Below are 56,910 nucleotides of genomic sequence, written 5' to 3' on the forward strand. Positions count from 1 at the left end.
GAGCCATCGGGTGGCTGCCATGTGGATGGTGGCTGAGAGTGGATTAAAAGTAGGTTGGCGGTTCGCCGACATAGCGTGGCCGCCTATGAGAGAAATACATGCAATCACCCCCCGGAATGCGCCTATACCCCAGCCTCTCGTAGAAGTGATGGTCGATATCTGCATGGAGGAAGGTGGCGATGGCATCGGGACTATCCAGCAGCATGCCTGTCACCCCACGCAGTAGATGGGCGCCAAATCCTTGCCCCCTCATCGCCGGTGCCGTTGCCAGTGAACCTATGCCAAAACAGCCCTGGCCAAGGCCAAATCGGTCCCGATAGACGATAAGGGAAGAGACAGGCTGATTGTCCATAATCAGGACATACCACACACCGGAGCGGTATTTTTGACTGGCGTGGCAGCTCGCCAGATATTCAGTCGGTGACAGTCCTTCGCCCCAAGCATCAAAGCCCATCCAGAAGATGGCATTCAGTTCATCTGGGCTGGCTTTTCTTGTCTGCATCCTGCATTCATTCCTTTACCAGTGTCATGGTGCTCGATATGGCTCTCGTTGCTTTCGATGAGATGTGGCGACGCTGAATTGATCCCCCCACCATTTATCCCCAGGGCGCTACAGGCTGCTGAGGGGGGGGATAGCCTAGCCCAGTTCAAGGTAGAGCCGCAGCATATCCTTGTGCTGGATGCCGTGCTCCATCAGGGGCTCCGGGTAGTGGGTAAGGAAGTGATCCTTGATGACGCCATCCACGCGAAAGCCGTGGCGCTGGTAATAGGTGAGCTGGTGGCCGAAGCTGCCGGTGCCGAGTTCGACGCGGCATACCCCTTTCCCGGCCAGATTCGTCAGCACGAAGCGCAGCAGGCCGGAGCCGATACCTTGCTGCTGTCGATTGGGGGCAACGGCGATATTGAAGATCTCGGCCGTTTGCTCCCCCACCAGACCCGCCACACAGGCGCCCACTACCTCGTTGCCCGCCAGAGCGGCAAAGCCCCAGGCGCCGGGCAGATAGGTGGCAATGCGCTGCTCTGCGGGATCGGCCTCCAGCAGCAGCGCCAGCGGCAGTTGACCGGGGGTCATTTCGACAAAGGTCATCTTTATTTCTCTTTTATCTCGCTCTGACTGTCCGGGGGCGCCGTCTTCTGGGCCTCAATACTCCAGAAACTTCTCGCCGCAGCGCTCGCAGATAAGGTGCTTTACATGGGTGGCCTGATAGGCGAGGGTCTGGCCGAATACCGCGTTGGTCAGGCTGCTGGAGCGAAAGGCTTGCCAGAAGGCTTTGCGCGGATCCTTGGGCATGATGTCCTGGCTGTGATCCCGTGGCACCAGCACCACGATATGGCGGGTGCGCTCCCGGCATTTGTCACAGCGATGGATTTCGCTTGGTGGCTCGCTTTGGGGTTGGGCGGTGCACTCTGTTGTCATGATGATGACCTGTTATGGATGGCGCGCCCATCATAGTCTTCTTCAGTTGGCTCTCAATCCCCCATGCTGGGGGCGTGTGCTGGTTGCGAGCGGGATCACTTTTTGGGGTGCGTAACGGGCTTGGTTGCGATGGTGTTTTTTACGATGCCCTCGGGGGAGGGAATACCCATGCTGGCCAATACCCGGGCGGCGTTCTCTTCACACGGCATCTCGTCGGGTTTGGACTCCACCAGCCGGATCAGGGCCTGCAATTGCTGCTTGCTGTGGGCAAGTCTTGCCTCCAGCGCTTCTATGTCGCTCACCTTGGCCTCGAGCGCCGCCAGTAGCGGGGCGTGTTGCCAAGAACTGATATCTGCGGGCACCAACTGCTTGATCTCGTCGAGGGAGAAGCCCACCTGTTGCGCCTGGCCGATGATGGTCAGCAAGGGTACCGTCTCGGGCGGGTAGTCGCGATAGCCATTGGCACCCCGCCGTACCTTGCTGAGCAGGCCTCTGGCTTCGTAGAAGCGGATGGCCGAGGCCGCCATGCCGGTCTTTTTGGCCAGTTCACCGATCTTCATCTTGCCTCCTGGGCTGCGGGTTGGCGGGTCTGCCCGCCAAACGGCGGGATCAAGGGGAATTCTAGGGTTAAAGCCCGCTTGAATGTCAACGGCACTGAGCAGGGACTGTGCGGGTGGATAGCATTTCTCCCATCGCGACGGCATCCCGATAAAGGGGCTTGACCTTCAAGTCAGCTTCAAACTTATGGTGGGGTCCTCATTACCGAGGAGATCGCCATGAATCCATTTACTCCCCTGACCCTGCCCAATGGCAGCCAGCTTATCAACCGCCTCGCCAAGGCGGCCATGGAAGAGAGCATGGCCGACCGTGACCATGCCCCCTCAGAGGCGCTGATCCAGCTTTATCGTACTTGGGCAGAGGGTGGCGCCGGCCTGCTCATCACCGGCAATGTGATGGTGGACGGTCACGCCATGACGGGGCCGGGGGGCGTGGTACTCGATTCCCACGATCTCTCCCCAGAGCTGGCCGAGCGTTTCAGTGCCTGGGCCGAGGCGGCCAAGAGCGGGGGCGCCCAGATCTGGATGCAGATCAACCACCCCGGTCGCCAGATGCCGGCGGCGCTGGGGCAGCCCACCCTGGCCCCTTCCGCCGTGCCCATGGCGCTCGGCAGTTTCTCGAGGCAGTTCGCCCCGCCCAGAGCCATGAGCGAGGCCGACATTGCCGAGGTGAAGGCGTGCTTCATCAACACGGCGCTGTTGGCACAGCGTGTCGGTTTTGACGGAGTACAGATCCACGCCGCGCACGGCTATCTGCTGAGCCAGTTCCTCTCGCCGCTCACCAACCAACGCAGTGATCGTTGGGGCGGCAGTCTTGAGAATCGCGCCCGTTTGCTGCTGGAGATAGTAGAAGGGATCCGTCAGCAGGCGAGGGAGTGCTTCTCACTGTCGGTCAAGCTCAACTCCGCCGACTTTCAGCGTGGCGGCTTCAGCACCGAGGATGCAAAGGCGGTGGTGGAGATGCTCAACCCGCTCGGGGTGGATCTGGTGGAGCTCTCCGGCGGCAGTTACGAGGCGCCCGCCATGCACGGCCAGGCCCGCGATGGTCGGACTCTGGCGCGGGAGGCCTATTTTCTGGAGTTCGCTCGGGAGATCGTCTCCGTTGCCCATATGCCCGTGATGGTGACCGGGGGAATTCGCCGCTATCCGGTGGTGGAGCAGGTGCTTGGCAGCGGGGTGGCGGTCGCCGGCATGGCCACTGCGCTGGCCATCGCCCCGGATCTGCCCGCCAGATGGCACCATGAGCAGGCAGCAAGTGCCGAGCTCAGGCCCATCCCCTGGCGCAACAAGGTGCTGGCCTCGGTAGGTTATATGGCGATGGTGAAATACCAGTTGCGGCGGCTGGGGCGCGGCCAGCCGAGCCGCCCCAAGATCGCGCCCGCCCTGGCGCTGGCCTGCCAGCAGTGGCAGACCCTGCTTGGCAACGCCCGCTATCGACGCTGGATCAAGGTGCAGGAAAAGTGAAGAGGTAGCGGCTCGTGAATCTGCCAGCCTTGCCAGCTCAGGCCGATGCCCGTTTCTGCGGTTTGCTGGTGAGCGGTGATGATATGGCGGGTGGGGGCACGCTCGGGCTTGCCCAGCCAACTCAAGCCGACGCCCGCTTCTGCGATTTGCTGATGAGCGGTGATGATATGGCAAATTCGGTCTGCTGCAGACGGACCTGCCTTGCCAACTCAGGCCGACGCCCTCTTCTGCAAGCTGGGGGTGATGATATGACGGGTGGGGGCGAGTTCGGGCTGCTGCATCCGGGTCAGCAGGCGCAGGGCGGCCTGGCGGCCTATCTCTCGCGCCGGCGAGCTGACGAAAGTGAGGGCGGGGGAGGTGAGCTCGGCCTCCGCCACGTCGTCAAAGCCGAGCAGGGCCACCTGCTGGCCGATGTAGTTGTCCTTGCCCACGCTGCGCCCGCTCGCCTCGACGCCGTAGATGCCACCGAGGGCCACCTCGGGGTAGTGGCAGAGCACGGCGGTCACCTTGGGGTGCTGATGCAGCAGCTGGGCGATGGTGTCGGCGGCGCTGCGCTGGGTGCGTTCACACTCCAGTACCCACTCCGGTTTGAAGGGCAGGCCGTATTGCAGCAGGCTGGCGCAGTAGCCGCCGATGCGCTCGGCGCGGGTGAGGGAGTCGGCCCGCCCGCCGACGTAGGCGATGTGGCGATGACCCTGTTCGATAAGGTAGGTGGTGGCCTGCTGGGCGGCGTGGGTGTTGTCCGGGCCGATAAAGTCCACGTCGTCCCGATAGTAGGAGCGGGCGGCGCACACCAGCGGCAGCGCCGAGTCGAGCAGGGGCTCCAGCGGATTGGCGGCCGCGCCGCGCACCGGGTTGAAGATGATGCCCGCCACCCCCTGGCGTGACAGGGACTGGATGCTCTGTTGCAGCCGCTCCGGGCTGTGGCCGCACTGGGTCAGAAACAGCAGATAGCCCTGCTGCTCCAGCACCTCGCTCACCCCGGCGGTCACCTCGGTATAGAAGGGGTCGGTGATGTCGCGCAGGATCAGCCCCACCAGGTTGGATTGCTGGCTGCGCAGGTTGGCGGCGGCACTGTTGGGCACGTAGTCGAGCGCCCTGATCGCCTGCTGCACCCGCTCGGCGGTGGCCGGCGAGATGCGTCCCTTGCCGTTGAGCACCATGGAGACGGTAGTGACCGACACTCCCGCCCACTGGGCGACGTCGGTGATCTTGGTGGCTTTGGCAGAGAGGGATTTGGGCGACATAGGGCGAACGGGCGACGGCGAGTTGAGAGCGAGGCCCCAGCATACCTGCTCATATGCCTGAGTGAAACGTTACATCACCATCGGGCCGATCCGGCTCACAGTTTTGCAAGCACTTCCCTGACAGCACTTATATTCTGTGATCCTGTCGGCACTTGTGAGTTGATAAAACGTTTTATCATCCAGCAAAACCAGATACGGCTCGCCGTTGCCATCCGTCAGGGAGGCCACCGGGCAGGCGTATCGAATGACCCTCACCTCACAAGGATCTGACACATGGCCAAGTCCCCCGCCAAATCCACCATCTGGGAGTTCCTGCAGAGCCTCGGCAAGACCTTTATGCTGCCGGTCGCCCTGCTGGCCTTCTCGGGCATTCTGCTCGGTGTCGGCAGCTCGCTCACCAGCGATGCGGTCAAGCAGAGCATGCCCTTCCTCGACAATACCGTGCTGCAACTGCTGTTCCTCTGGATGACCAAGGTGGGGTTGGTGGCCTTTATCTACCTGCCGGTGATGTTCGCGGTGGCCATTCCGCTGGGGCTGGCGCGCGAAGAGAAGGGGGTGGCGGCCTTTGCCGGTTTCGTCGGCTATGCGGCGCTCAACCTCTCCATCAACTTCTACCTGACGGTCGCCAACGTCATCGGTGACGCAGCGGCGGAGAAGGCCTACGGGGTGAAATCCATCCTCGGCATCAGCTCCATCGACACCGGCATTCTGGGGGCCATCATCGTCGGGGTGATTGTCGCGAGGCTCCACGCCCGCTTCTATACCTACAAGATGCCCGATGCGCTCGCCTTCTTCGGCGGGGCCCGCTTCGTGCCCATCATCACCGCCATCGTGCTGGGGGTGGTCGGTCTGGTGGTACCCCTGGTCTGGCCCTGGTTCGCCGCCGGCATCAACGGTATAGGGGCGCTCATCTCCCACGCCGGTCCCTTCGGCCCCTTCCTGTTCGGTACCGGTGAGCGTCTGCTGCTGCCGCTCGGTCTGCACCACATTCTGGTGGCGCTGATCCGCTTTACCGAGGCGGGCGGCACATCGCTGGTGTGCGGCAACGAGGTGAGCGGCGCGCTCAACATTTTCTACGCCGAGCTCTCCTGCGCCGACACCACTCAGTTCTCGGTGTCGGCCACCTCCTTCCTCTCTCAGGGCAAGATGCCGGCCTTCCTCGGTGGCCTGCCGGGAGCGGCGCTCGCCATGTATCACTGCGCTCGCCCGGAAAATCGCGGCAAGATCAAGGCGCTGCTGGTCTCCGGCGTGGTCGCCTGCGTCATCGGTGGCATCACGGAACCGCTGGAGTTTCTGTTCCTGTTCGTGGCGCCCGTGCTCTACGTCATTCACGCCATCCTGACGGGTTTGGGCTTTATGACCATGGGGCTGCTCGGCGTCACCATCGGCAACACCGACGGCAACCTCATCGATTTTCTGGTGTTCGGCGTGCTGCAGGGCACCGCCACCAAGTGGTATCTGGTACCGGTCGCTGCCGCCATCTGGTTTGCCATCTACTACAGCGTGTTCCGCTTCGCCATCGTGCGCTTCAACCTGAAAACCCCCGGCCGGGAAATCGAGACCAGCGAGGCTGCTCAACCCGCGGGCAAGAAGGCAGGCAACAGCGGCTACAACGGCGAAATCATCCTCAATGCCCTGGGCGGCGCCGGCAATATCCTGGCGCTGGACAACTGCATTACCCGCCTGCGGATGTCGGTGCAGGACATGAGCCGGGTCGATGACAAGGTATTGAAGGCGAACGGCGCCATCGGGGTGATCAAGCTCGACGAGCACAACCTGCAGGTGGTGATCGGGCCCCAGGTCCATCTGGTGAAAAACCAGCTGCAGAGCCTGATGGGGGCCTGAGTCGGCCCTCTGTTACCCTGCGTCGGGGGGCGCCAAGCCCCCTTGTTCATTGCTGTTTTTACTGGCGAGAAAGAGATGCCCACTACCGAATCCTTTGATTTTGATCGCCTGGTCGATCGCCACGGCACCTACTGCACCCAGTGGGACTATGTGGCCGACCGCTTCGGCCACGCCGACCTGCTCCCCTTTACCATCTCCGACATGGACTTCGAGACTGCCCCCTGTATTCGTCAGACCCTGGCCAGGCGCCTCGAACACGGGGTCTTTGGCTACAGTCGCTGGAATCACGACGACTTCAAGGGGGCGGTGAGCGACTGGTTTGCCAGCCGCTACGGGGCTTGCCTCGACCCCGATACTCTGGTCTACGGCCCCTCGGTCATCTACATCATCGCCCAGCTGGTGAGCCTCTGGTCGGCGCCGGGGGAGGGGGTGCTGGTGCATACCCCCGCCTACGACGCCTTCGGCAATATGCTGGCTGCCAACGACAGGGTGCTGCTGCCCTGTCCGCTTAAAAAAGAGCAGGGGAGTTACCAGATAGACTGGCAATGTTTCGAGCAACAGGCGGCCCGCCCCGATTGCCGGATTTTGCTGCTCTGCAGCCCCCACAACCCCACCGGCCGGGTCTGGACGCGGGATGAACTGGGCCGGATGGCCGACATCTGCCAGCGTCACGAGGTCAAGGTCATCTCGGACGACATCCATATGGATATGAGCTTTGCCCCTTACTTGCCGTGGAGCGAGGTGGCGCCGGATGACAACTGGGCACTTGTGAGCTCGGGTTCGAAATCCTTCAATATTCCGGCCCTTGGTAGTGCCTACGCCTTTATCGCCAACGCCGAGGCGCGGGCCGCCTATCTGCAGCGGCTCAAGGCGGCTCATGGCCTCTCATCGCCGCCCATTCTCGGGGTGCTGGCCCATATCAGCGCCTATCGAGACGGCGCTGCCTGGCTCGATGCCCTGAAAGCCTATCTGCACGGCAACCTCGTCCAGGTGGCGGCGCGGCTCAACGCAGCCTTCCCCGCCATCGACTATCGGGTGCCCGAGGGGACCTATCTCGCCTGGATTGACCTGCGCGGCCTTGGCATCGACGCCACCGAGCGGATGGATGCGCTGCAAACCTTGCTGGTGGAGAAGTACCGGGTCGCCATCATGCGCGGCGACACCTATGGCCCCGAAGGCAAGGGCTATCTTCGCCTCAACGTCGGCTGCCCTCGTTCAAAAGTAGATAAAGGCCTCGATGCCCTGATCGGTGTGCTGCAAGAGCTGCTGGCCAGATAGCGCACCGCCGCCCTCGGGCGGCGGTTGCTATTTCGAGGCGGCCTTGTCAGGCCGATAGCGGGTCTCTTCTATCTGATCGAAGCGCAGGATCAGGGTATCACCCCCCTTGAGGCGATAGGCGCAGTGGGAAGCGTTGCAGGCGATGCGAATATGAGGCTCATCCCCCAGCAGAGGAGACTGACTATGGGCCTCTGTCTGCGGCCATTTGTCTTGTTCGAGGCGGGAGATCTGTGTTTGTGCCTCTTCGACACCTTTCACAAAGAACCAGAGCGCACCCATGACGGGGATCAATACGGATAACAACAAGAAGGCAAATTTGTCATAACTATTCACCATCCAAACAAATACCTTGAAAAGAGAAGGCGCGGGGTAACGTCGGCGCTTTTTAGCTCGTTTTACCAGCCAGCGGTATAAGCTCGACGTTTGCCATAACCAGGTGAGGTGGAGTCTTCTGCGGGGGCTGGTGATTAGGATGAAAGCCATAAAGAAAATTGTGAGTATGCTACCCAATACAGGCCACATCCAAGGTTTGAGCATATTGAGAGTCGTGAGCAGACCAAAGGCTAGCAGATAATCTGCCGGCGGGGAAAATTCGGCATAGTCCAGGTTAAACGCCAAGGTATAGCCATAGTGATAGGCCATCCCTAGGAGATAGGTTGCTGCTGTCAGGGCAGGAATGGCCGCCACGACTAATCCCGCAAAGCGCCAAGTTGTCCCTTTTTCTTCGGGTTCCAGCTCAGCATTGCGCAATGTTTTTATATGTTGGCGAAGCCAGCGCCAACGGGCAGCGGCTGTTCGATTACTCACTGGGCGTCCCTTCACTCATCTAGTTGATATATGAATCTGTCAGAGAATAGCGCGGCTTCGAAACCGAACCTTGTGCGAACCGCAGGTACAGCAACTGGCGTTTATTCGGGATGGCGGGCGAGGCACTCGGGTAGGGTGAGCCGTACGTCCGTCAGATCCATCTGTGCAAGGCTCCGTCCATGTGTGGTCGCCAGGCCGGCTGGCAGGCGAAGGCACAATATGGCTCCTATCTTATCGATCCTGTGGGTGAGGTCGCCATCCCCGTTCGGGCGGCTGACGAAGGCTTGCAGCCTGATGCCGGGATAAAAGAAGGGGCCCTTGGCCCCTTCTGTCGCAGGTACTCTCAAGTCTCGTTGTCAGGCCACCTGGCGCCCCGGCTGGGTGCGGGCCAGCAGCCCCTCCGGGTTGTGGATGGCCTCCCGGGTCTTCACATCGATGACCTCGATATGGGCGAAGCGCTCCCTGTTCTTGATGGCCACGTCGTGGGCCAGGATGACGCAGCGGGCGTTGGCCACGTCCTTGGCGCTGATCCGGTTGATGATGCCGTTGGCGCCCTGGGTTTCCACTTTCAGCTTGATGCCGGCCTTGGCGGCTGCCTTTTGCAGGCTCTTGGCGGCCAGGAAGGTGTGGGCCACGCCGGAGGGGCAGGCGGTGATGGCCAGCACCTCGGCTTCCCCTTCCGCCTCGATGATCTGGTACTCCTCCTGGCGCTCGTTGCTCTCTTCGGTGTCACTGACCGGCTTTTTCAGCAGGTTGACGATAAGGGCCGTGGTGAGGGCACCGAGCAGGGTGCCGAGGATATAGCCCATCTTGCCCTCGACTACCGGCAGCACGATCCAGCCGCCCCAGGGGGCGTGGTTGATGCTGTGCATCATGAAGCCGGTGATGTTGCCGACGATGCCGCCTGCGACGATGGCCGGGATGACGCGCACCGGGTCGGCGGCGGCAAACGGAATGGCCCCCTCGCTGATGCCGATCATGCCCATGATGGCGGCTGCCTTGCCCGCTTCATGCTCCTCTTTCTTGTAGCGTTTGGGCGAGAGCAGGGTGGCCAGCGCCATGCCGAGCGGCGGCACGCAGATGGCGATGCCGACCCCACCCATCAGCCAGGGCTGGGTGTTGACCTGGGTCTGGGCGAACAGGGTGGCCACCTTGTTGATGGGGCCGCCCATGTCAAAGGCGGTCATGCCGCCGAGGATGGCCCCCAGCATCACCTTGCCCGAGCCCGCCATGCCGGAGAGCCAATGGTTCATCCCCTCCATCATGGCGGCGATGGGGGCGCCGATGACCCACATCACGATGCCGCACACCAGGAAGGTGCCGATCAGCGGATAGATGAAGATGGAGCCGAGCGAACTCATGGAATCCGGCAGCTTGATGCGTTTGAGCTGGTTGACGATGAGACCGGCGATAAAGCCCACCAGGATGGCGCCGAGAAAACCGGTGTGAAACTGCTGCACGGCAATCCAGGAGCCGATCATGCCGGGGGCCAGGCCCGGTTTGTCCGCCATGGAGTAGGCGATGTAGCCGCCCAGCACGGCGGTAAACAGGGTGAGCCCGGCAATCCCCATGTCGGCCATGTCCTTGAGCACGCCCGCCTCGGGCACGGCGCCCTTGCCGCTGATCATCACCGACAGCGACAGCAGCACGCCCCCCGCCACGATAAAGGGGATCATGTGGGAGGTGCCAAACAGCAAATGTTGCTTGAGGGTGTTGAGCTGGGCCTTGATGCCGCGCTCCTGCGGCTCCGCCGGCTGGGCTGGTTGCGCCCGGGTGGGGGCGGCAGGGGCTGCGGACGGCCCTGGTGCGGCCAGCAAGGTGAGTACCTCGGCGTGGCTGGTGGCCGCCTGCATGCTGGCGATGAAACCGGGTTCCAGCAGCTTGGTGGAGAGCTCGGCCAGCACCTCGATATGGTGGTTGGCGCCACCCGCCGGGGAGGCAATCATGAAGAACAGCTTGGAGGGCTCGCCATCTTCGGCGCCGTAGTCGATGCCCTGGCGACTGATGCCGACCACGATGGCAGGCTCTCGCACCGCCTCGCTCTTGGCGTGGGGCAGGGCGACCCCCTGCTCGAAGCCGGTGTTGTCGAGCGCCTCCCGCGCCCAGAGGTCGCGCACAAACTGATCCTGACTGGCTATCTTGCCGCTGGCCTTGAGCCTCTCGGCCAGCTCGACAAACAGCGCCTGCTTGTCGTGGGCCGCAAGATCGAGGCAGATCAATCCTTCATCTATCAGGGTGGTGAGCATGGTTCTCTCCTGGCTGGTGCCGTCCGAATGGAACTGGTCCTGTTGAAACTGTGGTGCAACGGGTTGACCTGCCTATTGTTTCTCCCAAGTGCCTCGGCCGAAATCGGACATATGTGCCCTTTACTGGATTTTTGTGTTGATGGCGCCTGCCTGTGACCCTGCTCGCATTTTGTTCGGTTAGTAAAGACCGCGGGTGATGAACAAAAAAAGCTTTAAAAACAGATGATTATTCTTGGTGTGGGGGCAATTCATCACCAGTCGGCGGTTAGAGGGCTTGCTCTTTGTGGGCTGAAGGATGGAGATTTGTGTGCTCTAGCGAGCGGAAAAACTGTGAGCCGGTTGGCAAAAGCTGCTGCCTGGCCCTGGGCGGCGCTTATGGTGGCGGGGCTGCAAGGGACGAAAACACGGGGCGTGAAAAATTAGTGCATAATCGGCGCCTTGAAAAGGGCGTGTGAACTCGCTACGAGATCACTTTAAGATACTGATATTTAATGGTTTACATCTCATGCACAGGAGCGGGAAGTGAGTCTGTTGAGCGCCTTTAGACGGTTTTACGAGAGGCGTTTAATCATTTTTTAGATTGCTTTGTGCATATCCAATCGTTTATTTAGTTGGACAGTTTTGGCAAACCGGAAGTCAAACTTGATGAACCGACAGGCCAACGCCCTTGATGCGGAGTGTGCCGTCAACCCGTTTTACTTGTCATGTTCACCCAGATGTAAGGAGACATCCTGATGGAAAATTTGGCCCAAAATATCGACACCATGCGCGAAGAGTTCAAGCAACAGGAGCGCAAACAGGCCCACGACAAATGGCAGGCCAGGGTCGAAGAGCTGCAGCAGATCCGTGCTGAAGAGCCTCAGTCGGAGGCAGTAGAGGAGTGACCTCGCCATGGGCCCGGCGCTGATGCGTGTGGCCCGGCTGAATGCAAAACCCCCGCCTGTATGGCGGGGGTTTTTTATTGCAACTCGATGGCGTTGTGGTTCTGCCACTGGCGCAGGCGCTGTTTGAGGGAACCATCGCCGGGGGGGATGAAGTCATCCATCAGGTAGCAGCGGTTGTCGCCGCTCTTCTGAAAGTGGAGGCTGACGGTCTGCGGCTCTTTCTGGGCGTCGGAGAGGGCGAACAGATAGTGCATCCTGACCGTTACCCCTTGCTCTTGCTCCTTGGCCAGGGTGAAGCTGACGGGCTCGCTCACCTCGCCATCCTGGGCGTTGATCCAGGGGTCGGCATCGATGGCGCACACCTCGCCATCGGCGTTGCACTCGGCCTCGCTGCTCAGCACGGCGAAAAAGTCGGGGGTGAGCAGCGCCTTGAGCGGCGCCGGATCGGCGTAATAGAAATCCTTGTGCTCGCTCCAGAACGCCTTGGCCAGCCTGAGTGCCACCCCCTTGTCGCAGGCGGCGTGCACCGGGCCGCCCAGCAGCGCCAGCAGTAAAACGGATAGTCCGCAGTAGCCTTTCATGATGTTCTTCCTGAACTGGGGCCGGCTGACAGTGCTGCTCCGGCGGGTATCAAGGCATGTGATAGCCAGACGGGCATGATAGCCAACCCGGCAGAGGGCGACAGCAGGATCTGATGATTTTATGCCGCACATCAAGAAATTAGTCGGCAAAGGCGGAAGTGGACAGTGGCGGTCACTGCCAACAACAAGGGCCATCCTGGATGGCCCTTGTTGTCATGGCTCGATTTGAACCGGCTTAGCAGCGGTTGCCGGCGCGGGCGACCCGGCCCTCGGCCAGCAGCTGGTAGCGGCCGGTGGCGGCCGGGATGAAGGCGGACTGACCCTTCTCGAGACGCAGGGTGTCGTCACCGCGCTTGAGGATCACGGCCTCGTCGATGGCAAACAGGATCTCGGCGCTAGTGGTAGTGAGCTGATGCTCGCCCGCCGGGTAGACGCTGAAGGTGAAGTCCGGCACCGGCACCTCGAAGTGCTGCACCGCCCCGTCCAGGCGGGGGGCAAGCAGGATCTGGTCGTCCGGCTTGGCCTGGCAGCGGGTGCAGGCCAACAGCTCGGCCACGTCTATGTACTTGGGGGTGAGTCCGGCGCGCAGCACGTTGTCGGAGTTGGCCATGATCTCAAGGCCAGTGCCGCGCACATAGGCGTGCGGGGTGCAGGCGTCCAGATACATCGCCTGACCGGGCTGCAGGGTCACTACGTTGAGCAAGAGCGGCGAGAAGAGCCCCACGTCCCCCGGGTACTGGGCGGCCAGGCTGGTGATCAGCGCAAAGGTCTCTTCATCCTGATGCTTGGCGGCAAAGGCCAGCAGGTCCGCCAGTGCCTCATCCTTGCGCGCCCCTTCCAGCACCAGCAGCTGGTGGAAGAAGTGCTGCAGGCCCGCTTCATTCTGGCTGGCGGCGAGGGCGGCAACCAGCTCGGCAAGGGCAGGCAGCTTGACCCGCTCGAACAGCGCCAGGATGGCCGGGATGGCGCGAAAACCGTTCATCGCCTGATAGGGGGTGAGGGCAAACACCAGCTCGGGCTTGTGGTTGGGATCCTTGTAGTTGCGATTGGCGGCCTTGGGCGAGATGCCGGCGGCCTCTTCTTTGGCAAAGCCTGCTTCGGCCTGCGCCTTGCTCGGGTGCACCTGAATGGAGAGAGCCTTCTCGGCGCACAGCACCTTGAACAGGAACGGCAGGCTGCCAAAACGGGTCTGGGTGGCTTCACCCAGTACGGCGGCGGGGGCGCTCTCTATCAGGGTCGAGAGCTTTTGCGTCTGCCCGGCCAGCACTACCTCGGAGCAGCCGTTGGGGTGGGCACCCATCCACAGCTCGGCCTGGGGTTTGCCCGCCGGATTGGGGATGCCGAACAGGGTGGTGAGGGCGTCATGGCTGCCCCAGTCGTAGCCTTGAATCGGATTTTGCATTGACAAAAAAGAGGGCAGATCGCGACTGCTCATAAGGGATGCCTCATTTGGTGTGCAGAAAATCGGGTGCAGAAAAGGGTGGCATTGCTGCCGTGGACCGGACTATAACATGGGCGGTCGCGGGCACCGCAACCGCTTGCCTCTCTCTTGATCAGGATCAGCATGTCTCTTGTCTTCAGCCAGTTGCTCGATGGCGCCCTCCACGAGCAGGCCCCCTTCGACCAGATCTGGTTTGCCCAGGATCAGGGGGTGCCGCCCGGTTTCAGCTATCAGGTCAACTTTCCCCGCCTCGAGCTGGTGTTCAGCGGCGAGTACCGCAACCAGATCTGGGACAGGGAGCAGGGCTGCCAGGAGATCTGCATCGCCCCGGGGCAGGCGCTCTACATCCCCCCCAACGGCTGGAACAAGCCGCTCTGGACCACCGACTGCTCGGTGCTGAGCCTGCTGTTCGGCAAGCGTCAGCTGGGCTTCAGTCTGGTGAGCAAGCGGCGGGAAGACCCCGATTTCTTTGACGTGCAAAAGCACAGCATCATGGCCCGGGCCGGCCATGTGAACGAACACATACTGGCGGCGCTCAACGTGCTGACCGAGGATCCCGCGCGCTCCCCCACCGACAATCATCTGCTGCAGGCGCTGCTCACCAGCGTGCGCCAGCTGCTGGCCGAGTCCACCTTCGAGCGGCCGCGGGGGGCCGAGCTGTTTCACGGGATCTGCATCTATATCCAGGAGAACTTTCACCGCCCCATCAGCCGGGATTCAATCGCCCATCGCTTCAACGTCTCGGCCAGCCACTTGTCGCACCTGTTTCGCGAGCAGGGGCACATGCGCCTGGCCGATTACATCAGCTGGGTGCGCATCGATCGGGCCAAGTTCATGCTCAAGAAATACCGCTTTCGCCTCGAAGAGGTGGCCAGCCGCTGTGGTTACAGCGATGTGAACTATTTTTGCCGGGTGTTCAAGCAAAAGACCGGCTTGACCCCCTCCCAGTACCGGGCGCTCAGCCAGCCGCAGGGGCAGGCCGAGGGGCTGGCGGGATAAGCAGGGATGCCGCCGGAGCCTGCCCAGCTCAGGCGCCGGCGGGGCTGCTTCGGATCCGCAGCAGGCTGAATGGACGCATTGTGATCCAGTGCGCGACTATGGTCTGACATGCGTGCTCGCCATTTGATTCTGCCAATGGATGGGCTTAAGATGGCCGCGCGCAACTTACAGATTGATAACAAACGGAAGTTAGGAGATGCCGATGGAAAGCAAAGTAGTTATCCCGACCCAGGGCCAGAAAATCACAGTCGATGCCAACGGCAAGCTGCAGGTTCCCAACCATCCGATCATTCCGTTTATCGAAGGGGATGGCATCGGCGTGGACGTGACCCCGGCCATGTTGAATGTGGTGAATGCCGCGGTCGAGAAAGCCTACAAAGGCGAGCGCAAGATCGCCTGGATGGAGATCTACACCGGCGAGAAATCGACTCATGTCTATGGCGAAGGTGCCTGGCTGCCGGCCGAAACCCTGGATTTCATTCGTGAATACTGCGTGGCCATCAAGGGCCCGCTGACCACCCCGGTCGGTGGCGGTATTCGCTCCCTCAACGTGGCCCTGCGTCAGGAGCTGGATCTCTACATCTGCCTGCGCCCGGTTCGTTACTACGAGGGCACCCCGAGCCCGGTCAAGCGCCCGGATCTGACCGACATGGTGATCTTCCGCGAGAACGCCGAAGACATCTACGCCGGCATCGAGTGGAAGGCCGACAGCGACGAAGCCAAGAAGGTGATCGCCTTCCTGCAAAACGAGATGGGCGTGAAGAAGATCCGCTTCCCCGAGACCTGCGGCATCGGCATCAAGCCCATGTCCAAGGCCGGTACCGAGCGTCTGGTGCGTGCCGCCATCGAGTATGCCATCGACAACGATCGCGACTCCGTGACCCTGGTGCACAAGGGCAACATCATGAAGTTCACCGAAGGTGCCTTCAAGGATTGGGGCTACGCCCTGGCCCAGAAAGAGTACGATGCCCAGCTCATCGACGGCGGCCCCTGGTGCTCCTTCAAGAACCCGAAAACCGGCAAGACCATAGTCGTCAAGGACGTCATCGCCGACGCCTTCCTGCAACAGATCCTGCTGCGTCCGGCCGAGTATGACGTCATCGCCTGCATGAACTTGAACGGTGATTACATCTCCGACGCGCTGGCGGCCCAGGTGGGCGGCATCGGCATCGCGCCGGGTGCCAACATCGGCGACGGCGTGGCCCTGTTCGAAGCAACCCACGGCACTGCGCCGAAGTACGCCGGTCAGGACAAGGTCAACCCGGGCTCCCTCATCCTCTCCGCCGAGATGATGCTGCGCCACATTGGCTGGACCGAGGCAGCTGACCTCATCATCAAGGGGATGGAAGCGGCGATCCGCAACAAGACCGTCACCTATGACTTCGAGCGTCTGATGGAAGGGGCCACCCTGCGCTCCTGCTCCCAGTTCGCCCAGGACATGGTCGACCAGATGTAAGTCTGTGAAGATGCAAAAGGCCAGCCCCAGGGGGCTGGCCTTTTTTATGGGCGTGTGGCGCCTGAAGCGGCGTTCGGTCAGGTCGCCGGGGCGAAGCGGCCGAGCAGGGCGGCGCTGGCGTCGCTCACCCCCGTCAGCTGCACCTCGGTGCCGGCTGCCTCGAAGCGGCGGCGCACCGTGGTCAGGGCCTCGGCGGCGCTGAGATCCCAGAAGTGGGCGTCGCTTAAGTCGATCACCACCCGCTCGAGGGATTCGCCGGTATCAAAGCCGGCGCAGAACTGCTCTGTGCTGGCGAAGAAGACCTGGCCGTGCACCCGGTAGGTGCGGGTGGCGCCGTGGCGCTCGCTGTCGCTGTGCACCAGCAGGGTACGCGCCACCTTGTGGGCAAAGAAGAGGCAGGCCAGCAGCACGCCGGTCAGCACCCCGAGGGCCAGATTGTGGGTCACTACCACCACGGCCACCGTGCTCAGCATTACCAGGTTGGTGGCCAGCGGCGTCTTGTGCATGCGCAGCACTGAGCCCCAGGAGAAGGTGCCGATGGATACCATGATCATCACCGCCACCAGGGCCGCCATGGGGATCTGGCGGATCCACTCGTCCAGGAACACCACCATGACGATGAGCAGGGCCCCCGCCACCAGGGTGGAGAGGCGGCCGCGGCCACCGGATTTCACGTTGATGACCGACTGGCCAATCATGGCGCAGCCTGCCATGCCGCCCATCAGGCCGGCGGCGATGTTGGCCAGCCCCTGGCCCTTGCACTCGCGGTGGCGATCGCTGCGGGTGCCGGTCATCTCGTCGACGATGGCGGCGGTCATCAGGGATTCGAGCAGCCCCACCACGGCCAGGGCGGCGGAGTAGGGGAAGATGATGGCCAGGGTCTCGAGATTGAGGGGCACCTCGGGCCACATGAAGACCGGCAGGGTGTCCGGCAGGGCGCCCATGTCGCCGACCGTGCGCACCTCGAGGCCGAGGCCGAGGCCGACGCTCACCGCGGTAAGCAGCACGATGCACAGCAGCGGCGAGGGGAGCAAAGTGCCGATGCGCGGCAGGCGCGGGAACAGGTAGATGATGCCAAGCCCGGCTGCGGTCATGGCGTAGACCTGCCAGCTGACGTTGGTCAGCTCCGGCAACTGGGCCATGAAGATGAGGATGGCCAGAGCGTTGACAAAGCCGGTCACCACCGAGCGCGAGACGAAGCGCATCAGGGCGCCGAGGCGCAGGTAGCCGGCCAGGATCTGCAGCAGGCCGGTGAGCAGGGTGGCGGCCATCAAGTATTGCAGGCCGTGCTCGCGCACCAGGGTCACCATCAGCAGGGCCATGGCGCCGGTGGCGGCGGAGATCATGGCCGGGCGGCCGCCGGTGAAGGCGATGATGACGGCGATGCAGAAGGAGGCGTAGAGCCCCACCTTGGGATCGACGCCGGCGATGATGGAGAAGGCGATGGCCTCCGGGATCAGGGCCAGGGCCACGACCGTGCCCGACAGCAGATCCCCCCTGACGTTGCCAAACCACTCTTGTCTGATGCGCTCACGCATGGATTGTTCTCGCTCGTTGCTGGCGCTCTGGGCGCGCGTTGTCGTTATGGGCGCGGTGGCCGCGCGGCGCGCGACTCTAACAAAGGGGAGGGGCAGGGGCAAGGCGCGAACGTGCCGATGTGACGCCAAATTGCACATGGCTGGCGGCCCTGCCCGGTAACCTGTTGAAAGGATGCGGGCAACGATATGAAGCAGGCAGGCAGATCTGCGCTGTCATGGTGAGAGAGCAAAGGAGGCGAGGGGAAGAAGGGGCTGGATAAAAGAGAGCCTTGCAGTTTGGGGCTGCAAGGCAAGGATTCGGATGATTAGGTGGTTCGTTCCAGATGGTGCTGGTAGATCTGCTGCCATTTGTCCTGCTCGGCCTCGTCCCCCTGGGTTTGCCAGAACTCGCAGATGGAGCTGGCGAGTTCGGATGCCATGGCGTGGTCCCCATCACGGCGACTCATCAGATATTGTCCCAGCCAGCTTTGATATTGTTTCATTGCCCGATCTCCTTATCTCGTGTGTCTTGCTGACCGCCGCCAGGCTTTGTGCCGGACGGGGCCATCAGGCCACGGTTTTTCTGCATGCCCTTGATGGTTGTGATCAACGGATTGGGTCGCGATCTCGCCCGAACAGGGCGCCAACGTGGGTGCAGATGTCAAAAAACGGTCACTATCGTATCACAAAATAACCAGCTTGGGGGGATTGTCAGCAATTCAGGGTGTCCAGCTGTCTGGCCGTCTACATTCGATACACGTAAGCATGCATCCCATCTTGCTGATCTCACACGAGAAAAACCCGCCAGTCTGGCGGGTTTTATGGCTGAAAAAAGATCAGAGCTGGGCGCTGGCCAGGTACTTTTCCATCTCCTCGGCGGGCACCATGCCGCCGCCGGTGGCCCACACCAGGTGGGTAGCGCTGGCCATCTTGGCGACATCCAGCCCCTGACCGGCCTGCCACTCAAGGTTGGCCGCGACACGCCACGGGCCTGCCATGCCGGCTAGGGCAGAAGGCTCGAGCCTGATCTGCTCTTCGCGGGCCAAGAGTCCCAGCAGGTCGTACATCTCCTGATCGCTCAGGGTGTAGAGACTTGCCAGCAGTCGCTCCATGGCGCGACCGACGAAGCCGGAGGCGCGTCCCACCGCGAGGCCGTCGGCAGCGGTGAGGTTGTCGATGCCAAGGTCCTGCACCGCAATGGCATCGTGCAAGCCGGTGTGCACCCCGAGCAGCATGCAGGGGGAGTGGGTCGGTTCGGCAAACAGGCAGTGAACGTTGTCCCCAAACGCAAGCTTGAGGCCAAAGGCCACCCCGCCGGGGCCGCCACCGACACCGCAAGGCAGGTAGACAAACAGCGGATGGTCGGCGTCCACCACAATCCCCATTTCATCAAACTGCTTTTTCACCCGCTCACCGGCTACCGCGTAGCCGAGGAATAGGGTGCGGGAGTTCTCGTCATCGATGAAGAAACAGTTGGGGTCGCGTTCGGCCTCCTTGCGTCCCTGCTCCACCGCCACCCCGTAATCCTCGGCGTATTCCACCACGATGGCGCCATGTTCGCGCAACTTGCGCTTCTTCCACTCCCGCGCATCGGCGGACATATGGACGGTGACGCGAAAGCCGAGGCGGGCGCTCATGATGCCGATGGACATGCCAAGGTTGCCAGTGGAGCCGACCGCGATGCTGTACTGGCTGAAGAAGTGGCGGAACTCGTCCGTGAACAGCTTGCGATAGTCGTCCTCTTCGCAGAGCAGACCGGCCTTGATGGCCAACTGCTCGGCGTGGGTCAGCACCTCGTAGATGCCGCCACGCGCCTTGATGGAACCCGAGATGGGCAGATGGCTGTCTTTTTTGAGCAGCAGCCGGCCGCTCACCTCGACCCCGTAACGGGCATTCAGCGCGCGCTGCATGGCCGGGATGGCGGCGATCTCGGATTCGAGAATGCCCTTGCTGGCGCGGGTCTCGGGGAAGGCTTCACACAGGTAGGGGGCGAAGCGGGCCAGGCGGGCGGAGGCATCCGCCACATCGCGGCCATCCAGCCCCACGTGGGGCAGACCTTCCTCCAGGGTGGTGGCCTTGGGGTTGAACCAGCTGACCGGTTCCAGCGCGATCAGAGCGTGCAGCAGCGGAAACTGCTGGGTGAGTTGTGATACGTCGATGTTTTTCATGGTGTTCTCGGCTTCGTCATTGAATTCGGGCATGCAGGTGCCAGCAGGGTTGCACCCACCGTGGCAAACCTGGCACAGAGCCATGGGGTCCATGATGGCTGTCGGCCGGGGGCGCCGAGCCCTGTTGAGGCGCTCATGGCGCACCCCGGCATGGGAATAAGGCTGGCGTTATTCAATGCCAACGAGGTGGCCGTGACAAATGATGAAATGAGCGTCTTGGATGAGCTGGATTGATGCAAGGGTGCTGCATTCATCACATTGTTGACCTGATGGTGATATTGGGTGGTGTGAGCTGATGCAAGGGGACGCTTTTTCGGTATCATCGGCGCATGTGTTGAAGGGGGCAATGGGGGCGTCATGTATAAGCAGGATCACCAGGTGGCGAGAAGCCGTATCGCGGGCAACAAGCTGCTCAACGGCTATCAGCTGGCGAGGCTGCACACCTTCGAGGCGGCAGCCAGACACGGCTCCTTTGCGCTGGCGGCCGACGAGCTGGCGCTCAGCCCGAGTGCGGTGAGCCACCGGATAAGCGCCCTGGAGGAGGATCTTGGCTTCAAGCTGTTCCAGCGCTTTCACCGCAAGGTGGCGCTGACGGCAGACGGGCAGCGGGTGTTCTGGGCGCTCAAGTCATCGCTGGAGTTCATCAACCAGGAGATCCTGGAGATCCGTCATCAGGAGCTGTCGGGCCCCCTGACCGTCTTCTCACGACCCTCCATCGCCCAGTGCTGGCTGGTGCCACGGCTGGCGGATTTCGCCCGTCTGCATCCCCAAATCGAGCTCAACGTCATGACCGGCAACGAGAACATCAACCTGCATGGTTACGGCATCGATCTCGCCCTCTGCTTCGACGACAAGACGCCTGCGCGGCTCGCCATCCACCCGTTGATGGACGAGTACATGGTGCCGGTGTGCAGCCCCGAGTATGCCGAACAGCACGGGCTGCTAGGCAACCCGGCCAACCTGGCACACTGCCGCCTGCTGCACGATCGGCAAGCCTGGAGCCAGGATTCCAACGATGATGAGTGGTCCAGCTGGGCCGAGCAGTCCGGCGTGTCGCTTTCGGCATGCAGGGGCAGCATGGGGTTTGATCGCTCCGATCTCGCCATCATCGCCGCCATGAACCACGCCGGGGTGGCCATGGGACGCCAGAACCTGGTGAGCCAGCGGCTGGCACGGCGCGAGCTGGTGGCCCCCTTCCCGGAGATGGCGGTGCGCTGCGCCCAGCGCTACTACATCGCCACCCTGCCCAATTGCCAGAACCCCAAGGCGCAAGCCTTTATCGACTGGGCCTGCCAGCAGGCGGGGGAGAGGGTGCCGGTTTTGTAGAAAAAGAAGGCAGCAGGAAATACAAACAAGACGGACCGTCATCTTCTTCAGAGTGCTTTCAAAACATCGAAGCTGGAAGTTCAGAGGCTACTGTAGACCAAACCTGTTCTGTAGCTGGTGTTTGATTAAAAGTGCGCATATGGTGAGCACGTTTTGGTAATTAGTTGAGGTTTGATATGACGGGCATCAAGGAGTCATACAAAGACATGTCTTTCTAGTAGTCTCTCAATGATTCAATCGGTTACTATCTTGCTGATATGGAAATGGCAGGGTTATATCGTGAGTTCAATCCCCCTTCGCAAGGCCCTCGGGGTCTTGGCTAAATCTTCTTCTTTCTCGGTCAAGACGACAACACAACGTCAGAGAGATCTGTTTGATGATCTCAAGGATTATCTCTACGTTACGCCCGAAATCGAACATGACTTTGAGAAGTGCCTCCGTTCATTGCAGCCTGGTGAGTGCGTTTTTTTATGCGGCAGTAGTGGTGATGGCAAATCTGAAATATTGTCACGTAGCTATGACCAATATAAAAACAGATGCACTTTCCATCTGGATGCAACCCATAGCTTTTCGCCTCATCAATCAGCAATCGATGCGCTAAACGAACTCTTTGATCGCGCCGGAGATGGGGCTAAACCCCTAGTTGTTGGTATCAACATCGGTATGCTGGCCAACTTTGCCAAAGAAGGGGCTGAGCGGCACAGTGCACTGCGTGGCGTGATTGAGCGCTTCTTGGATAGCGGCGAGAGAACGCAAGGGACATATCACTTTCTGGATTTCGAGTCCTATCCAAAATTTCGTTTTAATGATGACGCAGGCAGCTATTCAAGCTTTATGCGTCAACTGCTCAAGCGGTTAACCCAGCCAACCGATGACAATCTGTTTCATGCTATTGCGCTTGCAGATGAGCAACGTCAACGTGACATGCGCCTCATCGCCAATTTCAGGCTGCTGGCCAATGAGCACGTGCAAGAGATTATCATTACCACTCTGTTCAAAACCCGTTTGATCAAGGATCAATTCATTACGACTCGTGCCTTGCTGGATCTGCTCCATCAGCTTCTGGCCGGGGAGCATTACCTCTTTGACAACCTGTTTCTGGCTAAAGACAGCGAGCTAAGCCTGCGTCTTGCTGACTTTGATCCTGCCCTGATTCATACCCAAGCGGTAGACCAGTTTGTGCTGCGTTATGAGCTGAATCTACCGGATGAGGCTCTGGATGCCTTTATGGACGAGCTGGCAAAACTGGGGATCGTGTTCAACGAACCTCGTGATAAAGCGGGTCAAGCCGCATCTCTTCTACGCCTCTTTTATCTGCTTAAGGACTGTGAGTTTGGCAATAACTACCATCACCAATTCAAAGTCGATTTTGAAGAGCAGGTACTTGAACACTATGCCACCGTCTGGCTGCAGCATAGCCAGTACCTTGGGGAGGGTGGAAGCCAGCTGGCCTTGCGCAATTTCTATGTGAAGGCGCTGATCCCGGCCATTTTTGTCTATGCCAACCGCAATGCCCCTGAGTTGTCAAAGCGTGAGCTTTCTCTTGGTCAATTTGGCCAGTGTCATGTCGCGGCACCTGTCGAGCTGAAAGCTGATTACAGCGCAATTCAGCGCCAGCATGTCGAGAAACACGATCATTTCAGCGCCTATCTGAAGGTTGATGAGCAGCCCTTGGCACCGATGGCAATCAACCTCAATCTGTTTGAGCTGATCTGCAAGCTCAACAATGGCTATCGGCCAAACAAGTACGACAAGAATGCCATTGTGTTGCTCGATGAGATGGTTGAGCAAATCCGCGCTGTCGCCAAAAAGAGCCCTGTTCTTCACTATTACGAAGGTGATCAGCATTACCGTCTTGGCTTGGATGACGGCATGATCACTGTAGAAGGAACCAGATAGTCATGTCTCTGTATCCAATTCCTGTCGGATTAGCTCCGGTTGATAAAAACAAGCTCACCAACTACTGGCCCATTCGCAACAAAGGCAATGAGTTTGACTGGGATACCGTGACGGGTGTCGTGCTGGGGCTTTCCTTACGCAAGCAGGTGACTGCCTATGAGTTCGAGCAGTTTAAGGAAGAGTGCAAAGTCCGGTTTGTAGGCAAGCTAGATGATCCTGATTTTTGGCAGGTGCTTGAGCGAGCCTATTTTTCAAATGACTCACTCTTTCACATTTCACCTCTGTTCCTGTTGTTTAAGGCCAAAGGGAAGAAGAGTGGACAAGCCGATCTCAGCGCACCAGATACGCGATTGTGCAAATTGTTTGCAGGCCTGTTGGGGGATTTCTTTCTTGCAGATGCGCTCGATGACAAGCTCAACTTTGTCGAGCAAGAACTGTTGTCAGTTTTGCAAGGCAGGCTGCAAAGCGGCAGCCTGGTAAAAAATGAGGATGAGCAACCTTATCTGCCGTTTTTGAATGCCGTATTTCGTGAAGATATTCGCTTTTTGGCTGCACATCCCCAATATCTGCTGCAAGCCTTGCCTGGCACACTCAAGCTGTATGCCTTTGCTTACTGTGCTCAGCTGGCGCTGAATGTGACCGACTGGCAACATGAGCCCCAAAGCAAGCCTCTCTACTTTATTCTCGATTCGGAAAAGGCCAGCTCTGAACGTACATCGGTAAAGCGTTCTGGCTACAAGCTGCTGGCAGCTGCCAGCGAGCGGGTTTTCCCGCTGCTTTCCGCCCTTGACGTGCTCCAGTTGCCAGGGGATGCCAAGAAAAGACCGCTCTGGCAGGTTTATCGCGATGCCACGGAATATGCTGACCAGACTCAGTTGCTGGAAGATTTGAACAGCTATCTGCAGGCCTTTAGAGAAATCCGTAAATTGCAGTCTGTACGACCTCTCACAAACAGCGTGGCAGAAGCTTTTGAGCAACTCAAAGAGTTGGCTCTGGAGCAATTCCGTGATGCCAATACCTCCCGTGGCGGCGTGAACAAAAAATATGTCAAAGAGCTGGAAGAGAAGCTGCTGAGTGATTTTATTCAGGCCCGAGGGGCCGCTGGCCGCACCCTGGTACTGAATCAGGATCAGCTGTTGCTGTTGACCAATCTCACCATCGGCAAGGCCGACAAGCTGCGCCTGCACGATCTGCGCAAAGGCTTCGAGCAGCGCGGTTTTTATCTTGATAACCAGTCATTGCAGCAACTGGTCAGCTTCTATGAGCGCATGGGCAATGTAGAACGAATGAGTGATAGTGGAGACGCCGTATATGTCCGCAAGACCCTTTGAGCATTTTCTGGCCGAGCGTTTTATCGAGTGGGTCAGTGCTGACATTGAGCCGGGCTCTCGTTACCAGTTCAAATCCCCCAGCGCTGAAAACGGCCTGGTGCTCTATCAGTCACTGGTGACCTTTGCTGCCACAAATACGCTGGCTACGGCCGATGGCATTGACCTGCCATATATAGAGTGCAATGGCGTGCGGGTTTTACCTGTGTTGCATGGTGAGGCTCCGGGATTTACCGAAAACTACATTTCCCGTTTACGTGATCTGGTCGCAGGGCGCAGTGCAGAATTTGAAAAAGCAGCCCTGCTCATTATCCACAACAGCATGCTGGATACCCTGATCAACAGTGCGCTTGATTTGGGGGCGCCCGGTGCGGTCTGGCATCCGGATAGTCTCTCGCAGCAGCTTGGCGCACTGATTGATGTTGGCAGCAGTAACAAGGAGCTGTCAGCCTGCCTGCTTGAAGAGCAACTGGCCCTCATCACTGAAGAGGGGGCGACCGTATTTGGTTTTGCTCCTCTGTTCAGTGCACTGGATCAAGATGGTGTTCTGGAGTTTGATGAGCTCCAGCTATTCAATGATCCGGTCATTTTGAGCTGGAGCGGCAAGAAGGCCCAGATCAGCAAGCGGCTCCAAGCCAACCGCAAGCTGCGGCGCGAGATTGAAGATGCGGTTGAGCATTATGATCTCGATCAGCTCGAGAGCGTCCTGAAAGAGTTCAGCGCCAAGTTTATCCGCCAGCATTTCCAGGATGAGAGCTGGCGTGATCTGGAATTCGAGGCCTACCTCAAAGAGATTGAAGCCAACAAAGCGCAAAAGTTGCTATTGGAAGAGGTGGCCGTTGACAGCGGTTCACTGCAACAAAGAGCCAAGAGCCAGAGCAAGGCGGGACAACGCGATCTGAGCCTGCTGATCCAGCTCCCGCCGGGAGAGAAAACCCTCAACCTCTCTTTCACCTTCATCGGCAATGATCTGGACGAGAGCCAGTTCAAACTGATGCACAATGGGCCGCTAAAAAATGCGGTCACTTACTCTGTCAGCCGTGTCGGAGGTAAACGCTGCTGGGCGACGGTGGCCTTGCCCGTCACGGGAGAACCCACCTTTTTTAGCCTTGAGCTCAAACGCGATAACCGCTCCGAAGAGTACAAGTTCCGCTGTCTAGTCGTGGAGCAGGGAGATTTCTATTTCGATGAGCTGTTGCACTGCTTCCGAGTGGATGCGGGCAAGAAGTGGCTGACCCTGCTGCTGGAAGAGAACAAGTTCAAGGTCAACCCAGAGCAAGACGCCATCATGCATCTTGCTGACGACGAGGCCGAAGTGGACTGCAGCGCCTGTGGTTGGGTGAACTTTGAGGCACTGGCCGAGCAGAGCGAACAGATCCAGTTTGAGCTGGTCAATGGCGAGCGTCGCTTGCCCATCAATATTGAAGGCCCGGCCGCCGATGAGAGTATTTGTGTTCCGCTGCTGTTTGACCGGGACCGTTTCGCCAAGCTGCTCAGAGATGACCGTAATGCCGAGTATCTGCGGGCCAAAGGCAAGATCATTTTCGATAACAGCGAAAGTGGGGTAGCCGGGATCCGCCAGCAGCTGCTGAATCTCGAAGCTCGGATGGTTGATGAGCGGGTCTTGTATATCGGTTTGAGTGCCGATCCAATGCCACTTGAGGCGATCAGCTCAGCCTTCTCTGACTTGCATAGCGCTTATGCTGCCCTGTTTGACTATCTGCAACACCATAAAACATTGCCGAGCCTGGTTGCCTGGGGCGACAGCTATTGCGCCCTGGTTCAGCGGGTGCTGGATGCCTACGAAGCGGCGTTAAGCGAGATACCGACCAATGCGGTGTTGGCGCTCGAGCACAAACAGCTGATGCGCATTGGCCTGTGCCGCCAGGATGAGTGGCAACGCCTTAGCCCGCTGCACCCCTTGGTACTTGCCTATCACCTGCAACTGGTGGTCGAGATAAAAGCCGATCGCGATGAAGATGGCGTCAGCTCTTTTGCCGAATTGCCAGAGGTGACTCGCGAGCGCCTGGTTGCATCTGGCTTGCTGCCTTTCGTCTACGACAATGACTCTGGTTACGCCCATCTGCTGCCGGTGAGGGAGAACAGCTTCTGGCTCGACGTTGTGCCACAAAAGCAGGAGAGCTACAGCTACATCAAGCGTCTGGTGCGCGACAAACTGGCCGAGTTTACTCAGGCCTATTCCCGACTGTTCAGTGCCGGGGCCAAGAGCACCCTGATCGTCAATGCCATCAATCAGGCGAGTGCGGCAGAGCTTTTCCTCGGTTTGATCGAACACTTCAAGCTTCACAAAGAGCAAGCGATCGCCATCCATGTGAACTTCTACGATGAGCGGCTGCAATTCAACGATTTCGACCGCTTTGCCGAAACGGCCGCTTATGACGAGCTGAAAACCTGGCTTGGCTTGAACACCACTGCGCTGCGTGCTGAGGCCGATATGCTGATCGATCTGATCCGCAGCCGTCTGACCTACAGCAAGTTCACCCTGCCCAACGAGCGCGAGCAGTTTGCCTATGCCCATCTGGCGTTCTTCCGCAACCAGGAGCCGGTAGAGTGCCATCCCATCAATACCGATGAGGCACTGAGTGGTGTGCTGTGTGATGGTTTGATCGCCGGGGAAGCAGCCGAAACGAAAGGGGCGGCCTATTTCACAGCCTTTGGTCTGCGTGGCGTGCCCTATCAAGGGGTACAGTCGCTGCGGGTGGCCCGCATGCTGGGCAACCTGTGGCAGCCGGCCAGCCAGAGCAATGCCCAGTATCTGGCAACCAGCCTGGGGCTGGCGGTCAGTGCCGATTTCAAAGCACTGCTGACCCGCTCTTATGACAGCGCACTGTGGACCACCATCATCGATCCCAAGGTGACCCTCGATTTCTTCACCAGTCAGCAGGATGTGGTGCTGATCCACTACTCGGATCAATACACCAGCACGGCCGGTTATGACGCCATCACGGTAACCAAGCAGGTAGACCTCTTTAAACGCTTGTTGCAAAAAGAGGGTCACGGACAAGGGGAGACGCTGCTCTCCGAATTCAATGCCTTCAACGGCGAGTGGCTGCTCAAGATGCTCACGGCCAACGACAAGGAGCGTAAAGAGAAGAACGGCATCATCGGTGCTTACAAGTTTGTCTCAGCCCTGTTGCGGCAATCTGATATCTGCTGGGTCCCCCTCTCCGTGGCCGAGATGATCCGCGTCTCCGGCAATGTGGGCCTCAAGATGAGCGACAGCGAGTTCTCCCGTCAGGTGCATGGGTATCGCAAAGGGGCCATTTCAGATGACGTGCTCTTTGTCGGCTTCAAGGGCAAGCAACTCTATCTGTTGCCTCTGGAGGTCAAGACCGGTGTCAGACCCGACTTTGCCTATGCCGGGCAACAGGCGCTGGAGCTTAAACGTTACCTGATGGAAGAAGTACTTGGCCCCAACACTCTGGCCGCACGGCTCTACCGTGGTCTCTTTATTCGCCAGGTTCTGATGCAGGTCGACAAGCTTTGCCTCTATGAAGTGATGCAGCCGGCGCAGCTTGCGCCGCTGTTGATCGAGCGGGAGTGGTGGCTCAAAGGGGAATATACCCTGGCCAGCGTGCCCGACTATCCCGAAGGCTTTGTGGTCGCCCATATCGAAAACGACAGCTTCTTTGTGCCTCACTACCAGATGACCGAGCGGGGCGTATTGCAGGTTGAACTGCCCTACGCCTTGCTGGGTAGCCTTATTCAGGCCAGCAGCGCCCCTGCGCTTGATGAGCTGGTGACCCTGTGCCATGTAGACAAACAATATCTGCTGGGGCCCAGAGAAGAGGCGGCTGAGCCTGAATCTGGCTCTCAACCGCAGCCAAAAGAAGGGGGCAATCAGGCGGTGGATATGGCGCCATTGGCACCAGCCACTGATACCCAAAACACCGACCCGGTTACCCCAGTACCGGTGGAAACGGGACTGACCGGCGAGCTGACAGAACCCATGCGTATCCTGTTTGGCCACGAGGCGCTGCGGCAAACGCCGCTATATTGGGAGCCGACCAATACCGCCCGTTTTATGAATACCAATACCGGCATCATTGGCACCATGGGCACCGGCAAAACCCAGTTTACCAAGTCGCTGATCACCCAGCTGATGCGCCAGCAAGACAACAACGTCGAGGGGGCACGTATCGGTCTGCTGATCTTCGATTACAAATCTGACTATGTGGATGATGCCTTTAGTGAAGCCAACCAGAGCAAGCGGCTGAAGTTGTATCGCCTGTCGTACAATCCGCTCTCGCTCTATGGCGATATGCCGATGCTGCCGGTGCATACCGCGACCGGGTTTGCCGAGACCCTGGCCAAAGCCTTTGGCCTCGGGCCCAAGCAGCAGCTACGGCTGCGCAAGTTAATCCTCGATGCCTATGATCTGGCTGGGATCAGCAGGTCTGACGCCAGCACCTGGTCAAGGCCCGCGCCCACTTTGGCTCAGGTGTGGGATCTCTATCTTGAACAGGAGAAGGTAGAAGAAGACTCTCTCTATGCGGCGCTCGACTCGCTGGTCACCTACGAGATCTTTGAAACCATGCCAGATAAGGTGAGCTCCCTGTATGAGCTGCTCGATGGTGTGACGGTGATCGAGCTGGCGGGCTACTCACCCCAGATCCAGAACCTGGTGGTAGCCCTGACGCTGGATCTCTTCTATTCGCAGATGCAAAAGCGCGGCAAACCGCAAGTCAACGGCGATTATCGCCAGATCACCAAGATGATCCTGGTCGACGAGGCCGACAACTTTATGTCGCAGGACTTCCCCAGCCTGCGCAAGATCCTGAAAGAGGGGCGCGAGTATGGGGTAGGGGTGATCCTCTCAACCCAGGACTTGAGCCACTTTAAAACCGGGGAAAACAACTACGGCTCTTATATTTTGACCTGGGTGGTGCATCGCGTTGCCGAGATCAAGAATGCCGATATCAAGGCCATCTTTAATAAAGATGATAAGACCGAGCAAGAACAATTAATGGAAAATATCCGCAAATTGGATAAGCACTTTAGTCTCTATATTGATGGAGATAAAAAGGTATCTATGATGCGGGATAGAGCGTTTTGGGAGCTTTAATGGATAGTGTGAATAGGTGTTATCAATGACAATAGTTGAAGCAATAGTAAAAGCGCTGGCTAATATTGGGCGGCCTGCAAACTATGAAGATATTTATCGAGAGATCGTTAGGTGTCAGTATTATGTATTCAAGGCAGTGGAGCCGCGTTCTATAGTTAGAGTTCAGCTGAGAAAGCATTGTGTCAATGTGGTTATCCCAAGTGCTGCAAATACAAAAAAATACTTTAAAAGTGAAGGTGGGAAAGGCAAGGATGAGTTGTTTTCTTTAGTTGAAGCGCCTGTGTCATCAGTTGATTTAGGTGGTTTGAAAGGTAGTTTAGCGAAGGTGCCAGCTAGTAATCAAACAGGCCTCACTCAGAGGGTTGGTGATTTTATAATTTCGCTTTTTTCATTAATGAAAAAAACAAAATTTAGTTTTGAAACACATAAAGTCACAGCAACTGAATGCTTCTGGATGCTAGTTGGCTCATTTTTACCAATATTACTTGATTCATTTTTACGAGTTATAGCACTAAAAAATGGTCTGTTCGAGGCTATAGGAGAAAATGTTAAGGGTGGTGAGGTCTTTTTGCTAACTTCAGCACTTATAACACCATTTTATTTTTTCCTAATTAAATATGTATCTTTGAGTGCAGAGGATAAAAAGGAAAGTAAACTTCCATATTTTGGTTGGGTGTTGTTTTTTTCAATAATTGCATTTGTTTCTGGTTTGTTCGCTTTCATTTATTACCGCATTGGTAGAATAATTGTGAGTAATTCTGATAGTGAATTTATCAAGGGCTTGTTTCAGTTCGAGTTTGGATACTGGGCTTGGGGAATATATATTGTGTCGTTTTTCATATGGTATTATTCATCCTATATGAATAATAGACCATCAGACCGATATAAAAGTATACGTAGTAAACAATTTGATGAATTAAGTGATAAGTTTACGCAAGGAGTTGAGTAATGAAAGAAATAAAAATTAAAGCACTGGAAATTACTCAGCCGATAGGGAGTTTCTATTGTGGAGTTATTGATGCTGCTCTTCTAAAGGAAATTACATATAGCGACATTAGACGCTTAGAAAAAGAAGATGGTCGAGAATTGGATAGTTATATTGGAATTCAAAGGCCATTATCTGAAAGTCGTATGAAGCAGATTAATAAATACATATCCAATATTGATGCTACCTTTCCTAACTCAATAATTGTATCAATTAATGAGCGAGACGTTAGATGGGATGCCAAAACTAATATTTTCACAATATCATATGACGACGACAATAAAAATGACATAGCTAAAATTCTGGATGGGCAACATAGAATTTCTGGATTTACTAATGACAATAGTTACTTTATAACTGATGATGGAGATAAACAATCTTTCGAGTTGTTAGTAACTATATTTGTTAACTCAGACTTATCAACGCAAGCAAATATTTTTGCTACTGTCAATTTGGCTCAAACAAAAGTTAATCGTTCTCTTGTTTACGACCTTGAGTCTCTAGCTATTGCTAGAAGTCCAGAAAAAACTTGCCATGATATAGCTGTGCTTATGAATCGTCAAGAAGGGCCTTTCTTTCGAAGAATAAAGCGTTTGGGGGTTGCAACACCGAATGTTAAAAATGAACTGTTAACCCAAGCTTTATTTGTAAGTAATATGATAAAGTTAATATCACCTGACGTGGTCTCTGATAGAAATTATTACCTCTCTCAAGTTAAGGGCGGAGTTAATAAAAACCATTACAAATTATCAGGCACTACCTTTGATGATAAAATGAAATATCCATTTAGAGAAAGTTTCCTAGGTGATAATGATACAGTTATTGCGCACAATATTTTTAATTTTTTCTCAGCTGTTAATGAACTTTGGCCGAATGCGTGGAAAAAAGAAAATAAGAAGTCAGTGTTAAACAAATCGATCGGGTTTATTGCCTTATGTCGGGTTATGAGATTACTCATGAGAAAAGTGTTTGAGGTTGAAGGGATTAATGGTGCTCGTGTAATAAATACTGACGAGTTTTATGAGATGCTTGATGGCGGTATTTTAGACGAGAGTATATTTGATGGCATGGAGCCGGTCTCAAAATCTGCTGGAGTTATATATAAACTTATTGTTAATAATCTAGCTGTTTGATTATATAGTTTTTCAGAGGTCCTGATTACAGGACCTCTTTGTTTTTAAAATGCCATAGATAAATCACTTAGGCTCTTATGGTTGCGTAGTGCAGCTATCCCATCCTCTACATGGAATGCCCAAGCTTTTACTCTCTCTTTTTGATCCAACTCAGGGTATGTCAGTTCGAGCAATAACTCGGTGATCTGAGCGGTGTCTCCCAGCCAGGTGATCTTATCCAGCACCAGAGACCCATCGAGTTTTCGTTGGTCACCCTGGTAGCGAAACCCTGACTCTATCGAGCGGAAAAAAGCAATACGAGCGGCCACATTGGGCGTCACCCCAGTCATGCTTTTTAGCCGCTTTAACTGCTCTTCGGTTTGCTGTGTTACTTGCATGCGGTTAGGTAGCATCAACATGCCTCCTTTTGTTTCCAGAAGTAGCCATCTTTCAGATATGAGCACTTCATTAGGCTATCAAACTCGATCTGGTAGGCGTGGGATATATCACCGCTCAACTGTTCTGCAAAGTAGCGTTGATCCACCTCGGTATCGGTTGAGAGGAGGACTACTTGGTGGCTCGCTTGTGGGAAGTAGTGTTCGATCAGATTATCCCTGTGGTGCGAGTCGAGCCTGCCGAGGGGGGTATCGATAATAACGGGCAGCTGTCGCCCAGAGGTCTTTGCCAAGGCTTCCAGAATCGCGATGGCGTAGATCTGTTTCTCACCGGCAGAGAGCAGCTTGCGATTGATGCTGACGCCTTGTTCATCGATCAGTTCGACATCAAAAGTGGCCGGATTGATCCTGGCTTGGATCTGTAAATCTTCCTTACGGGCGAGCTTATGGTAGGCAATAGAAAATGCTGCCTCCAATCGCTTTACCCTGGCCATCGTCAAGACATCGGTATATTCATCGAGCAGCTTAATGGTTTCATGGGCATGATGGACCGCGCTGTTATCATTAAATTGACTGCGCTCTTTATCGTGGAGTTTTTGAATGTCCCGCGCTGCGCTCAGTTGCTTATTAAGAGCCTGCTTGGCCTCTGTGAGTAGCTGCTGGTAGCGATGGATTTCTTGTTGTCGCTTGCTGTCGAGGACTCTCAACGCCTTGAATATGTCGAACAATTGCTCATCTTCAGGTGCTCTGGCTATATTTGTTGCTGCCTGTTCCAAGGCTTGTTCGACCTCTTGCAGTCGATCTCTAGCGACACAGAAGCGCGCCTTAGCGTATTGGCTCTCTTGGTTGATAAGCTGCTCGATAACACCAAACTCTCTCTCTGAGATATCGAGACGAACCGTTCCTTGTGGTTTATTGGCCAGATAACGAGATAACTGGCTTTCAATTGCTTCTGCGGCAATCTTACCTGCCTGTACCGATTGGAAGGCGACTTCCCCTTGCAAGGTTTCCAGGAAGCGGGTGAGCTCGGTAGTGAAGTGGTGAGTCTGCTTCACGCTGGTTTCTGTTTCAAGCTGAGCAAGTAATTGGGTCAGGGTATTGGGGGCCAATGATAGAGGCAGATAGGCCTCCATCTCATGGCGGATCTGCTTTTCTAGCTGCTCTTTCTCTTTGAGTAGTGACTCGACGCGCTGCTCCTCTTGGGCTTTGGTGAGGGCAAATGCCCCACCTTCTGCGGCAAGTTGCGCCTCAATCTTTTTGATGTCGATAGTCAGTAACTCAATGCGGGTCTTGTGTACATCCGCTTCAAAGCGAAGGCGCTCAGCGGTTGCACCATGTTGGGCGCACTCGGCCTCCAAAGTTGCTAGGCGCTTTTGCTGCTGTGAGCCCAGGCTCTTTGCATCCACCCGCTTAAGATAGATCCCTAGGTCACTGCGCAGCTTGCTGACGAGATCCAGTCCCAGTAAACGGCGAACGGCGGTTTTTAATACCTTGCCTGATTCATCTTCTGCCAACTCGGCAATCTTTTCACCATCGAAGAAGAAGAGATCGGCAATACCGTGAGGGATAAGTTCATTGAGAAAACCTTGGCACTGCTCGTAATTGAGTTCGTCTTTTGCTTCGCCATCTTGTATTAGCATCAGACGATCTTTTTTCCCCCGTTTCCAACTGCGGATAACGGTGAACTCAGATTCAATACCTGCTTTGTTATAGGTGAAGCAGAGCTCGATACTTGCCTCATTTGGGCGCTGAGTATTGCTGACCCCGTTATGGACTAAGGCCGCAAGGTGATCGATATAGTCCTGCCGACTATAGAGTCCATCAAAAGCAAGCCGGCCGTAAAGAGCCAGTCGAATGGCCGTTAGAATAGACGTTTTTCCGGCCCCATTGAGCCCACCAAAGAGTACAATTGGGCGATCTGTGAGTTTGCTACCATCTACAAGTAAGCGTGGGCGAGGGGTCAGGTCTATTCGATGACTGCCACGAAAAACACGGAAGTCATGCAATGTGAGGCTCTTAATGATCATCAGTGACTACCTCGCTCAGCAGATGGCTTATTTCATAGGCATCGTTTAGTTGTGACTGTACTATTTTAAGTTCAGCTTCAATCGTATCAATGGTCTCTTGGTGTTGATCGCGCTGATTTCTTTTTTGCAGTGCGGCTTGTTTTTGCTGGATCCCTTCCAGGGAACCCCAGTCTTGTTTCAAGATACTGCCAATTTTATCGAAGACTCCTTGACGTTTACTCAGTCCCTCCAGTGATATTTCGAGCTCTATTAGCTTCATGACCATCTCGGGCTCAACTTCATAATGAGCCGCGAGTTTATCCAATAGCTCGGCATCACTGGCATCGAAGCGAGACTGATCATCGACGACCCAATTGAGATCTTTGGTATAGACATCACGATAGATCTTGGGGAGCGCATCCTCCCAATCTGGCTCGTTGGGATCTATTAGCCATTGTTGGCGAATAGCATGTAGCTCAGGCTCAGTAATCAGGGTGATGCTATGACCTTGTTCATTGAGCTCTTTCTCCATGCAAAGCAGTTCTCGCAGCCACTGCTGGCGATATTTGAGCCAATAAGGACCAGGGACATGCTTACGATCGCTGGCAATGTCCTCGCCCTCTTTGGCGTACTGATAGCTCACCTTACCGGTACGACGCTTGTAGTTTCGATAGATATCCTTCTGGGCTGGGTCGGTGGTTAGCGCCAACTGATTTCGGAACTTTAGTAAGGGCAGCATCCAGTCCTCACCATTTTGGATAAGGCTTTCCATGGCTCGGTCTTTGGTGACGACAGTACAGGTCCAGCAACCAAAGCGTGAATTACCACAAGAGGGGGTGCTGTCATCAATGACCAATGGACACTCACCCTGACCCGAGGAGTCCATATAAAGAGTCCAGAGCGGGCGGTTATTGCCGCCCCAGGGATTTTCCCACTCTTCTATATCATCCGGCGCGTATTTGAAGGCGCCGCGTAGCAGTTTCCAGACATCCTCAACATCCCAGGTGTCGATAGGGGTGTAGATGAAGGCATTAGCCAGCGTGGTATGGCGGGCAAGTCGGGTTCCATCAATCTTGTGCTTGGCAATGACCTGGGCACGGGAAGCACTCTCGCTGCTGCGAGAGCCAAGCACAACGATCACCTCTTCAAACTGGCTGACCTTGTCTTTGATAAAGTCACTGACCGGGTTGATCTTCATCCGCTCGGTACACCAGCGGAAGCTGCGAGTCGGGGCAGGGTAGCCTTTGCCGAGCAGGTTTACCCAAAACGTCTCATGGGTTTTGGGTACGACAGGGTGAGAGGTAATGGGTAACGCATCGCGTTTGGCCCCCTTTTCGATTTGATCCATGGTTCGAATGATCAAATCGACGACAACAGGGGTCTCGACCAGGGTGTCTGATGAGACTACAAAAACATCTTTGTGGCGCAGTTCAGGCGGTAACCCCAGCAGTGCCAGATAGACCAGCGTCAGCACAGCAGAAGAGTCTTTACCTCCGCTATACCCAATGACCCAGGGTCGCTTGTCTGCGCAATAGATGCGTTGTACTTCAGCAACGTATTCTGCCAGTGGACGGCCGGCAAAGGGCTCGGTATTGATGAAATCTTCGTAATCGGCCAGATCATGGGCCTGAATCAAGGGGTTCATTGAGAGACAACCTGAGCTTCAAGTACCTTCTCCTCGGGGGTGAGGGGGAGGCTAAGTGATGTTTTAAGGGCGTTGCAGGTAAGACGGAGCGCTGTGGTGGATTTGCTTAGCTTGCCATGCGACATGGTTCTGCGAATCCATTCCGGATTGGTTTTGCGCCAATCAATGGCCTTGAGCTTACCAAGGTCTGTTTGCCAGGTATCAGGATGCTCGCTTATCAAAAAACGGCCAAGCATACCGAGAGCTTGCAGGCCGACCCCGTGAGCATGGACATACTCCTGCCGGAGTTGGGCTGGCGATACTTCTTTGCGACTGGCCATCTGCCAATCCGGCATCTGGTCGTAGACCGCTTTCCAATAGAGAGCCGCCAGTTTGGCCTCTTCATCCGTGCAGCCCTCTTTAGGTCCCTTGCCCAGTAGGGCTCGGGTTGCCTGTTTGATGCTACTTAATGTGAAGAGCTTGCTGGAGAGCTGGGAGATGCTCGACTTTTCCATCTCAGTAAGCCCGACGAAGGGCTCCATGCTGGTAGCCAGATGGCGAGCAAGCTCAGAGCCTTGATCTCTATGGTCATAGAGCGTTGACAGTGACGGACTGGGTTTGACCGCGTACTTGTTGAGATCAGCAAACATTTGCTGGCTTCGGGTTAGCCCTTCATCGACAAAGAACAAAACAGGGATGTTGTCCTGGCCCAGTTCGGGGCGCTCTACCAACGCCTCTTCGATAGCTTTGCGGCGGTGCTGACCATCGTTGATCAGGATCTGTGCATCCATGGGCACCCGTAAAGTGCCCAGATTGTTGGAGCCGGGATGTTCAGCAAACTCGACGTCAACAGCTATTGACGCAGTCAAGGCAGAGAAGACGTAATCCTTGGGATTCTCCAAGAGGTATCGCACCATTTCCGGGATCCGGGATTTGTTCAATGTGCGTTGCGCCCGCAATTCAGGGGGGACTTCGCTCTCATCAAAGTTGAAAATTTTGGGGATGATGCGCATCGGGCAGGTCGCGATATAGAAGGGGCGACCGGCTTGTATCCCACGCACTGCGGGGAATGAGTAGCAGTAGTCAGCGTCGAAGTGGTTCATGATGATGCTCCTGGCTAGTCCTGTTTCAAGTCTAGGGTTACGTCAAAATTAACGTAATCACATATTGTCATAAGACTGTTGATTAGGTTTTAGCGAGGAATAAGTGGTTTTTACGTTATTTTGGGACGCTGATTTTACTCTTTTACGCAACAAATACGAAAGCCTGAAATTCGCCTTTTTTGCTCTTTGAGAGCTGATTCATATTGTTGGCGACTCAAGTGATGTTCTGTTTCCAGATCCATCCCAAGCAGTTTGCTCAATCTTTGCTCCAGCGCTCGTTGTGCCTTGAAGCTCGGATCATCCGGTGCCATCAGATAGCTTTTGTTGAGCAGCGGTGGCCGGGTCTGCTCATTGATGTAGTCAAAGAAGTCGACCTCCTGCTCGGCCATCTTGATCTTGACCCGCTCCACCAGATGGGGGATGGGTTTGCTGAAGTCGTCATACCCCATCAGGCTCACCTTGCCGGAGCGGATGTGCAGCTTGATCACGTCGATATCGGTCAAGTCACCGTAGAGCTGGCAGGCCGCCCCCAGGTAGACACGCAGCAGCGGCGGTAATTGTGGAATAAAGCATTTGTGCAACAGCAGTGAATGGCCAGGATAGAGCAGGCTGTTGGGTAGCTGTTGATGGGCCAGCTCGCAGGCCTGGTTGATGAGGGTGATATCCGCAATCTGGTAGAGCAGTGCTTTGGCTGCCTGTTGTGCCTGCGGGTTGCCACCGAAAAAGGCTTTGATATCCCGCTGCAGCTCGCTGGGGTACTGGGTATAGGCTTGGCGTTTGCCAAACAGGTTGAGTGCCAGGTAGACCAGCAAATCTTGCTGCCGCTCCAGCTCGGCCTGCTTTAACTGGGCAAGGTCAAAATGCTGGCCAAGCAGGGTCATGGCTTTGCGATGACTGCCTGCGATCTCTCTTAACTCATCGCTTTGTTCAAATTCGTCATTGGCCGGGATTCGGCCAAGGGTCAGCGCTCGTTGCCAGAAGGCTTCAAACAGTGGTTGATGACGAGTGATCAGCAGTGCTGCTGCGGCCTGATGGTTAGGCGTGGGCGAGGTCAGCTGCTGCCAACTGTGGCTTCGGCGTTGGCGCTGTGCCAAAAAGCGTTGCTCTTCGAGTTTGTCTTTGAACACGTAAAAGATGCCGGGCCCAACGGCGATGGCATTTTCATCCAGTGTTCTGTCTATGTAGTGCTTGAGCTCGCTTTGGTTGTAGTAGCGCTGAAAGGTGTTGCGCGAGGTGATGACGCCATCTTTATAAGGAGTGAACTGGGCAATAAAGCTGTCGTTGGCCAGCATGGCCGAGACGACCAGCAGGGTTTGGGTTAGCTCCCAGGCGCCGAGCAGTGCCTCCATTCGCTCATCTTGATCCTCAATGACGTTGATCACAAAACCGAGATTGACCAGATGGGAGACCACCTTCTCCCCATCCGGGCGAAAGTTCGGGTCCCAGCCCAGCGCATCAATACCGTGTGCTTCCAGTTCCCGCAGGTCATCCCCTCGGCCGCAACCGTAATCAAACAGCGCATAGTCGCCGTTGAGATAACCATGGCGTGCCAGCATCTTCATGGGGGCTGAGAGTTCATGGCGAACCAACGCGGTTTTGTGGCGATCAATTTGTGGGCCCCCCTCTTCGGGCGGCAGGGCGGAGGTGCGAAACAGGCGCCCATCAACCAGTTGGTAGCCATGTCTTGCGATAAGCCGCTCCCACGATGCTTTGAAGCCAATCATGCGGGGATGATCGTAAAGCCCTGCCAACACCCCCTCTTGGGTGATCTGGCGACAACTCTCTGCCTGTGGGTGATCGGGGGTCAGCATGCACTCTTTGCGATGCAGAATGGGGGGAGTGTCCTGGCTGTCATAGCGGGTAACGGTATGGCTTAGTTTGGCCAGATCAACGGTCACGCTCTGCTTGAGGCTGGGGTAGGCCTCTTCGAAGAAGGTGGGGTAGTTGAGCAGTGACAGCCGAAAGTCCTGCTTTGCCAACTTGACCAGATCCCATTCACACTCCGGCAGTTTGAGCGCTTGTGCTACCGCACAGACAAAACGGTAGAGCTGTGGGCTGGTTGTGGCCAGGGTTTCTTTGTGCAGATAGACCGCGTCGGGCAGCACTTTTTTGTATGGCAGGGTAGCGACCAGTTGCGTGAAGCGCTCGGGGGTCAGCATCAGCACATTCCTTTGAGTTGGGTGAGTGTCAGCCGCTTGGGCATTTGTCTTCCATGGTGAGTGGTGAGTTCGACCAAGGCGCGGTTTTGTTCGGGCCCATAGCTGATATGCAGTGGCCGGTCTGGGCCATAGAGATAGAGACGATCAAACGGGGTGTGCTGCGCCAACCAAAGGGCTACCTGATAGCTGTTCTTCCCTGGGTATATCAGATCAACCGCGGCCCCTTGCCGAGGACAGACAACTCTTCCTCGCTGATTGAGTTCACAGGCCGCATGTTGATCCAGTGTGGGGGCTATACCGGGGGAGGCGTTGGAAAGAATAGCTTTGCGCAGTGTTACCCCGCAAAACCCATAGGTCAGCAATGGGTGACCAAATGTTTCTACCAGCGGATCGAGAATATGCGTTGCCAGTTCACGGTAGGCCAGCCAGCTCTCGGTTTGTTCCGGCAAGTTTGGGCACTGGAGGCGTTGCCAGGTTTCACCACAGTGAAACAGCATCTCGAAGGTGAAATGTTGGCTGCAGGCATCCTCTAAGCGCATGACGAATCCTTATGAACCAGTGCGTTATATTACTGGTTTTGCCTTCACAGTAGAGCCATCAATCCGTGAGAGTGATCTCGAAAAGCCAACTGGTTGGGTCCTTGTGAACCACATGAACAAATAAAAAGGGCCACCTCTTGCGAGGTGGCCCTTTCCAAACGTTTGGTGGAGCTGGGGGGATTTGAACCCCCGTCCAAAATTACTACATCCTCGGCACTACATGCTTAGTCACTCTTTACATTCGCCAACCCGCTGCGGAGAGACACGCCACGAATTGACTAGCTCGATTGGTTTTAATGCTTCCGCCCCGAGCAGGACTTCCACACGATCCTGTGAAGGATGACCTTCCGATTCCCTAGGACACAGGCAAGCTAGGGTAGAAGGGCTCTGCGCAGGTTATTAAGCTGCCAGTGCGTAGTTTTCGTCGTTTGCGACTATTTTTTTGCGGTTTATTAACGAGGCCTACCGCACCTCGGCATGCACCTTGGGTTTCGTGAATCTTGTCGAATCCAGAATCAGCCCCAAGTTGTTAAGAGGGATTGTACGCAAAAATCCTGCCATGGCAAGGCGTTGATGGTTATTCCCGCAGGGAGCCGCTTCGTTTGCCGATTTATTGTGCGCACGCCTGGCAGGAGCGGGGAAGCGGCGGGCCGGAAAAGAAAAAGTCCGGGCAGGAGCCCGGACCTTGCAGCATCAAGCGGATTAGCCGCGGTTCTTGTTCTTCATGATGCGCGCTTTTTCCCGATCCCATTCGCGGGCCTTGGTATCTTCGCGCTTGTCGTGCTCTTTCTTGCCCTTCACCAGGCCGATTTCGACCTTGACCCAGCACTGTTTCCAGTAGAGGGCGAGCGGCACGATTGTATAGCCCTGACGGGCGATCAGACTTTCGAGCTTGTCGAGTTCACGACGGCTCAGCAGCAGTTTGCGGGTCCGGGTCGGGTCGCACACCACGTGGCTGGAGGCAGCCTGCAGTGGCAGGAAGCTGGAGCCGAACAGGTAGGCCTCGCCATCGCGGAAGATGACATAGGCTTCGCTGATGTTGGCCTTGCCCGCCCGCAGGGATTTGACTTCCCACCCTTGCAGGGACAGACCGGCCTCGATCTTCTCTTCGATGAAGTATTCGTGGCGCGCGGTTCTGTTGAGTGCAATGGTGTTGGACCCGGCTTTGTTTTTACTGTTTTTTTTGCTCATGACGGGCGATTTCCGGCAATGACTGGGAGGAGGGCATTATACGTGGGCAAGGGCGGCTGTAAAACGCGCAGCGGGTCAACTGATGGCTTTATGAGCAGTTTGACCGAGGTTTTACCTCCAAAAGCGCAAACATGGTGATAAAATCGCGGCGATTGGATGAGGAAAAGCCATGCCCCGTATTACTCGCAGTGCCCTGGTGATGTTCAGCGCAGAACAGATGTTCAGGCTGGTCAATGATGTTCATGCCTATCCGGAGTTCCTGCCCGGTTGTGTCGGCAGCCGTGTCCACGAGACCGGCGATGACTATATGACGGCCTCGGTCGATGTGGCCAAGGCCGGGATTGCCAAGACCTTTACCACCCGCAACCTGCTCGAGGCCAACCGGCAGATCAAGATGGAGCTGGTGGAGGGGCCCTTCAGCAAGCTGGCGGGCTGGTGGACCTTCACCCCGCTGGACGTGGATGCCTGCAAGGTGGAGTTCGATCTCGACTTCGAGTTCACCTCCAAACTCATCGAGCTGGCGTTTGGCCAGATCTTCCGCGACCTGGTGAGCTCCATGGTGCTGGCCTTCTCCAACCGTGCCAAGGTGGTGTACGGTGCCTGATCAACTCAACATCGAAGTGGTCTATGCCCTGCCTCAGCAGCAGACAGTGCTGCGGCTGCGGGTGGCGCCGACCACGACGGTGCAGGCCGCCATCGAGCAGTCCGGCATCATGAGCAAGCATCCCGAGATCGATCTGGCGGTCAACAAGTTCGGCATCTACAGCCGGCCGGTCAAGGGCGCCGAGTTGCTGCAAGATGGCGATCGCATCGAGATCTACCGTCCGCTCATCGCCGATCCCAAGGAGATGCGTAAGAAGCGCGCCGAGAAGGCCAAGGAGGAGGGGCGTGCCGACGTGGTCACGGGTGGCCGTCCCAATGCCAATCGCAAACAATCCGACTGAGTGCCTGTGGCACGATTCTTCATATAACAGTGCCTGCACTGGCACGACACCGCATTTAAAAAGGCGCCTTGGCGCCTTTTTTGATCCCGTCATCCCGCCAAGCGGGGCGCTTCGTTACAGCTGGCGCAGCCGCTCGTTCTCGACCACTTCGCAGCCGGCGGGCTGGCGGGAGAGGGCTATCATGGCGCGGGCCACCTGGCTGGCCTCGATGGCGTGCCAGCGGCGCAACCTGCCTACCAGCAGTGGCTTCAGCAAGGGATAGATGGCCTGGAAAAACTGTTCAGAGCGGCGCGGCGGCTGGCGATCCCCCAGCAACATGGCGGGGCGCACGATGGCGAGCCGCTGCCAGGGCTGGGCCAGCAGGGCCTGCTCCAGCTCCCCCTTGGTACGGGGATAGAGGGCGGGGGAGTGCGGGTTGGCCCCCAGGCTCGAGACCACCACCAGCCGCTGGCAGCCGTGGCGACGGGCCAGCTCGGCAAAGGCCAGCACATAGTCGAGATCGACCCGGCGAAAGGCTTCGGCGGAGCCGGCCTCCTTGCGGGTGGTGCCAAGGCAGCAGAAGGCGAGATCCACCGGCTCGGGCAGATTCACTTCGATCAGTTCATCGAAATTGACCGGCAGCCAGTGGTGGGCGTGCTGCGGCTCTCCTGGCTTGCGGCAGAGCAGGGTCAGTTCATGCTCCGCGGGCAGTTGCCGCACCAGCTCGCGGCCGATGAGGCCAGTGGCTCCGGCGATCAGGATCCGGCTCATGCTGCTCTCCCTGTGTGATTGAATCGAGGCCAGTATTGGGCGAGGGGCTGCCCGCTGCAAGGGGGTAATGGGTGGCCGGCGGCAATAAAACAAAACCGGCGCGAGGCCGGTTTTGTGGATGGGATCAGAGCGGGGTATGGAAGGCCGCTGGCAGCGGGAAGTCGCCGGTGACCGTGGCCAATCTGTCGTTGACGAAGGTCAGGGTGAGCTCCTTGCGCTCTTTTTCGCCGCGCCCCGGCTGGAATTCATAGAGGTAGTACCAGGTGTTCGGGTCAAAGCCATCGCGCAGCATGGCGGAGCCCAGCACGAACTCGACCTGCTCGCGGGTCATGCCCTGGCGCAGTTTGTCGACCTGTTTTTGTTCCACATAGTTGCCCTGGGGAATATCGATGCGATAGACCAGGCTGCAACCGGACAGGGTGAGGGCGGTCAGGGCCGCGGCAATCAGGTGTTTCATCCGCATATCGAGTTCAGATCATCCATTCAAGTCTTTTTAAGCTCGGCAAATCATACCGGCTCCCTCTACGGAAGTAAAAAGCCATTGATCCATCAGCCAATAAAAAGGGCCGCCATGCGACCCTTTCTGCCCATTGTGCCCTTACATGGCGGCGCGGAAGATGGCGACGATCTCGTCGTGGCTCGCCTGTTTCGGGTTGGTGAAGCCGCAGGCGTCTTTCAGGGCGTTCTCGGCAAGCAGGTTGAAGTCGTCGGCCTTGACGCCGAGCTGCTCCAGCCCGGCCGGGATCTTGACGTCGCGGGCCAGCTGCTGGATGGCGGCAATGGCGGCTGCGGCCCCCTGCTCATCGGTCATGGCGCTCACGTCCACCCCCATGTGACGGGCCACGTCCTTCAGGCGGCCGGCGCGCACCTGGGCGTTGTAGGCCTGCACGTGGGGCAGCAGCACGGCGTTGCACACCCCGTGCGGCAGGTCGTAGAAACCGCCCAGCTGGTGGGCCATGGCGTGCACGTAACCCAGGCTTGCGTTGTTGAAGGCCATGCCGGCCAGGAACTGGGCGTAGGCCATCTGCTCGCGGGCGTGCAGATCGTCGCCCTGATTGACCGCGGTGCGCAGGTGTCTGGCGATGAGCTGGATGGCCATGATGGCGCTGGCATCGGTCACCGGGGTGGCGATGGTGGAGACATACGCCTCGATGGCGTGGGTCAGCGCATCCATGCCGGTGGCGGCGGTGAGGCCGGCCGGCTTGGCCAGCATCAGCTCGGGGTCGTTGACCGACATCAGCGGGGTGACGTGCTTGTCGACGATGGCCATCTTCACGTGGCGGGCCTCGTCAGTGATGATGCAGAAGCGAGTCATCTCGGAGGCGGTGCCGGCGGTGGTGTTGATGGCGATGAGCGGCAGTTGCGGCTTGGCGGAGCGATCCACCCCTTCGTAATCCTTGATGCTGCCACCGTTGGCTGCCACCAGGGCGATCCCCTTGGCGCAGTCGTGGGGCGAGCCGCCCCCCAGCGAGATGACGCAGTCGCAGCCATTGGCCTTGAGCATGGCCAGGCCCGCTTCCACGTTGGTCATGGTCGGGTTGGGTTTGGTCTCGTCGAAAATTGCGCTTTCAATGCCATGTTCTGCCAGCAGGCCGGCCACCTTGGCCACCACGCCAATCTGGTTGAGGATCTTGTCGGTGACGATCAGCGCCTTGCGATGGCCATAGCCCTTGATATCGGCTGCCGCCTCTTGCAGGCAGCCTGCTCCCATCAGGTTGATTGCGGGAATGTAGAACTTGAATGTCGCCATGATGGACTCCGTATGATTAGCCATTAAGTGGTATACGGGCGCCAACATAGCACCGTCAGGGGGGATGAAAAGGGGTCAATAGTATCTGCTTTGCAACTTTATGGACTCGATCACGTACCGGAAACATGGGCCGCGACAGGGATTGACAAGCGCGCTAGCCTGTTCGCGAATAGAAAAACGTTTTTCAATTAATTCATCAAGTTAGCAAACGTTTTGCGCCGAATTTGTGGCTGTCAATGCAAGGAAGTGTGAGATGCTTCAAGGAATTGGAAAGCGCTTTCGACCATAGTTGGCGCCTCCCCGACGAGGGGAGTGAAGGCTTGAAAGTACCATAAAGAATCACCTTAACTTGCCCCTGACCATGCTGGTGGGGAGCAACCAGGAGTCCACTATGTCTGATGTATTTCACTTGGGTTTGAAAAAAGCGGATCTGCAAGGCGCCACCCTGGCGATCGTTCCCGGTGATCCCGAGCGCGTGAAGCGCATCGCAGAGCTGTTGGATAACCCGGTGCACCTGGCCAGCCATCGTGAGTTCACTACCTGGCGCGGCGAGATGGACGGCAAGGCCGTGATCATCTGCTCCACCGGTATCGGCGGCCCGTCCACCTCCATCGCGGTGGAAGAGCTGGCTCAGCTGGGCATCCGTACCTTCCTGCGCATCGGCACCACCGGCGCCATCCAGCCGCACCTGAACGTGGGCGACGTGATCGTCACCACCGGCTCCGTTCGCCTCGACGGTGCCAGCCTGCACTTCGCGCCGATGGAGTTCCCGGCCGTGGCCGACTTCGACTGCACCACTGCGCTGGTCAACACCGCCAAGGAGCTGGGTTCCAAGCTGCACGTGGGCGTCACCGCCTCTTCTGACACCTTCTACCCGGGTCAGGAGCGCTACGACACCTTCTCCGGCCGCGTGGTACAACGCTTCCAGGGTTCCATGAAAGAGTGGCAATCCATGGGCGTGCTGAACTTCGAAATGGAGTCCGCGACGTTGCTGACCATGTGCTCCAGCCAGGGCCTGCGTGCCGGCATGGTGGCCGGTGTCATCGTGAACCGTACCCAGCAAGAGATCCCGAACGCCGAGACCATGGCGAAGACCGAATCTGATGCCATCAAGATCGTGCTGGGCGCTGCCCGCAAGCTGATCTGATAGCACCACCACGAGTGGGGGGTGGGGGCCGTTGCGAAAGCGCGGCCCCTATCTTTATCCGCCGTTGACCGCTTTTCCCCTTCTCTTTTTCCCCTCTATTTCCTTCTGCGTTACCCCTGTTGCCCCGTCATGGCCGCCAGCGCCTGTTCAAAGGGGGCCTCACAGCGGATCTGCATCGGCTCGTCACTGATCGGGTGAACAAAATCGAGCTCACTGGCGTGCAGCATCAGCCGCGGCGCCTGCTCGCAGCCGGGCGGCAGCAGGCCGCCATAGAGATCGCAACCCAGGATGGGATGACCCAGCTGCCGGCTGTGGATGCGCAGCTGATGGGTGCGACCGGTTTCCGGTACCAGCCTCACCGAGGTCAACGGTACGGCGTCGCCTTGTACCTGGCAGGTCAGGCGCGTCATCACCTGATAGCGGGAGCGGGCGGGCTTGCCGCTGACGGCGCAGATGCTCATCAGCGGAAACAGCGCCGGATCCTTGGCGATGGGGGCATCGATCACCCCCTCGTCCTCGGCCAGATGACCGCACAGCAGGGCGCTGTAGGCCTTGCTCACCGTGCGCTGGCTGAACTGGTGGCAGAGCAGGGCGTTGATGGCCTTGTTCCTGGCCACCAGCATGATCCCCGAGGTGCCAAAATCGAGGCGATGGACCAGGGCGCAGCCGGGATAAGCCTGCACCAGCCGATAGTGCACCGAGTCGAGGTTCTGCGGGTTCTTGCCCGACAGGCTCAGCAGGCCGCTCGGCTTGTTGATGAGCAGCAGGTGCTCATCCTCAAACAGGATCTCGATGGCGGCCGCACAGGGCGGGGCGATGAAGGTATCGATGATGGCGGACATGGGGCGCACGGTCTGAAAAGGGAGGGGGATCATACCCGAACCAGCGGGGCACGGCGAATAACTGCAGAAGCGGCTCTCGTCTTGTGACTAACTGCTTGATAACGCAGGGAAGGGGCCGTTTTGTGACCCCTTCCAGAGTTAATGCGGCCGCGGCTTGCTAAGGTATGGCTCCCTGTCATGTTGTAAGGAGTCTGTCCATGGCGTTGCCCGTTATTCTCGATTGCGATCCCGGCCATGATGATGCCATCGCCCTTATCCTGGCGCTGGCCAGCCCCGAGCTCAAGGTGCTGGCGGTCACCACCAGCGCCGGCAACCAGACGCCGGACAAGACCCTCAACAATGCCCTGCGCATCCTGACCCTGCTGGGGCGTGACGACATTCCGGTGGCGGCGGGGGCTCCCAAGCCGCTGGCCCGCGAGCTTATCATCGCCGACAACGTCCACGGCGAGTCGGGTCTCGATGGCCCCAAATTGCCGGATCCCGCCTTTGCCCCCGTGGCCATGACCGCCCTCGAGCTGATGGCCAAGTGCCTGCGCGAGAGCCCGGAGCCCGTGACCCTGGTGCCGACCGGCCCGCTCACCAACATCGCCCTGCTGCTGGCGGCCCACCCCGAGCTCAAGCAGAAGATCGCCCGCATCGTGCTGATGGGCGGCGCGGCGGGAGCCGGCAACTGGACCCCGGCGGCGGAGTTCAATATTTATGTGGACCCGGAAGCGGCCGATATGGTGTTCAAGTCGGGGCTTCCCATCACCATGTGCGGGCTGGACGTGACCCACGAGGCGCAGGTGATGGACGAAGACATCGAACGGGTACGCACCATCACCAATCCGGTGGCCCAGTGCGTGGCCGGTCTGCTCGATTTTTTCATGATCTACCACCGGGATCCCAAGTGGGGATTTGCTGGCGCGCCGCTGCACGACCCCTGTACCATTGCCTGGTTGCTGGCTCCCGCGCTGTTCCACGGGGTCGAGTGCCGGGTCGATATCGAAACCGGCGGCACCCATACTAGCGGCATGACGGTGGTGGATCGCTACGGTCTGACCGGCAAGCCGGCCAATGCGCTGGTGCTGCTGGGGCTGGATCGGGCGGGCTTTATCGATCTGCTGGTCACGCGGCTGCGGGCCTTTGACTGAACGCAGTTCCACTCTTGCAAGAAGGGGCGAAGCGATGTGGAAGACAGGGCTGGCACTGTTGGCCGGGTTGCAACTGACGGGGTGTGCCACGCCGTTCGAGTCGATGTGGCAGGGGCTGGCGACCTGCGAGCTGGATGATCTCTATCTCGACAGCGAGACCGGCAAGCCGGCGCACCCGCAGCTCGACCACTACACCCCCTACAAGGTGGCGGACGGCTTCGCCTGGTACAAGACCCGCCAGGAGCTGCACGGCCTGCCCATCAGCGGTTTTCTCATTCCGGCCTCCACCTTCGAGGTTCACGCCCTGTTCGTGGATACCCCCATCGCCAATGCGCGCCGGCTTACCCACAATGCCTACGGCAGCGAGTTTTCCGACGAGCAGAAGCACGATGAAGGGCTGGCCCCTTTGCTGCTGCGCGATCCCAACAACCCCAAGCGCTCCATCATCGACTGCACCCGGGGCGAGAGCCAGGAGTCGCTGCCGGAGGAGCCTTTCCCCGAGTAGAAACAAGGCCGACGCCTTGGCGGAGATAGAAAGAGGGCCAGCCTTGTCGGCTGGCCCTCTTTCTATCTGGCGGGGTTGTTCGGATTGTCCCCCAGTCACTGACGGGTGACGCCGATGTCTTTAGGGGTAACCCAGCGTCTCCTTGATAACCGGCAGCTGGGCTTTTATCCAGGCCGGGTTGATGGGTCCCCAGTCACTGATGCGATAGTGCCCCTGCAGATGGCGAGCCCCCTCGGTCTGCTCGAAGCCGCAGCTGATGTCCAGCTCGGCCAGGGCACTGAGCGTATCCTGCGCGGTGCGGCGCGGCATGCCGGTCGACTCCATGATGGCCGGTACCGTATCCGTGCCCTGGCTGATGAGCCAGGCCACGTAGAGCCGCCGATAGAAGCTGGTGCGCGTCTTGCTCGGCTCACTCATATCTCGTCCTCGAGACGATCGAAGTAGCGCCAGGTGGCGATGGTAGCCTTGCCCATCACCAGGGCCCAGATGCCGAACCAGAACCAGCGGAAGAAGCTCCAGGTGGAGGCGTCGGGTTCGGTGCTCTCAATCTTGGTGACGTTGGGGAACATGGAGAACATGTTGATGCGCCAGCCGTAGGAGGTGATGATGGCCAGCCGTTTTTCGAACTCCATCGACTTGGCCTTGGCCTGCACGTCGGCGGCGTTGAACTTGAAGTAGAAGGGCCAGCCCCACTCGGTATCTTCGTTGCGGAACACGCGGATCTTCTCGCCGGGACGCTCGGTGTAGATGTAGTAGACGTCGGTGGTGGGGCCGTCGGCCGGGTTCTTCTGGCTGATGGGGCCATCCTTATCGGTGCGCTTCACCTCCACCCCTGTGATGGTGGCGATGGTGTGTTCCGGCAGGTAGTAGTCGAGCCAGATGGCGGTGACGAGGGCGATGAGCCCGAGGCCGATGAAGGCCGGTTTCTTGAAGGACAGCTTCATGATGATCTCGCATGAGGGGGAGTGACGTGCCTCTACCATACCCACATTTGGTGAGGTAGCCCAGCCCCTAATGAAGCCTGATCATAAAAAATAGCGTTTAAAACAATAACAAGTCGTCAGCGTCATTAACAGAGAGGCCCCGCGTGCGGGGCCTCTCTGTCTGGTCAGCGGGTGTGTGTCACAGCTGGAACTGGGACAGCTGCTTGCGCTGCTGCTCGGCGAGCTGTGACAGTTCGTGACTGGCGGCGGCACTCTGGCTGATGCCGGCCGCGTTCTGGTTCACGATCTCGTGGATGTTGGTGATGTTGCGGTTGATGTCGGCGGTGACGCAGGACTGCTCCTCGGCGGCGGTGGCCACCTGGGCATTGGCGCCGTTGATCTGGTTGACCGCCTCCGTGATGCCGCCCAGCAGATCCTGCACCTGGCCGGAGAGCTGCTGGTTGTGGGCCAGGATGGCGAGGGTATCCTGCACGCCGCTGTTGGCGGAGAGAGACTGGCTCTGCAGCTGCTCGATGATGGCCTGGATCTCCTTGGTGGAGTCCTGGGTGCGGGCCGCCAGCATGCGCACCTCGTCGGCCACCACCGCAAAGCCGCGACCGGTTTCACCGGCGCGGGCGGCCTCGATGGCGGCGTTGAGGGCCAGCAGGTTGGTCTGCTCGGAAATCCCCTGGATGACCTCGATCACCTTGCCGATCTGCTCGGACTGGGACTTGAGGCTGGCCACCACGGAGGCGGCGCTCTCCAGGCTGTTAGCCATCCGGCTGTTGGCCTGAATGCTCTCGGCAAACAGTGCCAGCCCCTCTTCGACCCGCTGGTTGGCATCGCGTGCCAGCTCGTCGGCCAGGGCGGCGTTGTGGTTGACGTTGTCGGCGGTGCTGGCCAGCTCGGTGACGGCGGAGGCCACCTGCTCGGTCTCACCGCGCTGCTGCTGGGCATTGACCTCTGCCTGGGTCATCACGGCGGCAAGTTCGGTGGCGGCGGAGGCCACGTTGCCGCTGATGCCGGTCAGGGTGTTGATGGTGCTGCCAAGCTGGCTCAGGGTCTGGTTGATGTCGGCGGCCAGCTGGCTCAGCTCGTTGTTGCCATCGCTGGCGGCGCGCACGTTGAAGCGGCCCTGGGCCACCGCGCGCATCACCTGCTGCAGCTGACCGATGGGGCGCACGATGCGGCCGGAGAGCCACCAGCCGCCAAACAGGGCGGCGGCCAGGCTGGCTGCCATCAGCAGCAGGGTGCGCAGCAGGGTGGCGTGGTAGTGAGCCTGCTCCTCGGCAATTTCAGCCTGGATCAGCTGGTTGACGTGGGCGGACATGGCATCGATCTGCTTGATGAGATCTTCCCCCAGATCGCGAAAGCGCAGGCGGGCCTGCTCATAGGCGGCAGGATCGCCGCCGCCCTGGTGCTTGGCGGCCAGCAGCGGCAGCATATTGCTGCGGGTGTGGCCGAGGTAGGCCTGCAGGGCGGCCGCGACCCGGCTGTTGTCCTGCTCGGCGCCGGCGATGGCCAGTCTGGTCAGGATGGCACCTATCTCCTGCTCGGCGGCGGAGAGCTCGCTGGGCAGCTGGGCAAAGCGGGCGGGATCGTAGAGGCCGTAGATGGCGTTGGTGCGCAGCCGGTAGGTGGCGTGGATCAGGGTGGCGATGTCGTCCTTGTGACGGGTCACGCTGGCAGTGGTCTCGTTCATGTCGTCGATGGCGCGGTCGATGTCCTGTTTGCCGATCCCGATCATCAGGATCATCAACAGGCTGGCGAGCAGGAGAGGGATGAGTACTTGCAGACGGATAGAGAGATTATTCAATGACATGAAAGATCCTGACCCAAAAGAGAAACAAGGCGGCATCTTACACAGGCGCGACAAAGCTTGTCACAGGTTTTTAAGGTGCAAAACCGGCTATTTGAAAAGGTTTTTTCTTGTGTTAAATGAGTGTGATAGGCAAGATCGTCGGTCTGTTACCATGGAGGTGTTGTGTGTCCGACTGGATCGATCCTGCCATTTTGGCGCTGTTTATTCCCACGTTCTTTTTTGTCTCCGTGACCCCCGGCATGTGCATGACCCTGGCGATGACCCTCGGCATGAGTCTGGGGGTGCGCCGCACCCTGCACATGATGTGGGGCGAGCTCATCGGGGTCGGCCTGGTCTCTGTGCTGTCGGTGATCGGGGTGGCGGCTGTGATGCTCAACTACCCGGCGCTGTTTGCCGCCTTCAAGTACGTGGGCGGCGCCTATCTCATCTGGCTCGGCATCCAGATGTGGCAGGCCAAGGGCAAGCTGGCGATCCCGGCGGATCTGTCGGCCGCCCAGGAGACGCGGCCGCTGGCGCTGGCCATGCAGGGCTTCGTCACCGCCATCGCCAACCCCAAGGGGTGGGCCTTCATGGTCTCCCTGCTGCCTCCCTTCATCAATGCGGCCAAGCCGATGGCACCCCAGATCAGCGCCCTGGTGGCCCTGATCCTGCTCATCGAGTTCTCCTGCCTGCTGCTCTACGCGAGCGGCGGTCGCACCCTGCGCCACTTCCTCGCCAAGAGCGGCAACGTCACCCTGATGAACCGGATCGCCGGCTCTCTCATGCTGTTTGTCGGGGTCTGGCTGGCGTTGGGTTGATACCGCACTTGCCAGCTGGTCTGTTACTGCCGAGAAGCCCCGCCATGCGGGGCTTTTTCGTATGCTGGCGGGCGGTTGGCCACATTTGCTTACATTTATCCGGTTTGCAAACGGCCGGGATGCCGTCAGTCTCGAATGGCATTCTCTTGCGCCTGCGAGAGGGTGCACAGGGTCCGTTTATTAACATTCCGAGCAAGGAGATTTAAGGATGATGAGGCTGACCAGTATCGCATTGCTCCTGTTTGCCGGCGCGGCGGCTGCCGGCAAAGAGAGAAACCTCGATTTTTACAACATCAAGGAGCCGCAACTTATCGAGCTGTTTGCCCGCCAGCAGGGGGCGCCGGGTCAGACGATCAAGACCTTCTCCAGCCTGTTTCTGGGCAACCCCTATGTGGCCAACCGGCTGGTGGGGTCGAACGAGGTGCAGGAGAAGCTGGTGGTAGATTTTGGCGGGCTCGACTGCTTCACCTATCTGGATTATGTCGAGTCGCTGCGTCGCGCAACGAGTGTGCATCACTTCATCGAGAACCTGATGCACACTCGTTACGTGAACGGTGAGGTCAACTATCTGACCAGAAAGCACTTCTTCTCCGACTGGGTGCATGGTGACAACAAGGTGAGCGATGTGACCCATCTGGTGGGCGGCGCTGCGGTGACCACCGCCAAGCTGCTCAACCAGAAGGCGGACGGCGGCCACTACATTCCTGGGCTGGGGGTGACGGCGCGGGACATCACCTACATTCCGTCCGCCAGCATCGACGAGAACACCCTGAGTCTGCTGGAGGAGGGGGACTACATCGGCATCTACACCGATCTGGCCGGGCTCGACGTCACTCACACCGGCATCTTTATCCGTGGCGAGAACGGCCCCGTGCTGCGCAATGCCTCCTCCCTCTCGAGCAAGATGCAGGTGGTGGACTCTCCCTTCCTGGAGTATGTGCAGAACAAGCCGGGGATCCTGGTCTATCGGCCGCAGGCCGAGGACGCGAGCTCCTAGGGAGGGGCGCTGGCCGAGATGGACGCCTTGCGTCTGACAAAAGAAAGCCCCGGACAGTACCGGGGCTTTTTGTTGGTGGCGCCCCTCAGCGGGGCTTGAAGCGGGCGACCCAGGGATTGGCGGTGAGACCGTGCAGGATGACGCTCAGTATGATGGTGCAGAGCACGGTGGCGATGATGGGGCGCTGGCCGAGGAGGGCCGGCTCGTTTTGCAGCACCATCACCGCAAAGACGATGCTGGCCAGCCCCCGCGGCCCGAACCAGCCGATGAAGAGCTTGAGTTCAAGCTTGAGGCCGGTGCCGAGCAGGCTCAGCCAGACCGGCACCATGCGCAGCAGGGTGAGGCTGGCGGCGGCATAGAGCCAGTACTGCCAGTGCAGCAGCTCTGCCAGCATGGGCATCAGGGTGGCGCCGAACACCATCCAGATCACCACAGAGAGCAGATCCCCGTAACCCTCGCAGCTGTCCAGGTAGGCGTGCTTGTGCTCCCCCAGTTTGCGGCCCATCAGCAGGCCGCCGACGAAGGCGGCGATGAAGCCGCTGCCACCCAGGGTCTGGGCCAGCGCGAAGCAGAGCAAGGCCAGCCCCGGCATGGTGAGCTGGCGCCAGAGCGGCAGCTGCCAGCCGTTGAGGTAGGAGGTCTTGAGCAGGCGCAGGGTGAAGGTGGTGAGTCCCCAGGCCACCAGCAGGCCGATGCCGATCTCCTCCAGCAGCAGGGTGATGGCCAGCAGGCCGGTGCCGCTGTGCTGCTCGGTGGGGGCGATGAGGGCGAGCAGCAGGAGCAGCACGGGCACGCAGATGCCGTCGTTGAGGCCGCTCTCCTGGTTGAGCCCCTCGCGGATGGGGGCGGGCACCGCCGGGTTGCTCACCACCGCCTTGCCGAGCGCGGCATCGGTGGGGGCGAGTATGGTGGAGAGGATGGCCAGCTCCAGCAGCGGCAAGTCGGGGAAGAGCCAGTGACCGAACAGGGCGCCGGCCGCCAGGGTGAGCGGCAGGCCGATCAGCAGCAGCCGGATGGGCAGGCTGCGGTTGGCCAGCAGCACCTGCCAGTTGGTGTTGGCCGCATCGCTGAACAGCACTATGACCAGGGTCAGCTCCGCCAACAGCTTGATGCCATCGCTGTCGATGGAGAGGGAGAGCAGTTCGATGCCGCCCGGCCCCAGCAGCCAGCCCATCAGCAAGAACAGCAGGGGGCCGTTGATGAGGCGGGATTCAAAGCGCCCGGCGATCAGGCTGTAGATGAGCAGGAAGGCGGCGATCACCGCCAGGTTCTGGTAAATCAGGGACGCGTCCATGCTGCCTCCTGTGGCTGTGGGATCAGTCGGTGAGACAGTCCGGGTCGAACACATACTCGCCATCGAGCCAGCGCAGGATCTCGTCGACGCAGGATTGGTCGCGAAACGGCAGGTAGCGGGCCTTGAGGTGAGTCACCTGCTCAGGGGTCAGCTGGGCCAGCCCTATGTCCTGAAACAGCGGCAGGTCAGCCTGGATCATGGCGGAGATCTGCGGGCCGCAAGTGGCGTTGAGGGAGGCGTGCAGTGCCTTGTCCGGATCGTACTGCTTGCCGAGCTTGTAGCTCATGGGCAGGGTGGCCAGCGGCAGCACCGACAGCGCCGCCTGCTTCATGGGATTGACCGCGTGGCCGCTCACGAGATCCGCCAACTCCGCCGGGCGGTTTTCGAAGGCGCGCAGGTGCAGGAAGCTGCTGGCCTTGCTGCCGTCGTTGACCGGGTAGTTGTCCCACAGGAACGGCTTGCGGTGCAGCCACTCGGCCGTCTGGCGCAGGTGGGCCACCGGGTACTCGCTGGAGCAGACCTTGGGGCCGGTCCAGAAGATGTCGATGCGCCGATCCAGCCCCTGCCCCAGATCCTGCAGATAGTGGGGGGGCATGGCGCCGAACACCTTCTCCAGTACAGGGTCCGTGCTGTAGTAGCTGGGGCAGAACAGCAGCCGGCCGGCACTGGTATGGGCCGCGATGTCGTGGGTGATGGTGAGCTGCCAGTGGGCGAGATCCGGGGTATCCCCCTTCATGTCGTCAAACAGGATCGCCAGGATGTCGGGCTTGAGCTCCTCCTCGATGAGCCGCACCTTCTCCAGCAGGGCCGGTCGCTGGCGGGCATAGTCGTGGTGAGCGCCCATGGGGCTCAGCCCCACCCCGAAGGCAAGGCCGTTGTCACGGCACTGGCGGGCGAGCTGGCGCAGCGCCTCGAGCTGGGCGGCAGGCCAGGGCTTGGCCCAGTGCTTGCGCAGATAGCCATCCTCTTTCGGGGCATAGAGATAGAAGCCGTAACCGTGGCGGGGCAGCCACTGGGCGTAGCGGGCGCGGGCTTCCCAGCTCCAGCCCTTGCCAAAGAAGCCCTCGATCACCCCCAGGTTGGGCGAAGGGGGTTGCAGGCCGGACAACAGGGTTTGGTAAGGCATAGATAACTCCCTTCTCGCAGAGGACGAGGCAGACGGCGATCAGACCGGATCTTCTTCCAGAAAACGCACCCCTATCTTGCGGGGTTCACCCTCTTCCATTTCGGCCACGGTCCAGATCAGCCCCTGCCATTCGACGTGGTCGCCGACCACCAGATTATCGCCCAACTGCTGTGCAATAAAATGGCCAAGGGTCTGATCCGCCACCTCGCTCACATCCAGCCCGTACAGCGGCGCCAGATCCACCAGCTTGGCGGCCGCCTCCAGCAGGAAGTCGCCGAAGAAGCGCGGGCCCAGATCCTGCTCCGGCGCCTGGCTGAACAGCTGGCCGAGGGCCGGCAGGTCGCGCTCGTGGCCGATGACGCAGAGGATGTCGTCGGATTGCAGACAGGTACTGCCCGAGGGGTGCAGCAGCTCCTGCTCGCGGAACAGGGCGCAGATGCGGGTGCCCTTGGGCATGCGCAGATCCCGCAGCGGCGAGCCGATGCACCACTTCTCGTCGCTCAGGCGATAGACGAAGGTCTCCCACTGGCTGTCGAGATCGATCTCGAGCCCGGAGCGGTTGATGGGCGAGGGGGGCGCCGGCACTTCGACCCGGGCGAGGCGGGAGGCCAGCGGCAGCGAGCTGCCCTGCAGGATCAGCGAGACCAGCACCACGAAGAAGGCGACATTGAAGTAGAGCTGGGCATTGGGCAGCCCCGCCATCATGGGGAACACCGCCAGAATGATCGGCACCGCGCCGCGCAGGCCGACCCAGGAGATGAACCAGCGCTCGCGGGGGGCGAAGTTCTTGAACGGCAGCAGGCCGATCCAGACCGAGATGGGGCGGGCGAACAGGATCATCCACATGGCCAGCGCCAGCGCCGGCAGGGCGATGGGCAGCAACTTGTGGGGGGAGGCGAGCAGCCCCAGCACCAGGAACATGCCGATCTGGCTGAGCCAGGTGAGGCCGTCCAGCACCGACAAGGTGGTGCTGCGACTGCGCAGGGAGAGGTTGCCGAGCAAGAGGCCGGTGAGGTAGATGGCCAGGATGCCGCTGCCACCCACCGCCGTGGTGAGGGCGAAGATGAGCAGGCCGCCGCTCACGGTCAGCAGCGGGTAGAGGCCGGGGGCCAGCCGGGCGCTGTTGATGAGCTTCCACAGCAGCCAACCGGCGCCAAGGCCGATGCCGGCTCCCAGCCCGAACTGCTTGAGCAGTTGCAGCAGCAGAAAGCCGCCATCCAGCCCCTGCTGGGCGGTGGCCAGCACCTCGATCAGGGTGACGGTAAGAAACACCGCCATGGGATCGTTGCTGCCTGACTCTATCTCCAGGGTGGCGCTGACCCGCTCGTTGAGGCTGCGCCCGCCGAGCAGGGAGAAGACCGCCGCCGCATCGGTGGAGCCGACGATGGCGCCGATCAGCATCCCCTGCAGCAGGTTGAGGTCAAACAGCCAGGCGGCGGCGAGGCCCGTCAGGCCGGTGGTGATGGCCACCCCGACCGTAGCCAGCGACAGGGCGGGCCAGAGCGCGACTCGAAACGAGGAGACCCGGGTGCGCATGCCGCCGTCCAGCAAGATGATGGCGAGCGCCAGGTTGCCCACCAGGTAGGCGATGGAGTAGTCGGCGAAGTGGATGCCACCGGGGCCGTCCTCACCGGCCAGCATGCCGACGGCGAGGAAGATCACCAGGATGGGGATACCGAGACGGGAGGAGAGCGCGCTCAACAGGACACTGGCACCCACCAACAAGGCCGCGACGAGGAAGAAACTGTTGATGGTGACGGCATCCAATGGCGAACTCCTTCTGTCAAAATGCAAATCAGGCACATTATATGCAGTTTGACCGGCTACGTGTGGCTTAATTGTGCATTTATTTGCAGTTTTTTACATTTTCAGTGCGATTGCTGCGAAGGGTTCTGGCCATCAAAAGGGGGTCAGCGGGGTGATCAGAGAGGTCGGCAACGTGATGATGTTCACAAAACGGACACAGGAGGGAAGATGAGCGCCGCAGCGGGCAGCAAACGGCAGGGGCCACGCCGGGCCCCTGCCGACGGAGGGCGTCAGTCGTCCTCGTCGTCCTTCACTTCCCGGATCTTGTCCTTGTAGCGGGGCAGCTCTTTCTCCAGTCGCTTCATGTCCTTGATGGCGTTGAGAAACAGGCCGAGCAGGAAGAGCAGGGGCAAGCCTATCCAGAGCCAGAGGTTCATGTGCTACTCCTTTCGTCGGTGGCCAGGGTGACATAGC

The 56,910-nt window shown here is 58.5% G+C and carries 50 protein-coding genes and 1 other RNA gene (1 of these 51 only partly in view); 19 read left to right on the plus strand and 32 right to left on the minus strand.

Annotated elements, in window-relative coordinates; all coding sequences use genetic code 11:
- Nucleotides 1-43 precede the first annotated feature (43 nt).
- The 4 genes from BN1143_RS09800 to BN1143_RS09815 all read right to left on the minus strand — a co-directional run bounded on the left by BN1143_RS09800 (nt 44) and on the right by BN1143_RS09815 (nt 1,977).
- Nucleotides 44-502, minus strand: coding sequence for a GNAT family N-acetyltransferase (locus BN1143_RS09800; protein ID WP_042050398.1), 459 nt, complete (start codon nt 500-502; stop codon nt 44-46).
- 135 nt (nt 503-637) lie between these two features.
- Complete coding sequence (locus tag BN1143_RS09805; RefSeq protein ID WP_042050400.1) at nt 638-1,087, minus strand: GNAT family N-acetyltransferase; 450 nt, start codon at nt 1,085-1,087, stop codon at nt 638-640.
- Nucleotides 1,088-1,141: 54 nt separating this feature from the next.
- A complete protein-coding gene (locus BN1143_RS09810) occupies nt 1,142-1,417 on the minus strand; it encodes a hypothetical protein (protein WP_017781171.1) in 276 nt (91 codons plus the stop codon).
- Between the two features lie 95 nt (nt 1,418-1,512).
- Complete coding sequence (locus tag BN1143_RS09815) at nt 1,513-1,977, minus strand: MerR family transcriptional regulator (protein ID WP_042050401.1); 465 nt, start codon at nt 1,975-1,977, stop codon at nt 1,513-1,515.
- Nucleotides 1,978-2,193: 216 nt separating this feature from the next.
- On the opposite strand from BN1143_RS09815, the gene BN1143_RS09820 reads away from it, so the two are divergent.
- Complete coding sequence (locus tag BN1143_RS09820) at nt 2,194-3,438, plus strand: NADH:flavin oxidoreductase/NADH oxidase family protein (RefSeq protein WP_042050402.1); 1,245 nt, start codon at nt 2,194-2,196, stop codon at nt 3,436-3,438.
- Nucleotides 3,439-3,647: 209 nt separating this feature from the next.
- Here the strand turns inward: BN1143_RS09820 and BN1143_RS09825 are convergent, their stop codons facing one another.
- Nucleotides 3,648-4,685 (minus strand): Mal regulon transcriptional regulator MalI, encoded by a 1,038-nt coding sequence (locus BN1143_RS09825; RefSeq protein WP_042050403.1) that lies wholly within the window; start codon nt 4,683-4,685, stop codon nt 3,648-3,650.
- Nucleotides 4,686-4,958: 273 nt separating this feature from the next.
- Between BN1143_RS09825 and malX the strand changes: the two genes are divergently transcribed.
- Both malX and BN1143_RS09835 read left to right on the plus strand, forming a co-directional pair.
- On the plus strand, nt 4,959-6,530 hold the full coding sequence (gene malX, locus BN1143_RS09830; protein ID WP_042050405.1) for a maltose/glucose-specific PTS transporter subunit IIBC: 1,572 nt from the start codon (nt 4,959-4,961) through the stop codon (nt 6,528-6,530).
- Nucleotides 6,531-6,605: 75 nt separating this feature from the next.
- Complete coding sequence (locus BN1143_RS09835) at nt 6,606-7,808, plus strand: MalY/PatB family protein (protein WP_042050406.1); 1,203 nt, start codon at nt 6,606-6,608, stop codon at nt 7,806-7,808.
- Nucleotides 7,809-7,835: 27 nt separating this feature from the next.
- Here BN1143_RS09835 and BN1143_RS09840 read toward each other — a convergent pair whose 3' ends face one another.
- On the minus strand, nt 7,836-8,615 hold the full coding sequence (locus BN1143_RS09840; protein WP_042050407.1) for a hypothetical protein: 780 nt from the start codon (nt 8,613-8,615) through the stop codon (nt 7,836-7,838).
- Nucleotides 8,616-8,971: 356 nt separating this feature from the next.
- A complete protein-coding gene (locus BN1143_RS09845; RefSeq protein WP_042050408.1) occupies nt 8,972-10,861 on the minus strand; it encodes a PTS fructose transporter subunit EIIC in 1,890 nt (629 codons plus the stop codon).
- A gap of 734 nt (nt 10,862-11,595) precedes the next feature.
- Between BN1143_RS09845 and BN1143_RS21915 the strand changes: the two genes are divergently transcribed.
- A complete protein-coding gene (locus BN1143_RS21915) occupies nt 11,596-11,745 on the plus strand; it encodes a hypothetical protein (RefSeq protein WP_005298930.1) in 150 nt (49 codons plus the stop codon).
- Between the two features lie 74 nt (nt 11,746-11,819).
- On the opposite strand, the gene BN1143_RS09850 is transcribed toward BN1143_RS21915, so the two are convergent.
- Nucleotides 11,820-12,326, minus strand: a complete 507-nt coding sequence (locus BN1143_RS09850) for a hypothetical protein (protein WP_017766110.1) — start codon at nt 12,324-12,326, stop codon at nt 11,820-11,822.
- Between the two features lie 235 nt (nt 12,327-12,561).
- On the minus strand, nt 12,562-13,761 hold the full coding sequence (manA, locus tag BN1143_RS09855; protein ID WP_042050410.1) for a mannose-6-phosphate isomerase, class I: 1,200 nt from the start codon (nt 13,759-13,761) through the stop codon (nt 12,562-12,564).
- Nucleotides 13,762-13,890: 129 nt separating this feature from the next.
- On the opposite strand from manA, the gene BN1143_RS09860 reads away from it, so the two are divergent.
- Both BN1143_RS09860 and icd read left to right on the plus strand, forming a co-directional pair.
- Entirely contained in the window at nt 13,891-14,766 is an 876-nt protein-coding gene (locus BN1143_RS09860) for a helix-turn-helix transcriptional regulator (RefSeq protein WP_005298937.1), read from the plus strand.
- 202 nt (nt 14,767-14,968) lie between these two features.
- Nucleotides 14,969-16,222 (plus strand): NADP-dependent isocitrate dehydrogenase, encoded by a 1,254-nt coding sequence (gene icd, locus BN1143_RS09865; protein WP_042050411.1) that lies wholly within the window; start codon nt 14,969-14,971, stop codon nt 16,220-16,222.
- 77 nt (nt 16,223-16,299) lie between these two features.
- On the opposite strand, the gene BN1143_RS09870 is transcribed toward icd, so the two are convergent.
- From BN1143_RS09870 to BN1143_RS09875, 3 genes are all read right to left on the minus strand, one after another.
- Complete coding sequence (locus BN1143_RS09870) at nt 16,300-17,760, minus strand: SulP family inorganic anion transporter (RefSeq protein ID WP_042050412.1); 1,461 nt, start codon at nt 17,758-17,760, stop codon at nt 16,300-16,302.
- Nucleotides 17,761-18,065: 305 nt separating this feature from the next.
- The gene (locus tag BN1143_RS21920; RefSeq protein WP_005298942.1) at nt 18,066-18,242 is read right to left on the minus strand and encodes a hypothetical protein; all 177 of its coding nucleotides are present in this window, start codon (nt 18,240-18,242) and stop codon (nt 18,066-18,068) included.
- Nucleotides 18,243-18,575: 333 nt separating this feature from the next.
- Entirely contained in the window at nt 18,576-19,907 is a 1,332-nt protein-coding gene (locus BN1143_RS09875; RefSeq protein WP_042050458.1) for a D-serine ammonia-lyase, read from the minus strand.
- Nucleotides 19,908-20,264: 357 nt separating this feature from the next.
- Here BN1143_RS09875 and dsdC point away from each other — a divergent pair, with 357 nt between their 5' ends.
- The 6 genes from dsdC (at nt 20,265) to BN1143_RS21925 (ending at nt 31,664) form a co-directional block, all read left to right on the plus strand.
- The gene (gene dsdC / locus BN1143_RS09880) at nt 20,265-21,233 is read left to right on the plus strand and encodes a DNA-binding transcriptional regulator DsdC (RefSeq protein WP_042050413.1); all 969 of its coding nucleotides are present in this window, start codon (nt 20,265-20,267) and stop codon (nt 21,231-21,233) included.
- 279 nt (nt 21,234-21,512) lie between these two features.
- On the plus strand, nt 21,513-23,132 hold the full coding sequence (gene dptF, locus BN1143_RS09885) for a DNA phosphorothioation-dependent restriction protein DptF (protein WP_026141823.1): 1,620 nt from the start codon (nt 21,513-21,515) through the stop codon (nt 23,130-23,132).
- Between the two features lie 2 nt (nt 23,133-23,134).
- Nucleotides 23,135-24,463, plus strand: coding sequence for a DNA phosphorothioation-dependent restriction protein DptG (gene dptG / locus BN1143_RS09890; RefSeq protein WP_017786504.1), 1,329 nt, complete (start codon nt 23,135-23,137; stop codon nt 24,461-24,463).
- The gene (gene dptH / locus BN1143_RS09895; protein ID WP_042050414.1) at nt 24,444-29,546 is read left to right on the plus strand and encodes a DNA phosphorothioation-dependent restriction protein DptH; all 5,103 of its coding nucleotides are present in this window, start codon (nt 24,444-24,446) and stop codon (nt 29,544-29,546) included. The genes dptG and dptH overlap by 20 nt, the downstream gene beginning before the upstream one ends.
- Nucleotides 29,547-29,571: 25 nt before the next feature.
- Complete coding sequence (locus tag BN1143_RS22380) at nt 29,572-30,495, plus strand: hypothetical protein (protein WP_156141297.1); 924 nt, start codon at nt 29,572-29,574, stop codon at nt 30,493-30,495.
- Nucleotides 30,495-31,664, plus strand: a complete 1,170-nt coding sequence (locus tag BN1143_RS21925) for a DGQHR domain-containing protein (RefSeq protein WP_082038500.1) — start codon at nt 30,495-30,497, stop codon at nt 31,662-31,664. The genes BN1143_RS22380 and BN1143_RS21925 overlap by 1 nt, the downstream gene beginning before the upstream one ends.
- Nucleotides 31,665-31,708: 44 nt before the next feature.
- Here BN1143_RS21925 and dndE read toward each other — a convergent pair whose 3' ends face one another.
- The 8 genes from dndE to smpB all read right to left on the minus strand — a co-directional run bounded on the left by dndE (nt 31,709) and on the right by smpB (nt 40,660).
- Nucleotides 31,709-32,056 carry a DNA sulfur modification protein DndE gene (dndE, locus tag BN1143_RS09900; protein WP_042050415.1) on the minus strand — a complete coding sequence of 116 codons (348 nt, stop codon included), beginning with the start codon at nt 32,054-32,056 and terminating at the stop codon, nt 31,709-31,711.
- The gene (dndD, locus tag BN1143_RS09905; RefSeq protein WP_042050416.1) at nt 32,056-34,065 is read right to left on the minus strand and encodes a DNA sulfur modification protein DndD; all 2,010 of its coding nucleotides are present in this window, start codon (nt 34,063-34,065) and stop codon (nt 32,056-32,058) included. The genes dndE and dndD overlap by 1 nt, the downstream gene beginning before the upstream one ends.
- Nucleotides 34,055-35,689, minus strand: a complete 1,635-nt coding sequence (gene dndC / locus BN1143_RS09910) for a DNA phosphorothioation system sulfurtransferase DndC (RefSeq protein ID WP_042050417.1) — start codon at nt 35,687-35,689, stop codon at nt 34,055-34,057. The genes dndD and dndC overlap by 11 nt, the downstream gene beginning before the upstream one ends.
- Entirely contained in the window at nt 35,686-36,771 is a 1,086-nt protein-coding gene (gene dndB, locus BN1143_RS09915; protein WP_042050418.1) for a DNA sulfur modification protein DndB, read from the minus strand. Before dndB ends, dndC begins: the two co-directional genes overlap by 4 nt.
- 134 nt (nt 36,772-36,905) lie before the next feature.
- Nucleotides 36,906-38,582 carry a DNA phosphorothioation-associated putative methyltransferase gene (locus BN1143_RS09920; protein WP_231570578.1) on the minus strand — a complete coding sequence of 559 codons (1,677 nt, stop codon included), beginning with the start codon at nt 38,580-38,582 and terminating at the stop codon, nt 36,906-36,908.
- Between the two features lie 347 nt (nt 38,583-38,929).
- Nucleotides 38,930-39,469: a hypothetical protein gene (locus BN1143_RS22385; protein WP_156141298.1), complete on the minus strand. Its 540-nt coding sequence runs from the start codon at nt 39,467-39,469 to the stop codon at nt 38,930-38,932.
- 163 nt (nt 39,470-39,632) lie between these two features.
- Nucleotides 39,633-39,992: a transfer-messenger RNA gene (ssrA, locus tag BN1143_RS21930) on the minus strand.
- A gap of 179 nt (nt 39,993-40,171) precedes the next feature.
- On the minus strand, nt 40,172-40,660 hold the full coding sequence (gene smpB / locus BN1143_RS09930) for an SsrA-binding protein SmpB (RefSeq protein WP_017766150.1): 489 nt from the start codon (nt 40,658-40,660) through the stop codon (nt 40,172-40,174).
- Between the two features lie 169 nt (nt 40,661-40,829).
- On the opposite strand from smpB, the gene BN1143_RS09935 reads away from it, so the two are divergent.
- On the plus strand, nt 40,830-41,264 hold the full coding sequence (locus BN1143_RS09935) for an SRPBCC family protein (protein WP_005298951.1): 435 nt from the start codon (nt 40,830-40,832) through the stop codon (nt 41,262-41,264).
- Complete coding sequence (locus BN1143_RS09940; RefSeq protein ID WP_005298959.1) at nt 41,257-41,604, plus strand: RnfH family protein; 348 nt, start codon at nt 41,257-41,259, stop codon at nt 41,602-41,604. The genes BN1143_RS09935 and BN1143_RS09940 overlap by 8 nt, the downstream gene beginning before the upstream one ends.
- A 114-nt stretch (nt 41,605-41,718) precedes the next feature.
- On the opposite strand, the gene BN1143_RS09945 is transcribed toward BN1143_RS09940, so the two are convergent.
- The 3 genes from BN1143_RS09945 to yiaY all read right to left on the minus strand — a co-directional run bounded on the left by BN1143_RS09945 (nt 41,719) and on the right by yiaY (nt 44,104).
- Nucleotides 41,719-42,354, minus strand: a complete 636-nt coding sequence (locus BN1143_RS09945) for an NAD(P)H-binding protein (RefSeq protein WP_042050422.1) — start codon at nt 42,352-42,354, stop codon at nt 41,719-41,721.
- Between the two features lie 124 nt (nt 42,355-42,478).
- A complete protein-coding gene (locus BN1143_RS09950) occupies nt 42,479-42,817 on the minus strand; it encodes an outer membrane protein assembly factor BamE (protein ID WP_005298963.1) in 339 nt (112 codons plus the stop codon).
- A 135-nt stretch (nt 42,818-42,952) separates the two neighbouring features.
- Nucleotides 42,953-44,104 (minus strand): L-threonine dehydrogenase, encoded by a 1,152-nt coding sequence (gene yiaY / locus BN1143_RS09955; protein ID WP_042050423.1) that lies wholly within the window; start codon nt 44,102-44,104, stop codon nt 42,953-42,955.
- Between the two features lie 391 nt (nt 44,105-44,495).
- Between yiaY and udp the strand changes: the two genes are divergently transcribed.
- Entirely contained in the window at nt 44,496-45,251 is a 756-nt protein-coding gene (udp, locus tag BN1143_RS09960; protein WP_005298967.1) for a uridine phosphorylase, read from the plus strand.
- A 110-nt stretch (nt 45,252-45,361) separates the two neighbouring features.
- On the opposite strand, the gene BN1143_RS09965 is transcribed toward udp, so the two are convergent.
- Nucleotides 45,362-46,126 (minus strand): RluA family pseudouridine synthase, encoded by a 765-nt coding sequence (locus BN1143_RS09965; RefSeq protein WP_042050425.1) that lies wholly within the window; start codon nt 46,124-46,126, stop codon nt 45,362-45,364.
- A 164-nt stretch (nt 46,127-46,290) separates the two neighbouring features.
- Here BN1143_RS09965 and rihA point away from each other — a divergent pair, with 164 nt between their 5' ends.
- Complete coding sequence (gene rihA / locus BN1143_RS09970) at nt 46,291-47,226, plus strand: pyrimidine-specific ribonucleoside hydrolase RihA (protein ID WP_042050426.1); 936 nt, start codon at nt 46,291-46,293, stop codon at nt 47,224-47,226.
- A 34-nt stretch (nt 47,227-47,260) separates the two neighbouring features.
- Nucleotides 47,261-47,731, plus strand: a complete 471-nt coding sequence (locus BN1143_RS09975; protein ID WP_042050428.1) for a hypothetical protein — start codon at nt 47,261-47,263, stop codon at nt 47,729-47,731.
- A 120-nt stretch (nt 47,732-47,851) separates the two neighbouring features.
- On the opposite strand, the gene BN1143_RS09980 is transcribed toward BN1143_RS09975, so the two are convergent.
- From BN1143_RS09980 to BN1143_RS09990, 3 genes are all read right to left on the minus strand, one after another.
- On the minus strand, nt 47,852-48,148 hold the full coding sequence (locus BN1143_RS09980) for a winged helix-turn-helix domain-containing protein (protein WP_042050429.1): 297 nt from the start codon (nt 48,146-48,148) through the stop codon (nt 47,852-47,854).
- Complete coding sequence (locus tag BN1143_RS09985) at nt 48,145-48,675, minus strand: DUF1523 family protein (protein WP_042050460.1); 531 nt, start codon at nt 48,673-48,675, stop codon at nt 48,145-48,147. Before BN1143_RS09985 ends, BN1143_RS09980 begins: the two co-directional genes overlap by 4 nt.
- A 178-nt stretch (nt 48,676-48,853) precedes the next feature.
- Nucleotides 48,854-50,476: a methyl-accepting chemotaxis protein gene (locus BN1143_RS09990; protein WP_042050430.1), complete on the minus strand. Its 1,623-nt coding sequence runs from the start codon at nt 50,474-50,476 to the stop codon at nt 48,854-48,856.
- A 164-nt stretch (nt 50,477-50,640) separates the two neighbouring features.
- Here BN1143_RS09990 and BN1143_RS09995 point away from each other — a divergent pair, with 164 nt between their 5' ends.
- Together BN1143_RS09995 and BN1143_RS10000 are read left to right on the plus strand one after the other, a co-directional pair.
- Entirely contained in the window at nt 50,641-51,273 is a 633-nt protein-coding gene (locus BN1143_RS09995) for a LysE family translocator (protein WP_017786084.1), read from the plus strand.
- Nucleotides 51,274-51,481: 208 nt separating this feature from the next.
- Nucleotides 51,482-52,270, plus strand: a complete 789-nt coding sequence (locus BN1143_RS10000; protein ID WP_005298979.1) for a DUF1460 domain-containing protein — start codon at nt 51,482-51,484, stop codon at nt 52,268-52,270.
- 85 nt (nt 52,271-52,355) lie between these two features.
- Here the strand turns inward: BN1143_RS10000 and BN1143_RS10005 are convergent, their stop codons facing one another.
- The 5 genes from BN1143_RS10005 to BN1143_RS10020 form a co-directional block, all read right to left on the minus strand.
- On the minus strand, nt 52,356-53,564 hold the full coding sequence (locus tag BN1143_RS10005; RefSeq protein ID WP_042050432.1) for a cation:proton antiporter: 1,209 nt from the start codon (nt 53,562-53,564) through the stop codon (nt 52,356-52,358).
- Nucleotides 53,565-53,586: 22 nt separating this feature from the next.
- Nucleotides 53,587-54,690 (minus strand): beta-N-acetylglucosaminidase domain-containing protein, encoded by a 1,104-nt coding sequence (locus BN1143_RS10010; protein ID WP_042050434.1) that lies wholly within the window; start codon nt 54,688-54,690, stop codon nt 53,587-53,589.
- Between the two features lie 39 nt (nt 54,691-54,729).
- Nucleotides 54,730-56,457: a potassium/proton antiporter gene (locus tag BN1143_RS10015; protein WP_005298984.1), complete on the minus strand. Its 1,728-nt coding sequence runs from the start codon at nt 56,455-56,457 to the stop codon at nt 54,730-54,732.
- Between the two features lie 269 nt (nt 56,458-56,726).
- On the minus strand, nt 56,727-56,873 hold the full coding sequence (locus BN1143_RS21935) for a hypothetical protein (protein WP_005298986.1): 147 nt from the start codon (nt 56,871-56,873) through the stop codon (nt 56,727-56,729).
- Nucleotides 56,870-56,910: the final stretch of a M15 family metallopeptidase gene (locus BN1143_RS10020; RefSeq protein ID WP_019838586.1), read on the minus strand. 649 nt of this gene lie beyond the right edge of the window; 41 of the gene's 690 nt are visible here — the last part of the coding sequence; its start codon lies off the right edge, out of view — the gene reads right to left on this strand; it ends in the stop codon at nt 56,870-56,872. Before BN1143_RS10020 ends, BN1143_RS21935 begins: the two co-directional genes overlap by 4 nt.

The sequence above is a fragment of the Aeromonas dhakensis genome, from assembly GCF_000820305.1.
GTDB lineage: Bacteria > Pseudomonadota > Gammaproteobacteria > Enterobacterales > Aeromonadaceae > Aeromonas > Aeromonas dhakensis.

Excerpts from the sequence above, each read along its gene's own strand:
- BN1143_RS09800 (WP_042050398.1), bottom strand. The coding sequence starts at position 502 with ATGCAGACAAGAAAAGCCAGCCCAGATGAACTGAATGCCATCTTCTGG.
- BN1143_RS09805 (WP_042050400.1), bottom strand. The coding sequence starts at position 1,087 with ATGACCTTTGTCGAAATGACCCCCGGTCAACTGCCGCTGGCGCTGCTG.
- BN1143_RS09810 (WP_017781171.1), bottom strand. The coding sequence starts at position 1,417 with ATGACAACAGAGTGCACCGCCCAACCCCAAAGCGAGCCACCAAGCGAA.
- BN1143_RS09815 (WP_042050401.1), bottom strand. The coding sequence starts at position 1,977 with ATGAAGATCGGTGAACTGGCCAAAAAGACCGGCATGGCGGCCTCGGCC.
- BN1143_RS09820 (WP_042050402.1), top strand. The coding sequence starts at position 2,194 with ATGAATCCATTTACTCCCCTGACCCTGCCCAATGGCAGCCAGCTTATC.
- BN1143_RS09825 (WP_042050403.1), bottom strand. The coding sequence starts at position 4,685 with ATGTCGCCCAAATCCCTCTCTGCCAAAGCCACCAAGATCACCGACGTC.
- malX (WP_042050405.1), top strand. The coding sequence starts at position 4,959 with ATGGCCAAGTCCCCCGCCAAATCCACCATCTGGGAGTTCCTGCAGAGC.
- BN1143_RS09835 (WP_042050406.1), top strand. The coding sequence starts at position 6,606 with ATGCCCACTACCGAATCCTTTGATTTTGATCGCCTGGTCGATCGCCAC.
- BN1143_RS09845 (WP_042050408.1), bottom strand. The coding sequence starts at position 10,861 with ATGCTCACCACCCTGATAGATGAAGGATTGATCTGCCTCGATCTTGCG.
- BN1143_RS21915 (WP_005298930.1), top strand. The coding sequence starts at position 11,596 with ATGGAAAATTTGGCCCAAAATATCGACACCATGCGCGAAGAGTTCAAG.
- BN1143_RS09850 (WP_017766110.1), bottom strand. The coding sequence starts at position 12,326 with ATGAAAGGCTACTGCGGACTATCCGTTTTACTGCTGGCGCTGCTGGGC.
- manA (WP_042050410.1), bottom strand. The coding sequence starts at position 13,761 with ATGAGCAGTCGCGATCTGCCCTCTTTTTTGTCAATGCAAAATCCGATT.
- BN1143_RS09860 (WP_005298937.1), top strand. The coding sequence starts at position 13,891 with ATGTCTCTTGTCTTCAGCCAGTTGCTCGATGGCGCCCTCCACGAGCAG.
- icd (WP_042050411.1), top strand. The coding sequence starts at position 14,969 with ATGGAAAGCAAAGTAGTTATCCCGACCCAGGGCCAGAAAATCACAGTC.
- BN1143_RS09870 (WP_042050412.1), bottom strand. The coding sequence starts at position 17,760 with ATGCGTGAGCGCATCAGACAAGAGTGGTTTGGCAACGTCAGGGGGGAT.
- BN1143_RS21920 (WP_005298942.1), bottom strand. The coding sequence starts at position 18,242 with ATGAAACAATATCAAAGCTGGCTGGGACAATATCTGATGAGTCGCCGT.
- BN1143_RS09875 (WP_042050458.1), bottom strand. The coding sequence starts at position 19,907 with ATGAAAAACATCGACGTATCACAACTCACCCAGCAGTTTCCGCTGCTG.
- dsdC (WP_042050413.1), top strand. The coding sequence starts at position 20,265 with ATGTATAAGCAGGATCACCAGGTGGCGAGAAGCCGTATCGCGGGCAAC.
- dptG (WP_017786504.1), top strand. The coding sequence starts at position 23,135 with ATGTCTCTGTATCCAATTCCTGTCGGATTAGCTCCGGTTGATAAAAAC.
- dptH (WP_042050414.1), top strand. The coding sequence starts at position 24,444 with ATGTCCGCAAGACCCTTTGAGCATTTTCTGGCCGAGCGTTTTATCGAG.
- BN1143_RS22380 (WP_156141297.1), top strand. The coding sequence starts at position 29,572 with ATGACAATAGTTGAAGCAATAGTAAAAGCGCTGGCTAATATTGGGCGG.
- BN1143_RS21925 (WP_082038500.1), top strand. The coding sequence starts at position 30,495 with ATGAAAGAAATAAAAATTAAAGCACTGGAAATTACTCAGCCGATAGGG.
- dndE (WP_042050415.1), bottom strand. The coding sequence starts at position 32,056 with ATGCTACCTAACCGCATGCAAGTAACACAGCAAACCGAAGAGCAGTTA.
- dndD (WP_042050416.1), bottom strand. The coding sequence starts at position 34,065 with ATGATCATTAAGAGCCTCACATTGCATGACTTCCGTGTTTTTCGTGGC.
- dndC (WP_042050417.1), bottom strand. The coding sequence starts at position 35,689 with ATGAACCCCTTGATTCAGGCCCATGATCTGGCCGATTACGAAGATTTC.
- dndB (WP_042050418.1), bottom strand. The coding sequence starts at position 36,771 with ATGAACCACTTCGACGCTGACTACTGCTACTCATTCCCCGCAGTGCGT.
- BN1143_RS09920 (WP_231570578.1), bottom strand. The coding sequence starts at position 38,582 with ATGCTGACCCCCGATCACCCACAGGCAGAGAGTTGTCGCCAGATCACC.
- BN1143_RS22385 (WP_156141298.1), bottom strand. The coding sequence starts at position 39,469 with ATGCGCTTAGAGGATGCCTGCAGCCAACATTTCACCTTCGAGATGCTG.
- smpB (WP_017766150.1), bottom strand. The coding sequence starts at position 40,660 with ATGAGCAAAAAAAACAGTAAAAACAAAGCCGGGTCCAACACCATTGCA.
- BN1143_RS09935 (WP_005298951.1), top strand. The coding sequence starts at position 40,830 with ATGCCCCGTATTACTCGCAGTGCCCTGGTGATGTTCAGCGCAGAACAG.
- BN1143_RS09945 (WP_042050422.1), bottom strand. The coding sequence starts at position 42,354 with ATGAGCCGGATCCTGATCGCCGGAGCCACTGGCCTCATCGGCCGCGAG.
- BN1143_RS09950 (WP_005298963.1), bottom strand. The coding sequence starts at position 42,817 with ATGCGGATGAAACACCTGATTGCCGCGGCCCTGACCGCCCTCACCCTG.
- yiaY (WP_042050423.1), bottom strand. The coding sequence starts at position 44,104 with ATGGCGACATTCAAGTTCTACATTCCCGCAATCAACCTGATGGGAGCA.
- udp (WP_005298967.1), top strand. The coding sequence starts at position 44,496 with ATGTCTGATGTATTTCACTTGGGTTTGAAAAAAGCGGATCTGCAAGGC.
- BN1143_RS09965 (WP_042050425.1), bottom strand. The coding sequence starts at position 46,126 with ATGATCCCCCTCCCTTTTCAGACCGTGCGCCCCATGTCCGCCATCATC.
- rihA (WP_042050426.1), top strand. The coding sequence starts at position 46,291 with ATGGCGTTGCCCGTTATTCTCGATTGCGATCCCGGCCATGATGATGCC.
- BN1143_RS09975 (WP_042050428.1), top strand. The coding sequence starts at position 47,261 with ATGTGGAAGACAGGGCTGGCACTGTTGGCCGGGTTGCAACTGACGGGG.
- BN1143_RS09980 (WP_042050429.1), bottom strand. The coding sequence starts at position 48,148 with ATGAGTGAGCCGAGCAAGACGCGCACCAGCTTCTATCGGCGGCTCTAC.
- BN1143_RS09985 (WP_042050460.1), bottom strand. The coding sequence starts at position 48,675 with ATGAAGCTGTCCTTCAAGAAACCGGCCTTCATCGGCCTCGGGCTCATC.
- BN1143_RS09990 (WP_042050430.1), bottom strand. The coding sequence starts at position 50,476 with ATGTCATTGAATAATCTCTCTATCCGTCTGCAAGTACTCATCCCTCTC.
- BN1143_RS10000 (WP_005298979.1), top strand. The coding sequence starts at position 51,482 with ATGATGAGGCTGACCAGTATCGCATTGCTCCTGTTTGCCGGCGCGGCG.
- BN1143_RS10005 (WP_042050432.1), bottom strand. The coding sequence starts at position 53,564 with ATGGACGCGTCCCTGATTTACCAGAACCTGGCGGTGATCGCCGCCTTC.
- BN1143_RS10010 (WP_042050434.1), bottom strand. The coding sequence starts at position 54,690 with ATGCCTTACCAAACCCTGTTGTCCGGCCTGCAACCCCCTTCGCCCAAC.
- BN1143_RS21935 (WP_005298986.1), bottom strand. The coding sequence starts at position 56,873 with ATGAACCTCTGGCTCTGGATAGGCTTGCCCCTGCTCTTCCTGCTCGGC.